The organism is Halorubrum gandharaense, from assembly GCF_054654575.1.
Window position 1 is genome coordinate 790,636 of record NZ_BAAIET010000001.1, and the last position, 53,413, is coordinate 844,048.

The following is a 53,413-nucleotide window of genomic DNA, read 5'->3' on the forward strand; positions in this document are numbered from 1 at the left end:
CAGCAGCATTTTCAGGCCATATTCTCGCGACCGAGACAGGAGAACAGCGGATCGACGTACTCCCAGATCTCACGGAGGTTCTCGGCCTGTTGACTGTTTCCATCCCTGATCTCCTTTGCGTGGTCGTACATCCGTTCGAGCGACGGCATCCGAGGATTCCACAACGTACCCCAGAGGTACACGTCGTCAAGCTCCGGCGTTACCAGCTGTTCAACGTGGATATCGATCGATTCCGTTCCGGGGCTGTACTCCGCATTGAGGAAGTCCTCACTGGCAAGCAGTTCGCGGAACGATCCGTCCGACACGTGCTGGGATACGCGTTCCATCTTTCGTTCCGGCCCGTAGATGAGGAACGTCCCGCCCCACGCGGTTTCGGGATCGAACTTCGCCAATCGGTTCTGGTACAGCGCGTTCGAGACCAGTGTCTCTAGCTGCGACATCGAGAGCTCCTCGCCGCGTGCGCGTCCGAGGACTGGTGCGAGGATCACCGCCGGTTGGTGGTCGCCTTCGAGGTCGATCGGATACTTGTCCTCAACAGGGCGGAAGCTGTCCGCAACGTCGAACACATCGCCGTGAATGGACATCGAGGCGTCGCTCTTGACGAACTGCGGGGTCGAAGACATAGTGAACGCCTCGAGGAACGCCACGAGCGGCCGGTTCAGGTCAGCGTAGTGAGGTGGGTTGTACTCTTCGATACCCTCGATGCGTGGTTTGATGTCGGTGCCGACGGCGCTGAGACGCTCGTTGTCAAACGGAATGATCGCGTCGACTGCCTCCGACATCCGTGCGAGCCCGACGACGCCGTTGACACGAGATTTTCCCCCAGCGTTCGACCCAGCCCCACCCTCCGAAGGAATGACCACCGATGACAGAAGCGCCTTGGAAATGACGAACTCGTTGTTGAGAACTTCCTCGCGGATCTTCCGCGCCAGCACAGGAGTCGACCCACAGCCCGTTCCCTTCGTCACACTGTGGACGAACATCAGAGCCTGTGCGTCACGAAGTTGCTGAGGATCCATGTCCCAGCGCTCCTGAAACGGGTTTCCGCCATCGGCGAAGTCATGTTCGACGACCCTCTTCCCGTGGTCCCAACGCCGACCCATTCCCTGATAACCGTGTGCTCCCTGGCCGATGATGGAGTTCATCATCAGCTCCTCTCGAGAATACTCGCGTTCCTCCTGTGCGTAGTAGGTCTGTTCCAATTCGGCGATGTTCGTGTTCAGGATGCCGTACCCAGCGAGTCCACCCTCCCAGATGAGCGCCCTATTCTCATTGTTCCGACGGAGTGTATCCCGTCGCATCAACACCGCATCAAGGATGTTGTTTCCCGCTCCGCCGACTCCGATCATGAACCACTTCTTGCCGTAACTCCCGTCGGATTCGAAATCCGAAAATCCGTCGCTGTCTTGGGTATTTACCTCGGGCTCGGAAACCTCGTCAGGTTCGTCCGGCTCGGCCTCCTCGTGAGAGATGGGCTCCCCGTTCTCGAACAGGCGCTCGTACCGGTCCCCGTACACCGCCCTGATAGCCGCCTGCTCGTCGCGGTGGGCCGTCGATAGGTGATCGTCGAGCGAAGATACCTCCCACTGGTCCGCGGAGAGCGAGCATATTTTACATCGCATGACACTTGATCCCGGTTCACTGTGTGTGAGCACTCGGGTTAAGTCTGTCTCCACCGACGTGAATTGAACGGATGATGACCGTGAGACGGTGGTCAGTCGTAGCGCTCAACGAACCGGTCACGGGCGGTCCGTACCGCCGCAGTCGACGTCACGCCGTCGACCACGACGAGTTCAATGAATGCGGGCGGATCCGTCGACTGAAGCGTCACTTCGTCGAACAGATCAGACTGGTTTTCGAGGAATCGTTCGACGACGTCAAGCGTCGCCTCCGTCCCGACGCCCGGTGGCAGTTGCTCGGTTTGATACTGAACTCTCCCGTCTTCAGATTCCCGCGCAAATTCCTCCAACTCACGGAGGAAGTACAGCGCCGAATCCAGCACCTCTTCCGGCCGTTTTTCCGGGGAATCCGAGGCAGTCCCCGTGTTCGAGACTCTCTCCCCAGCCGTGGACTCAGCTTGTGGATCGTCCGTGTAATCGTCATCGTCGTCCAGTTCCGGCCGCGGATCCTCGCCAAACTCGACCCGCCCGTCAACGACGGAAACATCAACCCCGTGTCGGTCGCTTAATGCCGGAGCTATCGATTCGACCACGTCATTCGGAATTCCCTCCGGCACGTCGACATTGGATCCCCCGTGGCCTATCCGACCGTCCAACGATCGAAGGAACTCCACCGTGGAGACAAGCGTCTCGGCATTGTGTTCTGCCTCATCGAGAATTCGATCAACCTCGTCGAAGCGGCAGTCGTGAAGCGCACCCTTCGCATTTCTGATCGCCTGCTCGATCGCGTGGACACCGTCGAACTCCGGTGAACGGTTCTCGACTACCGTTTCTTCGATACGCCCGGCTATCTCCTCCGGCAACTGGCCGATCTGCTCTTTGACGATGGTCAACTGACCGTCGACAACGTCGATCCGATCGGCCGTCTCCTCTTCCTGCTCGTCCAGCATCGACCTGAGTCGGTTCCGTTGGTCGACCGCGGCGTCGAGCGCCGTCGCCACCTCGGCCAAGGAGTCTCCAGCGGCCAGTCGCTGCTCAAGCACGTTGCGAAGATCCTGTACGTGAACGGCGCTCCCTGATGGTGGGAGACCAACCTCCCGGTACTCCGCAGAGAGGTTCGTGATTACGTAGTTCCCTCCGTATCTGGAAGCGAACTCGGTGCCACCGAACTCGGTTCGGATCCCCGAGCGTACTTTTCGACGGAGCTCCGAGCCCATCTGTTCGACGACGTCTTCCGGGCCTAGTCCCTCGACCCGAGACTCCAAACGGCTCACTTCTGACTGGACGGCCGTCGGATCATCGGTGTCCCGAAGCTCGTCGAGCTCCGCCTCGATGGCATCACACTGGTCGTAAAAGGCGTCATGCTTCGACCGAACCTTGGCGACTCCGCTCGGTGCAACCGGCTCGAACGGTTCCACCGACCCGATCCGCGTGTCGAACTCGGTCTCGAAGGTCTCCTTCGCCGCCGCTAGTTCGACCTCCAACTCTCCGATCCGCTCCGACGACCGTTCGAGCACGTCTTCCGACCAGTCATGAGACAACGCAGCGCCGGCGACGAGCCCTGCGGCGACGACCGGTACCGAAAAGAAGCCGGCAAGCTGGATGGCCGAGATCCCACGCCCGAACAGCGCGGAATACACCCCGAAGAACAGTCCGAAGTAGAGGATCGCAGCGAACCCCGCCGCAGCGAACGTCACGTCCCGGTTAGCGAGTTTGATCATGGCGAGCCCCTGTACGACCCACGCCGCCGTGATCAGAACGAACAGGAATGTCACAAGCGCAGGCTGCTCTTTGAACACGACGGCAGCCTCAAACAGCACGTCGACGGCGAACATCGGACTCAACAACCCTTCGATCCCAAGCGTCTCTGACGTCCAGTCCAGAAGAGAGAGAACAGTCTGTACGAACGTTACCAGAAGGGGGGCACCGGCGATCCCCCACGCGAGCATCGACGGATCGCGGTCGAAAACATCCATTGTTCCGACAACCTGGATGTATCTTATTCAACGTTTCCCTAAAGACGGCACCTGATATAGTTCGGAGCATCCGGACCCCGTCACTGATAGGAGTCGGGGGGTTGTTGGAATCCACTTCTTCAGAGGGATTCTCGTCGGCGCAGAGTGGACGCTCCGCGAAGCGCCGGGTCGAGAGGCACCAACAGATCCCGGCCGACTCGTGTTGTTCAAGGAGATTGACGTTCCTGCGACTGAGAAGAAGCTTCAGGAAGCGGGATACGAAGTGGTGTATGGTCGGCGCCTCTTCATGGGCGATGGCGAGCCGATCGTGACCAGCGACGCCGACAAGCTGGCGGCTCGCAACTACTACACCGTCGTATACGCCGAAAAGCCCGTCGCGATCGAGGGGAAAACTCCCTTTTGAGTAGAACGGTCCTCGGTCGCGTTAAGTTTGGCGTGAATTGTGGTAGACGGCGAAGGATTCGAGCCAATTTTGAGCTGTCTCTAACGCGACATTGCTGAAACTGTTTGCAAATGAAGATGTTCGTCGTTCTATTTCCCAAAAGACACGTTCAATAGCGTTCCGATTTCCATGGCGTATCACCCGAAATCGATAGCCGTCCTCAGCAAGAACTGGGCCGAGATAATCGGCGTCATCGACGAGAAATTCGACATCATCGAGCTGATAGCGTCGGTGAAGCTCGGTGAGAAACCATCGTGTCGTCTGTTTCGTTGCTGTCGGGTAGAGGCTTAAATGGAGGATTTCGTTGGTATACGGATCAACCGCCCCGTACAGCCAGAACTTCTGACCGTGGAGGCGGATCATCTTTTCGTCAACCGCAAGCTGATCCGCAGAGACTGTCGAGATCGGCTGTAGATTAGCTTTGTGAACCCAGTTATGAATGGCGACATGACTTCGATTGATCCCAAATCTTTCGAGATGGTTACTTACCTCGCGGAGCGACATACTGGCTAAGTGACAGCGGATCCCTACTTCAATCCCCCATCGTGGAGTTCGATCTCGCTCCACAAACGACAAGTCAATCCACGCGATACGTTCGCTGAGGCGGTCGATTTCTGCCATAGACACTCAGACATCGTCCGCCTCATTCTCTAACTTAACGCGACCGTGACGCGGGGGCAAACCTTCTTATGGGCCGTTCGCCAATCCTTCTCCAACGAGGAACGATGGTTAGCGAGGATGCCGACGGCGATTCCGGTGAAGAACCCGCCGACCTGAAGTGGGTCGGGCCAGCCACGGCGGCGGTGTTCGAGACGGGTGACCTCTCGGCGGCCGACGTGCGCGATAAGCGTGTCTCCTTCCGGATGCTCGTCGACGCCGGCGTCAATCCCGGCGTGGCCGCGAAGATCCGCCGGGAGCACTCGCTGTCGTGGTCGTTCGAGGCCGGCGACGGGCTCGACCGTCGCTCGACGCAGGTTCGCGGACTCGGCAGCGAGGAGGCCGCGTGGGTGGCCGCCTCCGCCGGCGACTGGGAGTCGTCGGACGATGTGGATGCGGACGCCGGCGCCGAGACCGACACCACGGCCAGCGGGGACTGGACGCCGACCGGTACCCGCTCGGCAGCGGGAGACGATGCCGGCGCCGGCGACACGCCGGCGACGGACGCGGAGAGCGCGTGGGTGTCGGCGTCGAAAGCCGACGACCCCGATTCCACCGTCGCGGACGGGAGCGGTGACCCCGTGGCAGCGGAGGCGGCGTGGCGCACGCGCTCGAAGCCGACGCCGCTGTCGACGCTGGACGTGGTCGCGAACGATCCCGACGCTGCGGGACTACTCGCGGAGGCGGGGATCACCTCCGTCCGGAGTCTCGCGACCGCCGACCCCGAACACGTCGCCGACGTACTCGACATCGCCGACGAGCGTGTCGCCGGGTGGCACGCCGCGGCGCTCGACGCGCAGGAGTGAGGCGGAGTCGGCGGTGCCCGAGTCGCTTATAAGTGGGATGTGAACCGTGTTGCTTGCCATTTATAAGCAGAGGTTGTCCGGTGAGTTGCTGGTGCGACACTGGAGAGGACCGCCGGCAAAGCCCCAGCCGGCTCCGGTCGAGGGTTCCGGAAGACGTTCCGGCTCGCTGCTCACGGCTTCGCCGTTCGCTATCGAGAGCTCCCTCCGGTCGCTCTCGCATTGCTCGCGGGCTGCGACTTCCGTCGTCCCGCTCGCAAGCTCGCGGGACGCTCGCTGCGCGCTTTTCAGGGCGTCTCTCCGCACCGCCCGACGCCCTGAAAAGTGCTTGCGTCGCCCGTCTTCCCGGAGCCGGCTGCCCCTTTGAGTCCCACCCCGCACAGCACCGCACAGCAGCCTCAGCCCTCCCCAGCCTCGGTCGACGGCGGCCGCGGGACCGCTCCGCGGCCGCCGTCGACCTCCCTCGCGCGCGTTTCTCGCGCGCGCCGACCGCGACCTGGGTTTATAAGATAGCAGCGAAACCGTTCACGACCATTTATAAGCGATTACCGATGCCGTCAGTTGCAACACTCACTCCCGGAACCGGTCAGCCAGCAAGTCTGATCAACAGGGTATCTCAGTTGAGAAATTGGCTGAAGAAGAGGATTTCAACAGCGCGTCGCAATCCGAATTTACTATCTGAGTAGTAATATCTTTCCCACGCTGATCCGGTGTACATTTCTTTACGAACGCTTCTCGCGGCGATATTCGCGGGACAGTGGTGACGAAGGCACCGCAGTCCTTTTGATGGATGTGACCGACGTACGAACTGATGATTCCTAACGCCACCGACGCGATCTCCCGGGACGGAAAGTTCCTCATTCTCGCGTACGACCACGGGTTGGAACACGGGCCGGTCGACTTCGAGCCGAACCCCGAGACGGCCGACCCCGCGACGGTGTTCGAGCTGGGCCGACATGACGCCGTCACCGCGGTCGCCGTCCAGAAGGGGATCGCGGAGGCGTACTACCCGGAGTACGCCGACGACGTGAACCTCCTGCTCAAGATGAACGGCACGTCGAACCTCTGGATGGGCGAGCCGGACTCGCCGGTGAACTGCACGCCGGAGTACGCCAAGGAGCTCGGCGCCGACGCCGTCGGCTTCACGCTGTACGGCGGCTCCAACCACGAGGTGGAGATGGCCGAGGAGTTCCGCGACGTTCAGGAGGGCGCCCGCGAGCGCGACATGGGCGTCGTCATGTGGTCGTACCCTCGCGGACAGGGCGTCAAAAACGACACCAGCGCCGACACCATCGCCTACGCGACGCGGCTCGGACTGGAGCTCGGCGCCGACGTGGCGAAAGTGAAGTACCCCGGCTCGATGGACGCGATGGCGGAGGCCGTCGAGATGGCCGGCCGCACGCAGGTCGTGATGTCCGGCGGCTCGAAGACGGACGACGAGGCGTTCCTCTCGACGGTCGAGGCCGCGATGGACGCCGGCGCCGACGGACTCGCCGTCGGTCGCAACGTCTTCCAGCGTGATAACCCCGAGGAGATCCTCGACGCGCTTGAGGCGGTCGTCTTCGGCGGCACCACCGCGAAGGAGGCGCTTCGGGAGGCGACCGGCGAGAATCGCGACGACCGCCTCTGATGGTCCGCGATGCCAGCGCCAACCCCGTCGTCGACGCCGTCTTCGACGCGGTCGCGAACACGGCGCCGGCCGTCCGCGAGGCGCTCCCAGGCCGACGAGTGGAGAGCGGAACGGAGAACCCCTCCGGCGAGACGGTGATGGCGGCCGACGTGTACGCCGACGAGCTGCTCGCGGAGGCGGTCTCGGCGGTCGACGGCGTCGGCAGCTACGCCAGCGAGGAGCGCCGGGAGACGGTCGACGCCGGCGAGGGATACGCCGTCGCCGTCGATCCTCTCGACGGCTCCTCGAACCTCCGGTCGAACAACGCGATGGGGACGGTCGTTGGGGTGTACGACTCCCCCCTCCCCGCCTCCGGGCGCGACCTCGTTGCCGCCGGCTACGTGCTGTACGGCCCCATCACGACGATGGTGGTTGCAGATGCGACCGGCGTCCGAGAGGAGGTGGTGGAGGGTGACAGCGACGGCGACGGTGGCGCTTCCCGGACCGTAGTCGATGACGACCTCTCCGTCCCTGACGAGCCGACCGTCTACGGCTTTGGGGGACGCGTCCCGGACTGGACGGACGACTTCCTGGCGTACGCCCGGGAGGTGGAGTCCGAGCTAAAGCTCCGCTACGGCGGGGCGATGGTCGGCGACGTGAACCAGGTGCTCACCTACGGCGGCGTGTTCGCCTACCCGGCGCTCGTCGACGCGCCAGCCGGCAAGCTTCGGCACCAGTTCGAGGCGAACCCCATCGCGTTTATCGTCGAGCGCGCCGGTGGCGCCTCCTCGACGGGCGACGGATCCGTGCTCGACGCCGAGGCGTCGACGCTCCACCAGCGCGCGCCGCTGTACGTCGGCAACGAGTCGCTGATCGACCGGCTGGAGGACGCGCTCGACGAGTGAGCTAGAAGAAGCTCCGCTCCGTCTCCCGTTTCTCCTCGGCGTTCTCGTACGGGTCGCTCTCGCGCATCCCCGCAACGAGCGCCACCCCCATCGCGAGCACCCAGCCGCCGAGCGAGCCGGTGACGAGGTAGTTGCCCGCGGGCTGGACGCCCATCCCGACGGCCGCCAAGCCGATGGGGACCGCCAGCGTGGAGACGAGCGCGACGTACACGCCGAGCGTCGCGAGCGTCTCCGCGACACGGTCGAGCGTGCTCGCCGGCTCCGACCGGTCGCCGCGGGCGGAGACAACGGGGTCCGCCGTACCGGCATCGGTGGGGTCTACACCGTCGGCGTCGTCGGCACCGACAGCAGCGGCAGTAACCGCCGCCGCCTCCTCGACACTCTCCTCCGTACCCTCCGTGTCCTCCGTACCCTCCGTGCCGAGGTCACCGTACGCGGAGTCGTAGTAGGCCCGACGAGCGCCCTCGTTGTCATCGCTCATGTCCGAACGGTCGGGGTGAACCCTGAAGAATCACCGGGCCGGCCAGTACGGGTTGACGCCGGGAGGACGAGTGCCACCTACTCTTCGACGACGACGGCGCCGAGCATCCCGCCCTCCTCGTGGGGGACACAGACGTAGTCGTAGCGGCCGGGCTCCGCGAAGGTGACCTCGTAGCGGTCGCCGTTCTCCAGCGACCCGCCGAACTCGTCCCAGAACGCCTCGCGAGCGGTTCGCTCGTCGTCGAACCCGCCCGAGGCGAAGTAGTCGGCCGCCTCCGGAATCGCGTTCTCGTAGGCGGTGACGGTGTGGGCACGCGAGCTGGTGTTCTCCCAGACGACCGTGTCGCCGACGGAGATCGTGAGCACTTCCGGAACGAACTCGTCGGCGGTCATCGCCACGTCGAACGACTCCTCGGGCCAGCGGTCCGTCTGCTCGTCGCCGTCGACGACATCGGGATCCTCGACGGGATCGGTGTCCGGATGCCCGTCGCCGTCGTGATCGCCATGCGCGTCGTCGGGGGCGCCCTGTTCGGCCTCCAGACAGCCGGCGAGCGCGAGCGAGCCGACGGCGACGCCCGCGGTAGATGCGGCGCCGAGGAGCCCGAGGAACCGTCTCCGGTGCATACTCGCCCTTGGCGGGTCAGGCGTTTTAAGCACGCGATTTGCCTCACGTCGTGGGAACGCCGGCGCAGATGCTCGGGCTCGCTGCCGGCTGCGCTCGGTCGATTCCCGATAACAAACCCTAAAAGCGCCGTGGGCGTCCCCTGGTGTATGCACCTGCGGTTCGCCCGCCGTCTCGGGCTCGCCGACGCGGTGACGGTGACGAACGCGGCGGTGGGCTTTCTCGCCGCCGTCGTCGCCACCGTCGACGTGGAGACGGCGGCCCGACTCGTCCTGTTCGGCGCCATCGCCGACGGGCTCGACGGGGTCGTCGCCCGCCACCGTGGCTCGACGCCCGCCGGCGAGTACCTCGACTCGCTGGCGGACGTGGCTTCCTTCTGTGTCGCGCCCGCGATGATCGTCGCCGTGCTTGCGCTGGAGGCGTGGCCCGTCGCCGAGAGCCCCGTTATCGGGACGCTCGTGCTGGCAGTGCCCGCGCTGTTCGTCGCCACGGGCGTCGCCCGGCTCGGGCTCTACACCGCATACGACAGCAAGGTTCGCGAGACGACGGGCGTGCCGACGACCCTCGCCGCGACTCTCCTCGCGGCCGCCGTCCTCACCGGCTACACCTCACCAGTGCTCCTGCTCGTGGCGACGGGCGCGTTCGCCTGCCTGATGCTGTCGTCGATCACCTACCCGGACCTCCACGCGCAGGACGCGCTCGTGATGGGAGTCGTGCAGGCGGCCGCCGTGCTCGCGCCCGTCATCCACGCGTTAGTGCCGATGACGCCGGCGTGGATCGGCGAGGGGTTCGCGTGGGCGCTGCTGTTCCTCGCGACGGCCTACCTCCTCTTCGGACCGAAGTTCTACTGGGAGAACACGCACGGACGGACGGACGCGGAGGAACCGGCGTAGCCCACTCGTCGGCGCCCGCGACGTTTACTCGATGAACGACTCCGGGTCGTTCTCGTACAGTTCCCACATCGAAACGTCGAGGTTCCGAACCGCCTCGGCGCGTTCGTAGTCGTCGCTCGTGAGGGCGCTCCAGTCCATGAGCCCGGGGAATATCAGCGGGATCGTGTACGTCCGAACTTCGGACCAGTCCGGCGCGGAACCGTCGAACCGCTCGGCGACGAGTTCGGTCGTTCCGTCGGTGTGCTGTTGTCCCCAATATTCGGGTTCGACGCCGAGACCGAGTTTGTACGGGTAGGCGACCCAGTGCCACCGCTTGCCCGCTCCGTGGTGGACCGCCGGCGTCCACGTGTACACCCCTCCGGGTTCGAGCTGTGTCGTGTCCAATGGATGGTCCGTCCGCAGGTCCCGCCACATCTCGACGATCCACTCGCCGTCCTCCCAGACGCCGTTCGCGCGCCAGTCCGCGGCACTTCCGTGCGGCTCCTGAAGCGGTCGACGCGGGATCATCGCCCCCTCCCACTCTGCGACCTCGGGGTCGAACTCGACGGCGTCCGCCATCTCCAACGCGTACGTGCCCTCCTGCTGATCCGGGAACTCGCCCTCGCGGATCTCGTGGTAGTCGAGCGCACCGCCCTCGACGACGTCGGGGTCCCACATGAGCTCCGGCCCGGTTTCGGGATCCCACTCCTGTGACGTGTACGTGTTCCGACCTTGGTCGCCGTGGCGGTAGTCGAGCACGTGGTGGTCCGTGCCGTACCCCATCGGATTGCTGCGGTGGGCCCGCCACATCGGCAGGTCCAGAAAGACGCCGTCGCGTTTGAGCCGGTCGAGCTCGTGTTGTGGCCGCATCTCGCGCCAGTCGTTCTCCCACCACTCGCCCGCACAGGCGTGGGGGATGTACTTGCGAATGTCCGTCTTGTCGAGCCCCTCAGGACCGAAGTGGTCGTCAGCTTGCACCTCGGACGCCGGCGCCTCGCTCGGCAGCGACCGCATCCCCGTGTGGGCGGTCAGCCACCCGCCGAACTCCTCGAACCCTCTGACGGATCCGTCGTCGAAAAGAAAGCTCACCCGGTCCTCGTAGAAGCCAGTGTGTTCCGGAGCGTCCTTCCCTGTGACCCAGGGTGAGGGGTTTGCGAATTGCGTCCACTCGCCATCGCGGTACACGAGCATATCGTGGATCCAGCCACCCGGATTCGGCTGGTCCCAGCGAAACTGGAAGTGGATCCGCTCCGAGTTGAAGGCGATCTTCGTCCGCAGTCGCTTGAGGGGTGCGTCCGGCCTCCAGTGGTCGGTCATGCTCGGGTGTGTGACCGGTCGGTCCATAACTCGTTCGACGCCCGGCAGTCACTCGAACTCGCCGAGCGACTGCTGTCCCGCGGTCCGGCGCTTCGCGGGCGGGACGCTCGTCGCGATCACCTCGTCAACCTCGCCGCGCGCGTCGGCGTCGCTGTTGATCGCCCGCGTCGCGCCCTCGTGGTCGACGTACAGCCCGGCGTCCGCGTAGGTATCGTACATCACGCCGGAGTTCGAGAGCACGACGTGAACGCCGCGGTCCGCGAGGTCGGTCGCCAGGTCCAGGAGGTCGAGCTGGTCCTCGCGGTCGAAGCCGCCGGCGCTGTACTCGGCGAAATCCGCCGTCGGGCTCATCGGCTCGTACGGCGGGTCGAAGTAGACGAGGTCGCCGGGCGCGGCGGCGTCCGCGACGTAGCCGTAGTCACCCTGCCGGAGATCTTCGCGGTCGAGCTGGTTCAGCACGCGACTCGCCTCGCGGACCTCCGTCGCCCGAACCCAGTCGGGGTTGGCGTAGCGCCCGATCGGGACGTTGAACTCGCCGTCGCTGTTCTCGCGATAGAGCCCGTTGAACCCCGTGCGATTGAGGTACAGCAAGCGTGCGGCCTCGTCGAGGGCGTCGAACGGCTCGTCGTTCGGCCGGCGGTTGAACAGCGCGCGCTGCTGGTAGTAGTAGGCGTCCACGTCGCGGTCCTTGCGGTCGGCGTCCGCGAACTCCAGGTCGGGATCCGGGTCGGACTCCGGGTCGTCGAACGCCCGGCAGCGCTCGATCAGCGCCTCCGGACGCTCGCGTACCTGCACATAGAAGTTGTGCAGTCGGGCGTTCCGATCGTTGACGGTCCCCATCCGGGGTTCGTGGTCGAAAAAGAGCGCGCCGCTCCCGAGAAACGGCTCGTGATAGGCGTTCTCGGCGGGGTCGTACGACGCCGGAAAGCGGGCGTACAGCTCGTCGAGCAGCTGGCGTTTCCCACCCGCCCACTTGAGGATCGGCGTCGCCATCGGTCGTTCGACACCAGTCGCCGGCGTGGTAAAAAGCGGTCGTTCGTGGAGCCGTTGGGAGGGCAGATGGTTGCGGTCGGTGTGTCGTTGGGCGCCTTATCAGCGCACTTTGCGCCTGAAAAAGGCGGACGGTGTGGGTGGTCGGTGAGTGACAGCGGGAGCGAGTATTGCAATTCGTTACCGAAGGTAGAGTATATAAACGGTCGAGAGTGGGGTGACGTACGACTTATAAACAAGATGCGGTGCGGTGGCGCGCCCGGCGAGCGCCCCGTGGGCGCTCGTCGGCGCGCGAGGGACGCCGCGAGCGAAGCGAGCGGCGAGGCTGGGGAGGTGTGAGGTGCTGTGCGGAGCGGTGCGGGGTGGGACTCAAAGGGGCAGCCGGCTCCGGGAAGACGGGCGACGTAAGCACCGCAGCGGGCGGTGTTGAGAGCGAGGAGCGCAGCGAGCCCCTCGACCGGAGCCGGCTGGGGCTTTGCCGGCGGTCCTCATCAGCGCAGCACCAGTGACTCACCGAACAAACACGCCTTATAAAGAGAGACCAACCTCACCAACGCCCCGCTTATAAACGCCAACACCAACCACGTACAACACTCACTCCCGATACCACTCAGCGAAGAACTGGTAGAGTCGCTGTGACGGTCGTGGGCTTGTCGTGCTGGGCAGTCGCTATATCGGTCTCTCACGTACCGCGAGCGCCGGCGCTCGCGGCTTTTTGGTGGAGATCCTTGGCCGGCGATTCGGCGAACCCTCGGCGAAAATGGTCCGCAGGTATGAGTGGTGGACGGACCGGGTTGGCCCGGCGTTCCGGCACGGGGTATCCCGATTGCCTCCTCCACCCCGCGACCCAACGAGCGACTGGCGTCCAGCGGTGGGCTGCTCGCTTCCGCGCCTGACCCGTTGTCGCCGGCGAACCGCGACGGACCGCTCCTGCGAGCGGGCGCCGCGGACCGCTGTCCCCGTCGGACGAGGCTTCCACGTTGGCTCTCGGGGCCCGTACCGGTCGGTCCGGACGCGCCCGGCGTTCGGTCCCCGCTAAAGACTGCCTCACGGGTTGCGAGCGGGGCCTAACCGCCCGACCTAGTCCACTCTATCGTACACGGGTGCCCCTTATGGGCCTTTCGTCTCCGACCCCGATGTGTGATGCGACCCCGTCCGGCGGTTTCAAGGTGGCGTGCGCCGGCGCGCTCGGCGGGTCACGCCGGTGCGGGACTGGGCTACGCCAGAATCTCGCGGGCGTACACTCCGGCACACACCGGCAGCGGAAGCGAGAGCCCCACGACCGCGATCGGGTGCCACTCCAGCCAGCGGTACTCCGGCGGGAAGCTGAACAGCACGGTGTCGTCGATGGAGAGCCACCAGAGCACGGCGAGTGCGACGGTGCCGACGCCGAGGACGACGACGACGCCCGCCAGCGTGCCGGGGTCGACGTTCCCCTGCTCGATCGAGGCGAACACCACGGCAAAGAGGAGGGCGAACAGGCCGATCCCGCCGGCGCCCACCACGCCGGCGGAGTAGTAGCTCACGAGCAGGTTCTCGTGACCCGAAACGACGGCGTACGGCGCCGCGAGCACGACGACCACCAGCAGGCTGGCGACGATCCCCACCGTCCGTGAGAGGTCGCGGAGGTTCATGGCCGATGCTCCGGGCGCCGGGCGATAAAAGGGTGCGATCGAGGATGCGGCGCGCGCCGCCGGCTCGCGGGCTCAGCTCGTCTTGTCGTCCGCGTCGCCTCCGCTCCCGTCGTCGCTGCCCTCGCCGTCCGCGTCGTCTTGCTCCCGTTCGCGGCCGGTCCCTCCGATCCGACCGCTTTTGTGGTCGCCGGCGAACGGTCGAGCGTGATGACGGACCTCGACGCCTCGCCGGCAGTCGTCGACCTCGCGGACGTCGCCGCCGAGGCCGCCCTCGCCGCCGGCGACCGCCTCGCATCGGCGTTCCGAACCGGCCACGTCGTCGGCGAGTACGGGACGGACGACGTAAAAACCGAGATCGACGAGCGGGCAGAACGGGCGGTGCTTGACGTGCTCGACGAGCGCGTCCCACCCCACGCGACACACGGCGAGGAGACCGGCCGGCGCGGCGAGCACGACCACGTCTGGGTGATCGACCCGCTCGACGGCACCAACAACTTCGCCGCTGGGTTGCCGTCGTTCGCGACCGCCGTCTGCTGCGTGCGTAACGACGAGCCGGTGGCGGCCGCGGTGTACGAGCCCCTGCCCGAGTCGCTGTATCTCGCGGTCGCCGGCGGATCGGAGGGCACTGGTGATCCCGGAGCCAGCGCCGACGCCCGACTCCTGGAGGGGGACGCGCTGTCGGCGGTTCGGGACGACGGAGTTGTCGCGGTGAACCGGGCGAGACCCGGCGACGCCAGTGGCGGTGTCGAGCTCGCCCTCGGGACGCCGCTCCGCGCCGACAGCGAAACGCCGCTCGAACACGCGACCGTCTCCTCCGTCGTCGGGCTCCCGGCAGTGCGCGATCCGCAGTTGCGCGCGGAGTCGGCCGCGGTGCGTGACGCGCTGGCGCCGCTGCCGAAGCGAGTGCTCGAAACGTGGTCGCCCTGCGTCGACTGGGGGCTGCTCGCCCGCGGCGGGACGGAGGCCGTCGTGGCCTTCCACCCGGACCCGTACGAGCAGTACCCGGGGTCGCTGCTGGCGGAGACCGCGGGCGCCGCCGTCCGGTCCCGTGAGGGGCTGTACGTCGCCGCTGCCGACGAGCGCGTCGCCGACCGGCTGTTCGACGCCGCGACCGGTGCCGTCGAGACGGCGGACGATAGCGGCGATGCTTGATCCGGGAACGCCGACGGTGCCTGACCCGGTTACTCCACGCCCGCCTCGCTCACGCGGTCGAGTGCGGCTCGGAGCCGCCGAACGTCCGACGGCGAGAGCGTCACGTCGGCGTGGCCCGTCCCGTGGTCGCCGGCGACCACGTCGACGCTGAGGACGACGCCGTCGTCGGCGCCGTCGTCGCCACCCGCGCCGTCCCCCGCGTCCGGCTCCCGCACGGTGAGCTCCGCGTGGTTCGGCCGGTCGTCCGGCGGTCCCACCTCGACGGAGATCTCGCCGCGGGTCGCGCCGACGCCGGCGTCGGCGGGTCGGTCGAGGTCTATCGTCTCGCCCTCGAAATCCTGTGTCATGTGCGCACGTGTGTCCGGGGGGCCTTAGCTCACACGGCGGATGGAGCGTCCCCTGTAGGGCGCCGAACGCCGGGCGGTCCCCGCCGGCTCCGAAGTCCCTAAGAGCGGCGCGCCCCGACTACTTGGCATGCAGTCGCTCGTCATCGTCGCGCACGGCTCACACCTCAATCCGGATTCGAGCACGCCGACGTACGACCACGCCGACACGATTCGCGCGTCGGGCGCCTTCGACGAGGTTCGCACGGGGTTCTGGAAGGAGGAGCCCCACGTCCGGGAGGTGCTCCGGACGGTCGAGGGCGACGAGGTCTACGTCGTCCCCCTGTTCATCTCGGAGGGGTACTTCACCGAGCAGGTGATCCCCCGCGAGCTCCGGCTCGCGGGCTGGGACGTCGCCGAGTGGGAGTCCGACGGCCTCTCGGCCGATCAGGCAACGCTCGTCGCCGAGGACGTGGGCCGGGAGGTCCACTACTGCGGTCCAGTCGGGACCCACGAGGCGATGACCGACGTGATCGTCCGGCGCGCGGAGTCAGTCACCGGCGACCCGGACGTGGGCGAGGGGTTCGGCCTCGCCGTCGTCGGTCACGGCACCGAGCGCAACGAGAACTCCGCGAAGGCGATCGAGTACCACGCCGACCGGATCCGCGAGTCCGGCCGGTTCGACGAGGTGAAGCCCCTCTACATGGACGAGGAGCCGGAGGTCGACGACCTCGCCGACCACTTCGAGAGCAACGACGTGGTGCTCGTCCCGCTGTTCATCGCGGACGGCTACCACACCCAGGAGGATATCCCCGAGGACGTTGGCCTCTGTGAGGACCACGCCGACGGGTACGATGTGCCCGCGGACGTGAACGGGACGAACGTCTGGTACGCCGGCGCCGTCGGCACGGAGCCGCTGCTCGCCGACGTGGTGTTGGAGCGCGCCGCGGACGCCGGCGCCGACGTGGGGTCGGCACTGGAGACCGTCCGTGAAACCACCCGCGTCGCGACGGGGGACTGACCGTGGGGGACACCGACGGACTCCCGGCTGAAGTCGCCACCGACGCGACACCCACGGTGTCGCTCGACGACGCGGCACTCGACGCGCTCGTGCGCGCCGTCGACGCGCTCGACGAGGGGGAGGATCTGGTCCACGAGGAGCTTCGGGTGGCGGCCGCGGAGGACGGCTCCGGGGACTACGCCTTCGAGTCGGGCGGCGACCGCTACACCGGGCTGGATGAGGAGGGCCTGCGGGAGGTCGCCCGCGAGCACGCGACCCCCGTCTCGAACTGGCACTTCTTCGAGCGGGTCGTCGACGACCACCCGCCCCGACGGGCGTTCCTCCACTGGATCGAGAGCGCCGAGTCGCTGACGCTCCGGGAGCGCTACGCCGCGCTCGCCGACGGGCTCGCTCACGAGTGGGGAGAGGTGGCGGTCACCGTCACGCTGACGGACGGCGGCGAGCGCGTCTACGAGGCGCGACACGTCGACGACGCCGAGGCGTCGGTCAACGACCTCGACTCCTACGACGACCCGCTGGACGCCCGCCGGCTCGTCAAGTTCGACGACGACGGGCGCTATCGGCCCCTCAAGGCCGCGCCCACGCTCCCGACCGGGTGGGTGTTCGCGGACCTGGGGCCGCGCGACCTGTACGAGACAATCGAGACGGTGTACCCGGCGACGGTCGTCAACTGGCACCGCGAGCGCGAGGGCGAACTCGACGTGACCCACTGGACCGAGACGATGGACCGGCAGACGGGCATCTACGGCGTCATCAAAACGTGGGACCGCGGTGAGGGGTACGAGCACGTCAACTGGGTGGCGGAAGCGACCTGTGACGACTCGGAGTGCCTGAAGCGCCGCGAGTGGGAGTACGACGACGAGACCGACCTCGATGTCGACGGCGGCGACGGCGTGTTCCCCTGCCGGGAGCCCTGTTCGGTCGTCGTCACCGCCGCGCGCAAGTGGACCCAGCTGGAGGGAGAGACGGAGAACACCTACGAGTTCGAGCTCACGCCGAGCGAGAAAGAGCAGGTCGAGACGATCATCGACGCGGTCGCTGACGGGCGGGTCGACGACATTCGCGAGGCCGACATCTACGACGGCGCCAACCGCTTCCGCACCCGCTTCCTCCGCGCGAAACGCTTCGACGAAGCGGGGAACCTCTGTGGCGTGCCGACGGAACCGGACGCGGAGTAGTACCTCCGGGAAAGCTGGCGCTCCGATCTGCTAGCGCAACACCCACATCGCGGCCGCGAGCGCGGCGACCACCACGAGTCCGACGCCGGCGAGCACGACGACGCTGTCGACCAGCGTGGCGACGACGACGGCGACGACGACCGCCACCAGCGCGAACACGAGAGCCGGGGCGACCCCGTCCGCGAACGCCGTCTCGGTCGCGCTGGCGACCCGCTCGCGGAGAGACGGATCCGGGTCTGGTTCTGGCGGCTTCGCCAGCGACTCGTCGACGACGACGGTGTCGGGCGCCTCCTCGGGCCGCGGCTCGATCCGAACGTCGACGTACTCGACGCCGGAGCCGTAGCCGGTGACCACCTTCAGCTTCCCCACGACCGGCTCCGAGACGGCGTCGGTCGAGACGTGCACGCGACGGATCGACTCGTCCTCGACGTAGTGGTTCGTCGCCGCAAGCGACGCGACCGCGTCGAGTTGATCGTCGAGATGGAGGTGAACGTGGGTGGAGCGTCCCAGGTTCGTCAGGACGATGGAGAAGGGCCGGTCCGTGGAGAACCGGTCGGGCGCGCTGATGGAGTGGACGCCATCGCCGTTCAGTTCGACGTCGAGGGACGACACAGGCGTCCGCTCGTCCCGGCGGGTGAAAAAGGTTCAGTTCGCGTGAATGCTCGGCTGGCTCGGCAACTCGTCGCGCTCGGCGGGGGGCGGCGTCGCCGGCGTTACGCCGCCGCCTCCTCGCGCATGTCCGGCGGGAGGAGGTTCGGGATGCCGTCCTCGATGGGGTACGTCTCGCCGCATTCGGTGCACGTGAGCGTTCCCTCGAGGATCTCCTCGTCGTCGCGCTCCTCGACGTCGAGGTCGAGGTCGTGTTTGTCGAGCGGACAGCAGATGATGTCCATCAGCGACTCCTTCATAAAGCCGGATTGGCAGGGGGCCGCAAAAAGTGTGCGGGTTGGGCGTCGACCTGTTCAGAACGACGGCGCGCACGCGGAGAACCGAGGCCGTGAGGATGCTCACCCCCGTCACTTTGTGTCCCCGCATCGAGACACGCCTATGCGCGTGCTCTCGGACGACGACATCGCGGCACTGCTCGACCTCGATGACCTGCTCGACGTGACCGCCGACGCGCTCCGCGCACAGGGGCGCGGGGACGTCGAGCGCCCGCCGAGACCTCACTTCCCGGTGGGACGGGGACTGGTCGACGCACCGGGCGACTCCGCCGACGGAGGAGCCGCCACCGACCCCTGCGGCACCGGACTCGTCATGCCGGCGTACATCCACGGCGCGGACCACTACGCGACGAAAGTCGCCGGCATCCACGACGGGAACGTCGAACGCGGCCTCCCGACGGTCAACGCGAGCATCACCTTGACGGCCGCCGACACCGGCCTCCCGGCGGCAGTGCTGGCCGGAAACCGGATCACCAACGCGCGAACCGGCTGTATCGGCGGGCTGGCGGCGCGCGAACTGGCCGTTCGCTCGGGGGGCGGCAACGGGATCGAGACCGGCGTCGTCCTCGGCGTGCTCGGCGCCGGCGAGCAGGCGCGCTGGCAGACCCACGCGATCCGCGCCGCGGTCGGCGTCAAGGAGGTCCGGGTTCACTCGCCGAGCGACTCGCGGGAGGCGTGTGCGTCGGACCTCAGGGAAGCGGGTATTGACGCTCGCGCCGTCGACACCCCGCAAGCGGCCGTCACCGGCGCGGACGTGGTGGTGACGGCGACGACGGCTACCGAACCGACGTTCGACGGCGACGACCTCCAGCCGGGTGCACTCGTCGTCGCCGTCGGCGCGTACACCGCCGAAATGCGCGAACTCGACGACCGGACCATCGAGCGTGCGGCGGCGTGCTACGCAGACGTTCCCGCCGAGGCGGCCGAGACAGGTGACTTCCCAGGTCACACGGCCGACGGTCTGGTCCCGTTTTCCGCCGTGCTGTCGGGCGACCACGGCCGAGCCTCGCCGACGGACGTGGTCGTGGTGGCGTCGGTCGGGACGGCGGTGCTCGACGCCGCGGCTGGCGAGTACCTCCTGAACCGGGCGAAAAGCGCGGGTTTGGGGCGGGAACTGCCGCTGTAGCGGCCCGTGGACGGATCAGTCGTCCGTATCGAACGACTGGAACATCCGCTCGAAGTCGTCGTGGTCGGAGATCTCACTGATCGACTGGTCGAGCTCCGCACGGAGCTGTTCGATACGGTCGGTCAGCTCCTGATACTCCTCGTTGTCCGCCAGCTCACTCGGTGATTTCTCGGCCTCGAGGATCGCCTTCTTCGAGGTCAACGAGAACAGTTCCTGGACGCCGGCGTCGTACTGCCCGCGTCGGAGCAGCCCCTCGACGGTGTCCCGGAGCGCCTCCTTGGTGACGGGTTTGACGAGGTAGTCGTCGAACCCCATCTCGAGAATGTCGTAGTCGGGCTCGACGGCGGTGACCATCGCCACCCGGCAGTCGATGCCGCGGTCGCGCACGGCGACGAGCACCTCGTCGCCCGAGAGGCCCGGCATCCGCCGGTCGAGCAGGATCGCGTCCACGTCCTCGTCGAGCTGTTCGAGCGCCTCGTGTCCCCCGTACGCCGTCCGGACGCGGTACTCGTCGCCGAGCCACGCGGCGTAGAGGTCTGCTAGGTCGGGCTCGTCCTCGACCACGAGGACCAGCGGCGGTTGCTCACTCATGGGTCGTCGGTGCAGCGACGGGATCGCTCACACGCTTTGTCTTTCCCCACGCTATATCAAAATATCCCTTGGGACACACGGCTGTCGGGTGGCCGGCGTCGGCGGCCTCACTCCGCATCATTCACCTCCATCCCCGCATCGGGCCACTCCACGTCGGTGACGACCAGCTCCATCGCCTCGAGATCCTCGATGACTGCCCCCCCACCCACCGACGGTGTGGCGCTCGTCGCCGTCGGCAACGACGACGGTCACCTGGCCGGCGAGCTGGCCGATCGGCACGTTGCCGTCGTCGGCCGGCTCGCCGGCGTACACCACCTCATCGACTTTGCCGGAGACGGTGACCGGATCGCCCGTCCCCGTCGCGGCGCCGGTCACCTTGACGTGGACGGTCGCGCCGTCGCGCACGAGCGGGTCGACCTCGCGCACGAACCGGCGGATGTTGGCGTACGGCTGTGGGGGATTCTCCGGCCGGCCGTCGAACACCACGTCCCACACCTCCCAGAGGCTCGTGTCGAAGTACCACCGGAACACGTAGGTGAGCGTCGGATCCTCGACGAGGACGCCGTACTCGTTGATCGAGCGGTGGTGGGGCGCGAAACAGGTCGTCGTTCGGTCGACGATGGCGACGAACGGCGCGGGGAGATCGCGCAGGCGAACCTCCGTGACGACCCCGTCGAGGTCGGTTGGAAGCTCCTCGTCGTCGTCGAGCGAGTGGAGCGAGACCTTCACCGCCGCGCCGGCGTCGTGTGCACACGCGAGCGCGTCACGGAGCGACTCGAACCCGTCGAGGGTGGTCGACACCTGCACCTCCGTCTCCGCGCCGGCGACCGCGTCGCGGGCGCGGTCGAACACCGTGTCGTAGCGCTTGACGATCTCGACGCGATGCTGGTCGAGCTCGGGCGCCTCCCAGCGCTCCTCGATCTCGGCGGCCGCCTCCGTGAGCCGCTCGGAGCGGTTCCGGAGGTCCGAAAGCACGCCATCGGGGTCGGCCGCCCGGGCGCGAAGCGTATCGCCCTCGTACGTTTCGACGTAGCCCCGGTCCTCGAGATCGCGGAGCACGTCGTAGATGCGGGCGGCGGGGACGCCGCTCGCGTCCGCGAGTTCGGTCGCGCTCGCGGTGCCGTGTTGCAACAGCACCGTGTACGCCTGGGACTGGTACTTCGAGAGCCCGGCGTTCCTGAGCACTCGACGCAACTCGGCGGAGTCCATATGGAATGGAGAAGAACGCCCCCCTTAACGGCTCTGTTCGGGGATGACCGCGACTCGGGATGGCGGTCCGGGGTTCGGAAGGCAAAAACGGCGAGACGCGGATCCTGGTGGGCGAGGCGACGCTACTCGTCGGGGCTGTAGTTCGGCGCCTCGTCGGTGATCATCACGTCGTGCGGGTGCCCCTCGGTCTGGCCCGCCGAGGAGACGCGGACGAACTCGGCGCGCTCGTGCACCTCGGGGATCGTCCCGGCGCCGACGTACCCCATCCCGGAGCGCATCCCGCCGGTGAGCTGGTGGAGCTCGGAGGCGAGGCTTCCCTTATATGGCGTGGCGGCCTCGACGCCCTCGGGGACGAACTCCTCGTCCTCCTTCTCCTCTTTGAGGTAGCGGTCGCCGCCGCCGGACTTCATCGCGCCGACGGAGCCCATCCCACGGTACTGCTTGTACTTCTTGCCTTTCATCGTGATGACGCGGCCGGGCGCCTCGTCGGTGCCGGCGAAGTAGGAGCCGAGCATGACCGCGTCGGCGCCGGCGGCGATCGCCTTGATCGCGTCGCCGGAGTAGCGGATGCCGCCGTCGGCGATGACGGGCACGTCGTGCTCCTTCGCCACGTCGGCGACCTCCGAGACGGCGGTCATCTGGGGCATGCCCGCGCCGGAGACGATACGCGTGGTGCAGATCGAGCCGGGGCCGATGCCGACCTTGAGCCCGTCCGCGAAGTGGACGGCGGCCTCGGCGGCTTCTCTGGTTCCGACGTTGCCGACGACCACGTCGGCGTCGACGGTCTCCTTGATCGCCTCCGCGGAGTCGAGCACGTTGAGGTTGTGCGCGTGTGCACAGTCGATGAACAGCACGTCGGCGCCTGCCTCGTCGGCGGCGACGGCACGTTCGTCGTCGAAGGGGCCGACGGCGACGCCGGCGAGCAGGCGACCGTCCTCGTCGCGCGCGGCGTTCTCGTGCTCGCGGCGCTGGAGGACGCCCTGCATCGTGACGAGCCCGACGAGCCGGTCGTCGGCGTCGACGACGGGAACGCGCTCGATCTTGTGGTCGTACATCAGCTCCAGCGCCTCGCGGGCATCGACGTCCTCGGGTGCGGTGATCACCTCGTCGGTCATCGCCTCACGGACGGCGTCCTCCTCGCCGACCTCCAGATACGGGCGGATGTCCGTCCCGGAGATGATGCCGAGCACGGTGTCATCGTCATCGACGACGGGGGCGCCGGAGACGCCCTCGTGTTCCATCTTTGCGTCCGCCTCGCGGACGGTGTCGTCCGGCGCAACGGTGACGACGTCCTCGCGGCGGATGACGAGCTCGTGGGCGCGCTTGACGCGTTCGACCGCCGCGGCCGTCTCCTCGACGGTCATGTTGCGGTGGAGCACGCCGAGGCCGCCCTCGCGAGCCATCGCGATCGCGAGGTCGCTTTCGGTGACCGTGTCCATCGCCGCCGAGAGAACGGGGAGGTTGATCGAGACGTTTCGCGACACCCGACTCGCCAGGTCCGCGTCGTCGGGCTCCACGCGACTCTCCTTGGGTCGGAGCAGCACGTCGTCAAAGGTCAGCGCCTCGGGAACGTCAAGCTTCGCCGAAAATCGGCCGGAATCCTTCGCCATGTAAATCGTCGTGACGGGCGAGGCAAAAACGTTGCGAGTCACCACGCACGTGTAACGGAGTCCCATCCCGATCCCTTATATATGCACGTTCGTGACCACTATCGTCGCCGATGCCACTCCATCCGACGTCATCGCAACGGTCGCCGCCGTGCCCGCGTACACCAACGTTCGTGAGAGACCCCGTTCACTCGCCACGCAGCGATGAATAGTCGGCTAGTGTGGACGATCGTCACGATATCCACGGGACCCCTTATAAGTGGGCCAACGATCGTCCTGCGTTATGCGGGCATGTCTCACACAACGTTTAACCCAAACCGCCGTGGATATACGTGTATGGACGCCGACAGTCCCGCCGCCGCGCGCATCGCCGGAGAGCCGACCCCCGCAGTCGGGGCGCTCTTTACAGCCGGCACAACGCGCAAACGCTTCATGTGGACCTGTCGGAACCGGTTCGGATCCGGCTCCGTACGCCGCCGCGCTCGCGGCTATCGTGGGTCGCCCGCTTCCCGCCGTTTGCCCGTCGGTGAGGGCCATCGTCGCTGAATGAGCGTCTCACGCCACCCCGTCGCGCTCCGCTTGGAGCAGCAGGTCGGCGGCGCCACGAAGCTGCTGGCGACCGTCATGGCCCTCCCGCTCGTCGACGGCATCTTCCCCGCGCTCGTCATCGCCGGCGTGCTCGCCTCGCCGGCGGGCATCATCGAAACGGGGATCCTCATCTTCGGCGGCTCCGCGACCGTCGCCGTGATCCTCGCGGAGATGGACGGCACCCGCCGCGAGATGGCGACTTCGATCCTGCTGATCGGCGCCGTCATCATCCCCGTCGCCGCGGTGCAGGCCGCGCTCGCGCCGACGCTCGAAGGCCTGCTCGATCTCGAAGTGTTCGAGCGGTTCGCCGGCCTCGTCATCCTCGCGATCGCCGCGAAGACGGCCAGTTCCGAGTTCGGCGAGTATCTCCCGAGTCCGGGCGTTATCATCGCGTTCGGCCTGATCGCGAGCTTCTCGCCGTCGGGCGCGGCGCTGGAGGTCTCCACGGACTACGTCGTCGCGGGCGCCACGGCGGCCGGCATCGGCACCGGATTCGCGCTCTCGATCGCTCTACTGTCGCCGCAGCTCAAGGGTCGAGTGCACATCGACCGCTTCAGGTTCGGCTCGGCGGTCGCGCTCGGCGTGCTCGCGCTCCCCATCCTGCTCGGCCCGCTGATGGAGACGGAAGCGCCCATCGCGCTGGCCGTGCTCGCAGTCACCGCGCTGTTCGCGTACGACCCGGACGCGGACCCCGAGGATGCCGTCGCCGGCGTCCACGGCTCGGATCCGGACGACCCCGATGGCGGTGACGACGACACTCCCGTGGACGTGGACGATGCCCCCGCGCCCAGCGAGCCGCCGGCGCCGTCCGAGCACGACACCCCGAGTGACGCCCCGACCCCGGCGCCGCGTATGGGGAACGGGGCGACTGCCGCGGCCGGCGGCGCGGACGCTGACGCCGATCCGGCCGCGAACGGCGGCCCGACGACGGCCGCGGACGACGACCACGAGGAGGAGCCGTTCTCGGACTCCGACTCCCGGGCGCCCTGGTTGTAGCGAACCCCCTCCTCTTCCTGCGCTCCCACCCGCACCCGCTTCGCCGGGCTTTAGGTCGCTGCTCCACCAGGTCATACCATGTCAAATCGAGTCGTGCAGGGGCGCATGGTGACGCCCAAAAAGCTGGCAGAGATCGTTGAAGGGGAGTCGATCCTCGAAGCCGAGGACATCACGGACGCCGACCGCGACTGCCCGGAGTGCGGCGGCGACGTGATCGCCGTCGGCTACATGCCCAGCGTCACCGAGTTCGTGACGGGCTACAAATGCCAGGACTGCGACTGGAGCGACGACGACCGCGACGAGTAACGCACCGGCGGTCGATGACGAGCGCCACGCGCCCCGTTCCGCCCCGCACGTTCACGCCGGCGTCGACCCGCGCTCGGCGGGCGCGTGCGGCGGCCGACCCGGGCGCACGCAGGCGACGGAAACCACCTTCCTGCGCGCCGACGGGCGATCCGGATCGAAACCCCTTTAGTCGTCATCACGCAACGAACGAGTGCAGGATCACGCGGGGCTGTGGCCAAGCCAGGGATGGCGACTGACTCCAGAGGCCGCGCCCGGGACGACACTCCAGACTGATATACCGAGCGGGCGACTGATCATCGCGCGTGTTGACGACCCTCTGGAGTTCCGAGGCGCACCGGAGATATCAGTCGATCGGGGGTTCAAATCCCTCCGGCCCCATTCGCTTCGCGCATGAACAATAACCCATAGACTGGAGTACGTTCAGCCGCTTTCTTTATATCCTAAAACCGGGTCAAGATTTAGAATCCAGTCGATCGTGGAATGGCAGTCGTCGCCGGCGAGCGCCCGCCCGGTGGCGAACGGCAGGCGGACGACGGCGAATCCGGAGGCGTGATGGAGCACGAGCCGGTCGGGTGACCGGAGGTAGTGGAGAAACCCGACGAGCAGCCGGACCACCACGCAGCTGAACGCCGGCGGGATGACCACAGTGGCACAAACGAACCGAAGGCCTATACGGACGAGCGACGAGTTCGGGACAATGACCGACGAGGATCCCACCGTTCCGATCGTCTGCACGGAGTGTGAGACGGAGACGCGCGTGCCGCTCGACGAGCTCGCCGACGCGCTCGACCGCCACAACGAGGGGAAACACGACGGGGAGCCCCTCGCGGAGGTCGACCCCGCGCTCAAAGACCAGCTCGCTGACCTGGTCGCCGAGGATCTCGGGATCTTCGAGACGGAGTAGATCAACGGCGCTAGGGGCTCTCGCGAGTATTCCGAGGTGTCAGGATCGCCCACCACGCGCTCGCCGAGCGCCATGTTGATCGCTGGTCACTGCTGTAAGCCGGTGTGAACGGCGGCTCGCGTGACGGCTCAGCCGTTGTCCGCGCGCGCACCCTTCGGGTCGCCCTTGTGGTGGAGATTGCGGTTATCCTGTGCCTCCACGTTCGTGGCAGGGATCACGTCGCTCACCTCCGACCGCGGTCGTCCAGTGTAGGCGTGGCCCGGCTTCTCCGCACAGTGAGCCATCGCGTCGTGGGCACCCTCCCAGGGCCCTTCATCACACGCATCGGCGGTACAGACGAACACGATATCGCCCGGCATTCCATCCGGATCATCACTACTCACATACAAAAAGCTGTAGGCCTTTTGTCACAGTTGGTGGCGTGCGGAAGCAGATGATGGTCCGGAATACGACGGGGTAAGGCCACAGTGCGGCCAGATTGGGTTCTTTACGAACGGTTGGATGCAGGGGTGCTGAGAGGGGCATCGACCGCCGCCCGATCCGGCGGAGTCGTCCGATACTCCCGCTCCGCGTCGCGCATCAGCATGGACGACGGCGTGCCGAAAGGCGTCAGCCGCGAGACGCTACTCGGACTCGTGTGGGGCTGGGACGACGAGGGGACACAGCGGTCGGAGCCGAGGTCGGTGACGAACTCGACGGACGCGGGGCAGAAAGGAGCACGCGGGGCGGGACGGAGCACGCGGGGCAGGAGAGAGCACGCGGGGGCCAGGTCGCGGCGCCCGACGCGGGTTCCGGTGCGAACGACGGCTGATTCGCTGGAAAAACGGGAGGGTTCCGAACCCGGTCAGTAGGACGGGGTCGGGGCACCGTGGAACTCCACGGTCGTCCCGTCATCGCGGCAATCCTCCAGCGCGTGCTTGGCGGCAAAGCCGGCGTCATGTGGCGTTTCACCGCCGCCGACGCCGACCTGCAGCTGCACGTCCACGTCGTCGACGACGTGCGCGACGGCGTCGGCGTACTCCGCCTCGGTCAGGTCCGGGCAGACCGCGATCACGTTGTCGCCGCCGACGAAGAACGAGAGCGCGCCGTGCGCCTCGCGCATGTAGCGCATCAGGGAGGCGTACGCCTGTTCAATCTGGATGAACGTGTCGAACTCGTTGAGTCGGTCGGTGTACTTCCCGGTGGCGTTGACCACGTCGAAGTGTGCGATGCGGAGGTCGTCGGGCGCCGTCTCGGTGAGGTAGTCGCCGGCGAGCACCTCCGTGCGGGCCTCGTCTTGCGCGCTCCCGGCGGACTGGAGCCGCTCGTTCGCGGTTTCCAGCGCGTCGATCGGGCGCTCGGCGACCGCGGTGCCGAGACTCACGCTGACCGGGTAGCGGTTGCCGATCGACTCCTGGAGCGCGGCGTGTGCCGCCCCGTCGACCCCGTTCGTCACCGCGACCATGTTGTCGAACCGGGTGAAGAACACGTAGCCGTCGCGGTGGCCGAGAAACTGCGCGAGGTCGGCAAACAGCCGCGACTGGAGCGTCTGGAGGTCCATCTCCCGACGCGGCTCGGGAGTGACCGTCCAGGGCCCGTAGTTGTCGATCTGCACGAGGGTCAACTGGGTGGTCGTCACAGTGAGTCCCGGTTGGTGGTGGCCGCGCTTTACGCTTCTGTTATCCCGAAGTCGTGACGGGTATCGCTCCTGCAACGCTTGCCGGGAGCGACGACATCGTTCTCGCGCGTCCCGCCGGCGGTCGCAACGGCTACGTCGGTCGCGTCCCACGGTCGACCATGGAGATGGAGTTCCGAGGCGCCGTCCTCGACGTGGACGGCACGGTGGTGCGTGGCGACGAGGCGATCCCGGGCGCGCCGGCGGGCTACCGCCGCCTCCGCGAGGCGGGCATCGACACCCTGTTCGTCTCGAACAACCCGACGAAGGCACCGCCGGCGTACGTCGACCGCCTGGGGGCAGCCGGATTCGACGTGACGGAGTCGCAGGTGTTCACCGCCGGGACGGTCACCGTGGAGTACCTGCGTGACCGCCACGCCGACGACGTGCTGTTCGCGATCGCCGCACCCGGGCTGCTCGACCAGTTCGACGAGGCCGGCCTGACGACCACAGAGGACGTGGACGCCGCCGACGCGCTCGTCGCCTCGATGGACCGCGAATTCGGCTACGACGACCTCCGAGATGCACTGTGGACGCTGGAGCGCGACGTTCCCTTCATCGGCACGGATCCGGACGTGGTGATCCCCGCGCCACAGCGGGACGTGCCCGGCTCCGGCGCCGTGATCGGCGCGGTGGCGACGGTCGCCGAGCGCGACCCCGACATCGTCCTCGGAAAGCCCTCACAGCCCGCCGTCGGCCTCGTTCGCGAGCGCCTCCCGCACCCGCCGGAGCAGTGTCTGGTCGTCGGCGACCGGCTCAACACGGACATCGAGCTCGGCGAGCGCGCCGGGATGACGACGGTGCTCGTCCGCACGGGCGTCACCGACGACGCGACCCTCGTCGAGAGCGACGTGGAACCGGACTACGTGCTTGACGACCTCGGGGAGATAGACCGTGTGCTGGAAGACGGGGCGTCGAGATAGCCACGCGCCGGAATCCTCGCGGATAGGGGTATTAGCGGCCGCCATGTGGTATCTCGACCCAAAGGTTCATATGGGTAGATTGCTTTGCTTCGAGCATGGGAGTGCGTGACTCACACGGTGGATCCCGTGGTGACGATGAGGAGGACCCCGAGGAGACGGTGCAGATCATCGAAGGGCACGCGGTACAGTTCAACGAGTACCGCTATTGAGGGCCTTCCCGTCGCCGTCTCTGGCGTCGTGAGCCGCAGGTGTCGAAATCGCGTTGTATGATTCGCCGAGTACGGCTTTGTGTCTGCGTTGACGTTTCTGTAGATTGACGATGCTGACCTGTTGTGACCAATACCGCCCCCGATAAGCGACCTCGGGAGTACGTGTATCACGTGGGCGGGTGCGGTGTTTATAAGTGGAGCGTGGGTGGTGTTGTTCGCCTTTTATAAGCAGAGGTTGGTCGGTGAGTTGCTGGTGCGACGCTGGTGAGGACCGCCGGCAAAGCCCCAGCCAGCTCCGGTCGAGGGCCTCGCTGCGCGCTCAGAAGGGCTCGCGCTGCTCGCCCTTTTGAGTGCTTACGTCGGCCGTCTTCCCGGAGCTGGCTGCCCCTTTGAGTCCCACCCCGCACGTCACCGCAACCGCACCTCACGCCTCCCCAGCCTCGTCGTCGCCTGCGGCGACGACTCCCTCGCGCGCCGGCGAGCACCCGCTGGGCGCTCGCCGGGCGCGCCACCGCACCGCATCTCGTTTATAAGAGAAGCGTCGCCACCTCTCTCGAGCGTTTATATATCATGTCGCCGGCGACGAATTGCAACACTCACTCCCGACATCGAGCAACAAGTCCCACACTCACCGGGCATTTCGGGCTGTGCTCTGTCCGAAGAAGCGGCTTGCAATAGAGCAGTTCGTGTCAGTCTGCCTCTCGACACGGTCTGCGTCCGTCGACCGCTGCTACTCACCAGTCGATCGCAAAAAAGCGTGAGTCAGTGGTGGGTTCGTGCTCAGAACGCGCCGCCGTGAACGGTCACGTCAGCGTGGAGCTCAGTTTTCAGCGCGTCGTGCACGTGGCAGATGCCCTCGGCGCGCTCGACGATCTCGTCGAACGTTTCGTCGTCGAGGTCGGCCTCGACGTGGAGGTCGAAGGCGATCGCCGCGAGGTCGTCGTCCTCGTCGAGCGCGGCGCTCGCGTCGATCTGGAGCTTGCCGAGCTCCTCCTCGCCGCGCTGGCTCCCGCCGACGCGGAACGCCGGGAGGAAACAGGAGGCGTACGTCGCGACGAGCGCGGCGTTCGGGTTCGGACCGGTCTCGTCGGTCGCGTCGATCTGCAGGTCGAAGTCGCCGACCTCGCTCGTACAGGCGTAGCCCTCCTCACAAACGGTGGTGGTCTCGATGTCCGTCATGACGTTCGATACGTCCACCGCCGCGGGCCTAAAGGTTGCTATAGAGCGTGTTGACGAGGCACGTCCGTGGCGCAAAAAACGGAGCGAACTGGGCGCGTGTGGGGCTCAGTAGCCCTCGGTGAGCGAGTACGTCTCGTCGCCGTCGAGCGCGACGACCTCACCCTTGGCGCCGGCAGCCTTCACCTCACGCTCGAACTCCTCGATGTCGACCTCGATCGGCGGGAACGTGTCGTAGTGCATCGGGAAGACCACGTCCGCGCCCACCCAGTCGGCGGCGATCGCGGCGCCCGCGGGCCCCATCGTGAAGTGGTCACCCACCGGAAGCGCGGCGGCGTCCGGCTCGAAGAACGGCGCGACCACGTCGACCATCTCCGACATGAGGCTCGTGTCGCCGGCGTGGTAGAACGTCGTGCAGTCGGGGTCGGCCTCCTGCGTCGGCTTCTTGTCGCCGATCACGAAGCCGGCGGGCATCCCCGCGGAGGTACCGTACCCGGTGTCGATGCCGTTGGAGTGGTCGGCTCTCACCATCGTCACCCAGGCGTCACCACACTCGACGGTGCCGCCGAGGTTCATCCCCATGCCGCCGACGGCGTCCTCGTGGCCGAAGGTGTCCTGCACGTAGCTCGTCAGCTCCGGCGTGGCGACGACGGTCGCGTCCTCGTACCGGTCGACGTCCGCGATGTGGTCGGCGTGCCCGTGCGTGAGAAGCAGGTAGTCGGGGTCGAGCTCCTCCGGGTCGACGTCCGTCTTCGGATTGTCGAAGAACGGGTCGATCAGCAGCTCGGTGCCGTCGACGTCAACGTGCCACGTGGAGTGGCCGTGCCAGGTGAGTTCCATGGTACGGTCGACATGTCTCGGCGAGAGCTAATAAAAGTCGACGCCGACAAGGCGGCATCCCCGCGCGTACTGTTGCCTCGCCCGGTTCTTCCCGGCCGTTCCGCAATACCTTCCCGCGAGTACACGCTTATCTCCCGGGAACGCATATGAATTTCGTGGCGATACTCTCCCGATATGACGTGTGAGGACGACCCGAGGTCGAATGACGGTTCGGGGTCGGATGCCGATGCAGGATCGAACGACGGGCGGGAGTCGGACGGTACTGCGGCCGAAGCCGAACGGTATCGTCATCTCATCGAACACGTCCAGGACGCGGTCGTGGAGTTCGATTTGGTCGACGGGACCCCGATCGTTCGGGACACGAATCAGGCGTTTGCCGACGTGTTCGGCTACTCGGCCGACGAAATACACGGCGAGTCACTCAACGAGTGGGTCGTTCCTGAGTGGAAGCGCACGGAAGCGGCGGAGCTCGACGAGAACACCGCGTCGGGCGAGATCAATCATCAGAACGTTACGCGAAAGACCAAGCACGGCCTTCGCGAGTTTCTCTATCGCGGGATTCCCTATGAGACACACGATGGATCTGACGCCGGCGACGCGAACGCTGCCGGCGGACGGGACGGCGGTTTCGCCGTGTACACCGACCTCACGGAGATCTCCCGCAACGAGCGCCGATTGCAGGTCCTCAACCGGATACTCCGACACAACCTCCGAAACAACGCGAACATTGTCGCGGGTCACACGACGCAATTGCTGTCGGCGCTTCCGGAACAGGACGCGGAGACGACCGAGGCTGCAGCGACCGTCGAGCGCGCGGCACACGAGCTCGAACGGCTGGCCGATGAGGCGGGGCACATTCGAACGGTGCTCCAACAGCGGACCGACGAGGACGCGGACATCGATCCGGCATCGCTCGTTCGGTCGGTCGTCGACGAGCGTCGCCAGCGCTCGCCGAGCGCGAGGATCGAGGTCGATCTCGTCGAGTCAGCGAGGGTTCTGGCCGACAGCCGCCTCCGCTACGCGATCGAGAGCCTCGTCGACAACGCGATCGAACACAACCCGAGCACCACGCCGCAGGTGCGCGTCCGGATCGAACGATCGACCAACGCCGACGCCGCCGACGCCCACGACGCTCACGACGACTGGGTGATCATCCACGTCGAGGACGACGGGCCGCTGATCCCCGCACACGAACGGGACGTCATCAGCGACGGGGCCGAGATAACACAGACACACCACGGGAGCGGTCTCGGGCTCTGGTTAACCGAACTAACCGTGGAGACGTTCGGCGGAGAGGTCGCGTTCGACAGAAGCGACCTCGGCGGGAACGACGTCTCGATCCGGCTCCGGCGCCGGAGGCGTGAGTAGCGCTGCCGACCGTCCTGCCGGGAACACACCGGCAACCCTTTTGAAGACCCGACCGATGACCACGCCATGCATCACGCACGCTTCCGTGACCCCGCCGGCACCGTCCGGGAGGGGACGTATGACCCCGACGCCGAGACCGTCGCGTTCGCCGGCGAGGAGTACGCCGTCGACGACGACGCGATCGACCTGCTTCCGCCGACCGAGCCCTCGAAGATCGTCTGTGTCGGCCGCAACTACGCCAAACACGCCGAGGAGCTGGGCAACGACGTGCCGGACCGTCCGCTGCTGTTCCTGAAGCCGCCGAACGCCGTCGCGAATCCCGGCTCGACGGTGACCGTCCCCAGCGGGAAAGACCGGATCGACTGGGAGGCGGAGATCGCCGTCGTGATCGGCGAGCAGTGCAAGGACGTGAGCGCCGACGACGCGATGGATGTCGTCGCGGGGTTCACCTGCATGAACGACATCTCCAACCGCGACGACCAGAACCGCGAGCAGAACTGGGTGCGCGGCAAGGCGTTCGACAACGCCGCGCCGCTCGGCCCCGCCCTCGCAACGCCCGACGAGGTCCCCGCGGACGCGAGCGTCGAGCTCCGGATCAACGGCGAAACGAGGCAGTCCTCGGACCGGTCGTTCTTCATCTTCGACGTGCCGACGCTCATCGAGGAGATCACGACGTACATGACCCTCGAGGCGGGCGACGTGATCGCCACCGGGACGCCGGAGGGCGTCGGCGCGCTCTCGGACGGCGACACCGTGGAAGTCGAGGTCGAGGGCGTCGGCATCCTCGAACACGACGTGCGGATCCCCTGAGCGGGCCCACATATCCCACCCGTCCGCCGTCTCGTGTCGCAGTATAGCACACCACGTTTCCGGTGAACGAGCGTCGCCGTCGCCGCGTTCGGCCACTCTTAAGGCCGCCGCCGGCCACGGTTCGGGCATGCAACCCCGGGACCTGTCCACTCACTCGCCGTACGTGCCCGGTCGCGGCGTCGAGGAGGTCGCCCGTGACCTCGGACTCGACCCCGACGACCTGATAAAGCTCTCGTCGAACGAGAACCCGCACGGTGCCAGCCCGGACGCCGTCACGGCGATCCGCGAACACGCTGACGGGATCAGCGTCTACCCGAAAGCCTCCCACACCGACGTGACCGCTCGCCTCGCCGAGAAGTGGGGCGTCGACGACGAGCAGGTGTGGCTCTCGCCCGGCGCCGACGGCTCCATCGACTACCTCTCGCGCGCGATGTTGGAGCCCGACGACCGGATCCTCGTGCCCGAACCCGGCTTCGCCTACTACGGCATGTCAGCACAGTACCACCACGGCGAGGTGAACGAGTACGCGCTCACCCCCGACGACGACTTCGCGCAGACGGCGGAGGCCGTTCTTTCGGAGTACGCCGGCGAGCGCATCGTCTACGTCACCTCCCCGCACAACCCGTCGGGCTCCGAGATGCCGCTTTCGGAGGTGCGCAAGCTGGCCGACGCCACCGCCGCGGAGACGCTCGTCGTCGTCGACGAGGCGTACGGCGAGTTCGCCGAGACCGACTCCGCCGTGAGCCTGCTCGACGACCGCGACGACGTGGCCGTGCTCCGCACCTTCTCGAAGGCGTACGGGCTGGCCGGACTCCGCGTCGGCTACGCCGTCGTCCCCGACGACTGGGCGGACGCGTACGCCCGCGTCAACACCCCCTTTGCGGCCAGCGAACTCGCCTGCCGGGCCGCGCTCGCCGCGCTCGACGACGACGACCACGTCGAGAAGTCGGTGGAGACGGCCCGTTGGGCTCGCGAGTACATCGCAGAACACCTCGACGCGCCCACCTACGACTCCGCCGCCAACTTCGTGCTCGCGGAGGTCGGTGACGCCAGCGCGGTCGATGAGGCCGCTCAGCAGGAGGGGGTCATCATTCGTGACTGCTCCTCCTTCGGACTCCCGTCCTGTGTCCGGATCTCGACGGGCACCCGCGAGGGCACCAAAGAGGCTGTCGACCGCCTCAACGACGTGTTAGCGGACCTCGAACTCGGGGTGCACGCGTGAGCAATCGTGCCACACGCGTCGCCGTCACCGGCACACCCGGAACGGGGAAGTCCTCCGCGACGGAGCTGCTCGCGGACGAGCACGGCTACGACGTGATCCACCTCAACGACCACATCAAGGAGGACGACGACCTCTGGACCGAGCGCGACGAGGACCGCGACACGCTGGAGGTCGACCTCGACGCGGTCGCCGAGCATCTTGGCGACTGGTCGGGAATCCTCGACTCGCATCTGGCCCACCACTTCGACGCCGACCGCGTCGTCGTGTTGCGGTGTGCGCCCGCCGAGCTGGAACACCGACTCAGCGAGCGGGGCGAGTCGGCGGCGAAAGCGGAGGAGAACGCCGAATCGGAAGCGCTCGACGTGATCCTCTCCGAAGCAGTGTCAACACACGGGATGGAGTCGGTGTACGAGATCGACACGACCGACCGCGACCCCGAAGCGGTCGCCGACGAGATTCGTGCGGTCGTCGAGGGAGAACGCGAGCCGAGCGCCGGCACCGTCGACTTCACGGGGTACTTATGAACGACCCGTTCGTCGAGGTGGACGAATGACGCTCGACCAGTTCCGCCCGCTTGCCGACCGACTGCTCGGGCCGTGGGTGTCGGCGGCTGACCGCCTCGGGCTTTCGCCCGACCAGATCAGCGTGATCGCGTTTCTGGTCGCCGTCGGGGCGGCCGGCGCGTTCTACGCCGCCGAGCCCGTCTTCTACGCGCTCGGCGCCGTGCTCGTGCTCGGGAACGGCTGGCTCGACCTGGTCGACGGCGCGCTCGCCCGCGAACAGGGCGTCTCCTCGGAGGGCGGCGACCTGCTCGACCACGTGCTGGACCGGTACGCCGACATCGTCATCATCGCCGGCTTTGCGGCCGGCGTCGACGCCTACGCGCTCGGCTTCCTCGCCGTCACGGGCGTGTTGATGACATCGTACCTCGGCACGCAGATCCAGGCTGTGGGTCTCGGCCGGGAGTACGGCGGCCTGCTCGGCCGCGCTGACCGACTCGCGCTGATGGGGATCGTCGGCCTCGTCGCGGCCCTGTACGCGGATCCCCTCGTCGTCGGCCTCGGCGTCGTCGAGCTCCTGCTCGTCCTCCTGGCGGTCGTCGGTCACCTCACGGCAGTCCAGCGGTTTTTGGGTGCGTGGGGCGACCTCTAACGCTCATCCAAGCGGTGGACTGCGCGCGCGACGCACCCCTCCACGAAGTTTAAAAGCGTCCGGCGGAAAGTGGAGCGTATGCCCACGTTCGAGCTGAACCTGTCCGACGACGTCTACGCGGAGTTCCAGCAGCTGGCCGACCAGGAGTTCGTCACCGAAGAGCAGGCCGCCGAGGAGCTGATCTCCTCGGGCATCGAGGCGTACAACGTCAGCTTCACCGACGAGGAGCCGCGCGACGAGATGCTGGAGGGCGCCGAGAACAACATGTTCGATACGGCAGAGGACCCCGGGAGCATCGAGGACGACCGACTGTAGGCGTTCGGCACGGCCCCCTTTTGAAGTGGTGCGCGCGCTCCGTTGAGTTGCCTCCGTCCCTTTTAACTCGGAGGTCGGCCTCACTCCCACCGGTCCGCCGTCACGAGCGCGCCGAGCGCGGCGGCCAGTCCGACGAGATACCCCACGAGGTGGGCGTACGCGTTGCTCCCGAACGGAACGACCACCAGCGAGCCGACCACGCCGGCGACGACGACGCTGGCGCCGGTCACGTACAACAGCTCGCGTTCCGGCGAGAGGTCGAGTCCGACGATCCGGGGATGACCGCGAGTCCGAATGAGGTGCAGGGCGACGCCTCCCGCTCCGGCCGCGAGCGGGACCGCAACCCCGGGACGCGGCGGGAAGTAGGTCACCCCGCTCGGCACCGCGAACACCACCGCGAGGGAGGCGAGCGCGGCGACGAACGCCCACCGCGGGTCGACTGCAGGTGCGGCCCCCTGGTGGTGGGTGCCCTCCGCAGCCGCGCTGCCCGGCTGCTCCGTCGCCAGCGCCGCGAACCAGACGACGAGGAGGTAGCCGAGCAGCGCGTTGTTGAGGTCCGAAAAGCCCGCGGCGGACGCGTTCGTGAGGTCGCCGAGCGTCACGAGGGTGGCCCACGCGGAGACGACCGGGACGACGACCAGCGAGCCGACGGCGACGACCGCCAGCCGCCGGCGCCACCCGGCGATCACGGAGAGCGGGTACGCCACGCCCATCACCAGCCAGTAGTTGACGACGTTGTCGACGAGGTGCCCCGTCGACGTGTGGACGAAACTCGACGCGAACGCCGTCCAGAGCGTCCACCGTCCCGTGAGGACCCCCTCCGCGGCGAGCGAGAAGCGCCAGTTCTCGGTCCCGGGGGCCGCGGCGACGGCGACAAGCATCGTGGGCACGGCGAGAAAGACGACCGCGAGCTCCGCGGGTGGGCGTGAGCGAACCGCCGTGACCACGCTCCTGGCCAGCCGGCGAACCGTCGGGCGCTCGCCGTCGCTCATGGGGGACGGTTGGCGTGCGGCAACAAAGGCGTTGTCCGGGGTCGCGTTCGGACCGGAATCGGGGCTACTGGAGCCGCTTCGTCGTCTCGACCAGGGGGTGTCGGGCGTAGTCGACGATCTCGATGTCGGTGATGTCGGTGAGCCCCTCCTTCTCGGCGGTTTTCGCCATGCCGAGCTCGACCGGCTCGTCAGTGATGATGACGTACGCGTCCATCTCGGCTTTCCCCATCTCGTGGGCGGCCATCACGCGGTGGTGGCCGTCCGCGAGATAGAGCTGTCCGCCGTTGTCGATGACGACGAGCGGCTCCGCGAGGCCGCGCTCCAGCTCGTACTGGCGTCCCTCCAGCTCGTCGGCGTACACCCGCGACTGGGTGGGCGTGAGGTTTTCGAGCCGGACGGTGCGGCGCTCCTCGGAGAGGCCGACGCCGTGGATCTGCTCTAAGGTTCGCATCAGCTTGCCGACCTTCCCGGGAGTCGCCCGCTCGATCTGCGAGCGCACCACGTCGGTGTTCGAGATGATCCCGACGAGGTTGCCGGCGTCGTCGACGACCGGGAGCTTCTGGATCCCGGATCGGAGGATCACCCGCGCCGCGTCGGTGACGTTCATCTCCGGGTGTGCCACCACGAGGTCCGTCGACATGACGGTGAAGATCGCGGCGTCCTCGTCGACCAACAGGAGGTCGCGCGCGGAGACGAACCCCTCCACTTTCCGCCCGTCCGTGACGGGGAAGCCGTTGTGGCCGGCGCTCTCGACGATCCGTTCCGCCACGTCCGCGACCGTGTCGTCCGGCGAAACGGTCTGGACGTCCCGGGTCATGTACTCGCTGACACTCGGCTTCCCGCTCATCGGCGACGATTGGAGGCCGGCGGGTAAAAAGGCGGGTGGCTCACAGGTAGATCGCGACGTTGTACGCCGCCGCCCCGAGCGAGAGCAGGCCGACGCCCGCGAGCATCGCGGCGGCGACCAGCCGGCGGTTTCCCCCGGCGAGCGCGACGGGAACGCCGACGAGGACCATGCCGACGAGCTTCGTCAGGATCATCCCCGGGACGACGCCGTATCGGGCGATGAGCACGCCGCCGACCGGTGACCCCTCCACGAACCGTCCGGAGGAGAGCGCGACGCACGTGGACGCCATGTCGGCGGCGATGCCGACCAGACACAGCGCGACCGCATACGGGAGCAGTCGAGTCACTGCCCTCGCGTTACCGGCGATGCGACATTAATGGAGGGGTCCGCGGGCGCGCTCCCCGGCTGCGCGGAGCGGCAGCCAACCCCTCCCTCGGCGGGGACGTGCTGTACGTCGCCGACTGTGGAAGTCGAAGAATGCGCGAGCCGGGACCCCCGTGAGCGAAGCGAGCGGGGGTACGGCTCGCAAACGAGCGAAGCGTATGCGCGAGCCGGGATTTGAACCCGGGCCATGAGCTTGGAAGGCTCAGGTCCTACCACTAGACCACTCGCGCGCAATTCGAGTGAAACGCCGGTGGGATAAGGACCTTACTCTTCGTCGTCGCCGGCAACCGGTCCGTCCACCACTCCCGCAGGCGCTTGTTGCCGGGGTGTTCGGCGCCGAAGCCGTCGGTTGCTGCCGGTGTGTTGTCGTCTGCGTCGGCCATTGCACTTCCGCGCGCCCGGAGTCGCTCGGGGATCGCCTCGCTCTCCGCTTGCGCCGGCTCCGCACGCTCCCGCTGCGTCGCGGCAGCGTCGATCCGGTCGCGCAGGGAGCCGCGGTCGGGCCGGGCTGGTCGCAGTCGAGAAAGCCTCTCGCACATCGGGTCGAGGCGAACGACCACGGGACTGTAACTCTCGGGCCAAAATCCCGGAGGGGACACGCTACGCCGACGGCGCCCGCACCACCGCGTAGCAGTTGCCGCTCGACACGCCGACATCGACGGGGTCGAGGTCGCTCTCACGGAGGTCGTCGGCGAACTCGTCGGGCGCGTAAATGTGGTAGTAGCGCGGCACCGTCTCGCCGCCGGGCAGCGTCCAGTCCACCGTCGTGTCGAACCCCTCTTCGCGGTCGAACGTGTCGTGGGCCGTGCTCCACGCGCTGACGAGCGCGACGGCGCCCGGCCGGAGCACCCGCGCCAGCTCCGAGAGACTCGCCACCCGTTGTGCCCGCGGGCGGAGATGGTGCAGCGCGGCGACGTACACCGCGAGGTCGACGGCGTCGTCAGCCACCGGCAGCGCGGCCGCGTCGCCGTGGACGAACTCCGTCGTGTCGGCAAACCCTCGGTCTGCCGCGCGCTGGCGGGCCTCCCTGAGCAGTCCACGACTCACATCGATCCCCACCGTGCGGTCGGCGACGCCGGACAGCAGCTCCGTGTGGCGTCCGTTGCCGCAGCCCACGTCGAGCGCGACGCTCGCTTCGCCACCCTCCCCGACATCGCGGTCCTCCAGGAACGACGCGACCTCCGGCCACGCGTACTCGCGGGTCTTCGAGAAGTGGCTCGCGATCCGGTCGTACGTCGCCTGCGGGTCCATACGCCCGCTTCGAACGTGACTGATAAAGGCGTCGTGGAAGCCGGCGGCCGTGTCACGGCAGTTTCGACGGGTTACTTGCGACGGGTCAGCCGAACGTCCAGACAGACGTTGTGCTCGTGGGGGGCATACGACCGGACGACGTGTTCCGTCTCGACGGTCACGTCGTAGTCGTCGCCGGCGGCCTCCCGGAGCGCGCGGGTGCCGGGGCCGAACGGGTCGTCCTCGTGTTGGATGTCGTAGTAGTGGACGACACAATCGTCGCCGGCGAGGCGAACCGCGGTATCCACGAACTCGTTGGCGGAGTGTGGGAGGTTCATCACGATGCGGTCGGCGGTGTCGTCGTACTCGTTCCCAAGCTCGCGCACGTCGCCGGCAACGGCGGTGATTCGGTCGGCCACCCCGTTGCGCTCGGCGTTCTCACGGAGGTACTCGACCGCGCGCTCGTTGAGGTCACAGGCGAGCACGTCGGCGCCGTGGGCCGCCATCGGCACCGCGTAGGGGCCGACGCCCGCGAACATGTCGACGACGTACTCGCCGTCGGTCACCTGCTCGGCGACGCGGTGGCGCTCCGTGGCGAGCCGCGGTGAGAAGTACACCTCGGCCACGTCGAGCAGGAACTCGTGGCCGTACTCGCGGTGGACGGTTTCGGTGCCGTTGCCGGCGAGCACGTCCCACTGACGAACCCGGAGCTCGCCCTCGATGGGCGACGCCCGGTTGAGAACGGTCTCACAGGGGATGTCGGACGCCATCACCGCGTCGGCGATCTCGCGGGCGCGCTCGTCGTCGTCCTCGTCGACGATCACGATGTCGCCGAGGCGTTCGAGGGAGGGCTCGAACCCGAGAATCTCGGCGGGTGTTCGGGGCCGATCGCGCTCGGCGGCGTCGCGCTCGACCACGGACGCGCGGAGGTCGGCGGGCACCGCCGCGGGATCCGTGACGGGAATGTAGATCGTCCCGTCCTCAACGCTGATCTGGTGGTCGCCGTCGAGCACGTCGGCCTCGGCGAGGCGGCTCCGAACCGACTCGCCGCGCTCACGGTCGACGGCGACGCAGGGAACGCTCATCGGCGGAACGAGGTGGGCCGACGGATAAAGGGTGACGCTTCGACAGCTATCCGTCGGCGGTCAGGCGCTGACGAGGAGGGCGCGTGCCTCGGCACCTATACGATTGGTCGAGGAACGTTACCTACTAAAAGCGCTTACGCCGGTGCCCCCATCGCGTCGCTGATGGCGTCCAGCACCGACGCTGCATCTGCGTCCGCGGAAACGTCGACGACACACTGGGCGTGGTCGACGACGACCTCGTTACCTGTGGCCGGAGTGCCGACGACGACGGTTACGTCGGCGGTCGCCGAGAGTTCGGCTGCTTGCGTGGACGCCTCCTCGCCGATCGCCGAAAACGGAGCCACGGTGACGACGGGAGCCCCCGCATCGACGGCGGCTCGCTCGGCCACGTCGCCCTCGGGAGCGACTCCGACAGAGAGGTCGTGGCCGGCGGCCGCGAGCCGGCCGATCACGCGTGCAGCGTCGGGACCGGTTCCGACGACGTGGACTCGATGCGGGTCGTAGTCCGTTGTTGGCAGCGTCGTCACGCTCGGCGCGCCCGTCACGGGGTCGTCGCCGACGAACGTCTCCGCGTCGAAGGCGTTCCGGAGCGCGCCCGCGGTCAGCACGTTCCGGGGTGGTCCCGCGGCCTGCACCGCGCCGTCCGCCACGAGCACGAGTTTGTCACAATACCGGGCGGCCATGTCGAGGTCGTGGATGGCGGCGACCGCCGTCTTTCCGTCGTCGACGAGCCGGCGGACGAGTTCGAGGGTGCGGACGGCGTGGTTCACGTCGAGGCTCGCGGTGGGCTCGTCGAGCAGGAGCGCAGGCGTCTCCTGGGCGAGCGCCCGCGCGAGAAGCACGCGCTGACGCTCCCCGCCGGAGACCGTCCGAATGGAGCGGTCGGCAAACTTCGCGACGTCCGCGCGCTCCATCGCCCGCCGAACCGCCTCGGCGTCGTCGGCGTCGTGCCCGCCGAACCGGGAGAGGTGCGGGGTCCGCCCCATCTCGACGACCGTCCGCACCGGGAAGTCGAACGAGAGGCTGGTATCCTGGGGAACGCTCGCCACTCTGCGTCCTCGCTCGCGCGCCGTGAGGTCGGCGACGGCGTCGCCGGCGAGACGAACCTCGCCGGAATCAGGCTCCAGCGTCCCCTTCACCGTCCGGAGCAGCGTGGTCTTGCCGGCACCGTTCGGCCCCACGAGGCCGACGAACGTGCCCCGGTCGACCGTGACGTCCACGTCCGCCAGCACGTCGAGGTCGCCGAAGGAGACGGCGAGGTTCCTGACGGCGATCATTGGGTCCCCCTCGGCGTCGGAGGGGGTGTCGGCAACGCCATCCGACGCCGGCGTCTCCTCCGAAGTAACGCCCGGAGTTTCGTCCACGCTCACAGCTCGTGCACCTCCCGTTTCGTGAGCAGGTAGATGAAGAAGGGCGCGCCGACGGCGGCGGTGACGACGCCGACGGGGAGCTCGGCGCCCGTGACGCCGGATCGGGCAAGAGTGTCGGCGGCGACGAGGAACGATGCGCCGCCGAGCGCGGCCGTCGGGAGGAGGATCCGGTGGTCCGGTCCCACGACCAGCCGGAGCATGTGCGGGATGATGAGGCCGACGAAGCCGATGACGCCGGCGAACGCGACGCCCGCCGCCGTGATCAGCGCGGAGGCCGCAAGCAGGATCCGCTTGGTGCGCTCGACCTCGATGCCGAGCCCCTGCGCCTCCTCCTCGCCCAACAGGAGCACGTTCAGGTCACGCGTGTACATCAACAGCAGGAGGAACAGCGGCGGAACCACGACGAGCGTAACCGTCACGTCGCTCCACGACGCGCCCGCGAGGTGGCCCATCAGCCAAGCGACGATCCGGCGGAGCGACTCGCCGGCCTGCAACTGCAGGTAGGAGATAACCGCGCCGAGGAACGTCTGGACGGCGACGCCGGCCAGCAACAGGGTCGCGACCGGCGTCCGCCCGTGTCGGGTCGCGATGGCGTAGACGAGGAACGCGGCAGCGAGGGCGCCGACGAACGCGAACAGGCTGACGCCGGCGCCGTACGAGAGGCCGACCTCGGTCGGCCCCAGCAGGGGGAGCGCGAGCGTCGCCGACAGCGAGACGGGGAAGACGATGAACCCGACCGCGCCGACGGCGGCCCCGGAGGAGACGCCGATGATCGACGGGTCGGCCATCGGGTTTCGGAAGAACCCCTGCATCACGGTGCCGGCGGCGGCGAGCGCAAAGCCGACGAGGGCGGCAAGCAGGATCCGCGGCAGTCTGACTCGCATGACGATCTGCTCGTGGGTGGACTGAACCGGGAAGGCGAAGGGTGACCGGTAGACGAGGTGGGCGTTCACGACGGAGAGCAGCCCGGAGCCGCGCCCGCCGAACTCGACGCCGGCGGGCACCGCGAGGGCGTTCAACACGACTTTCGCGACCTCCGCGGGCGGGATTCGAACGGGGCCGATTCCGGCGCTTATCACCACGACGACGGCGAGCAGCGCGGCTAACCCGATCGACCACGCCGTGGTCCGCGCCGCGGTTTGCATCGGTTAGCAACGCAACTTGCAGTAGGTAAGTACTTATTGGACTGCGGCCGTCGATCGAACGATGCGTTCAACTCTCGCAGTGACAGTTGCCCTGCTCGTGACGACCGCCCTCGTGGGCGGCGTCGCGGGCGCGGCGGGCGCACAGCCAACGATGACCACGACCACTGCGGACCACTGCGAATTCCCGGTCGAGATAACCGACGCGACGGGCGAGACGATCACGCTGGAGGAGCCGCCCGAGCGGATCACGACGACGAACCCCTCCGCCGCGCAGGTGCTCTGGGAGATCGGCGCGCGGGAGCGCGTGGTCGGCGTGACACAGTTCGCGATGTACCTCGACGGCGCCGAGGAGAGGACGGACGTGTCCGCCGAGTTCGGCGTCGACGTCGAGACGGTCGTCGACACGGAGCCGGACCTCGTGCTCGCGCCGAACGCCTCGGCGGAGGCCGTGGAGCCACTCCGCGAGGCCGGGCTGACCGTCTACCACTACCATGCCGCCACCTCCATTGACGATGTGGCGGAGAAAACCGAAATTACCGGTGAGCTCGTCGGCAACTGTGAGGGGGCTGCCGAGACGAACGAGTGGATGCACGATGAGGTCGCCGACGTCGAAGAACGCGTCGACGGGCTCGAAACACCGAGCGCTCTGCGTCCGCTCGACGCCGGCGAGTTTAACGGGTTCGTCGCGGCCGAGGGGACGTTCATCCACGACATGATGACCGTCGCCGGCACGCGGAACGTCGCCACCGGCTACGACCAGCCGTATCCGCAAGTCTCCGCCGAGGACATCATCGCGGCGGACCCCGAAGTGCTGGTCGTCGAGGACCCTGACGACCCGCTGTTCGACGAGGAGCCGTACGTGGGGCTCACCGCAGTGCAGCAGGAGAGCTACGTCGTCATCGAACCGCACTGGGTGAACCAGCCGGCGCCTCGCAGCGTCGTCGAAACGACGGGCTCGATCGCTGACGGCGTCGTCGAGTACAACGAGCGGCTGGAGACGGAGACGCCGACCGCCGAGGACGACACACCGACCCCGACCGAGGAACCCGCCGAGCCTGACGAGTCGACCGACGACGCCGCACCCGGATTCGGCGTCGTGGCGGCGCTCGTCGCTGCGCTCGGTGCCGCGCTGCTGGCACGTCGGGACTGAACGGTCCGCTCGTTCTCCCCGTTTTTGCCGTCGTCCGACCGCGGCCAAGCACCCTCGCCGACAGTCGAAACGACCTTACGCCGGGCGCCCGCCCCTCCGATATGGTCGAGAACGTCATCTACCCCGCCTACCTCGACGCGGACGTGAGCCGCAACGAGGGCCGACGGGTCCCCCTCGACATGGCCGTCGAGGAGCCCACGGTCGACGAGATCGCGAAGGCCGTCCAGCAGGTCGGCTACGACGCAGTGATCGAACGCGACATGACGTACTCGCGGGAGTTCGAGCCCCGCGGTGCGGTCGTCGTGAAGGGCACCGACGACACCACGAAAAACGACCTCGTGCAGGCGGTCGCCGCCTACGTCGGCATCCTCCGCGAGTGACGATGCAGCGCGTCGGCACCGTCGTTCGCACGGCACAGGGGCTTGCGATCGCCCGCATCGACGCGGGCGCCGAGCCGCCGGACATCGGCGCGACGGTCGTCGACGAGTCGCTGTCGTCCGTCGGGCGCGTCGTGGACGTGTTCGGCCCCGTCGACCAGCCCTACGTTGCCGTCACCCCAAACAGCGGCGTCTCGCTTGCGACCCTTCTCGGCGAGAAGTTGTACGCCCGATAAGGAGCGTGCCCACGGGGAGTGTGGAACACCGGCCGCGCGGTTTTTTGAGGACGCACGCCGTCGCCCCCGTATGGAGTACACCACGCTCGGCAACACCGGTATGGAGGTCTCGCGGATCTGCCTCGGCTGCATGAGCTTCGGCGACCCCGACTGGCGTGACTGGGTGCTCGGCGAGGAGGAGGGGAAGGAGCTCGTCGAGCGCGCCCTCGACCTCGGCATCAACTTCTTCGATACCGCCAACATGTACTCGGACGGCGAGTCCGAGCGCATCCTCGGAGAAGCGCTGGAGGGACACCGCGATGAGGCGGTCGTCGCCACGAAGGGCTACTTTCAGATGGACGACGACAACCCGAACTCCGGCGGCCTCTCCCGGAAGGCGATCGAACAGGAGCTCGACAACTCCCTCGACCGACTCGGCATGGACACGGTCGACCTCTACCAGATCCACCGGTGGGACGACGACACGCCGATCGACGAGACGCTCGCGGCGCTCGACGACGCCGTGCGCCGCGGGAAGACCCGCTACGTCGGGGCGTCCTCGATGTGGGCCCACCAGTTCGCGGAGGCACGCCGGACGAGCGAGCGCGAGGGGTACGACCAGTTCGTCACGATGCAGAACCACTACAACCTCGTCTACCGCGAGGAGGAGCGCGAGATGCTCCCCTACTGTGACAAGGAGGGCGTCGGCGTGATGCCGTGGAGCCCGCTGGCGCGCGGGTACCTCGCCCGACCTGACGACGACATCGACGCCACGCTCCGCGGTGAGACGGAGGAGCACATGTACCGGCACCCGTATCGCGAGGGCGGCGGCCGGGCGATCAACGCTCGCGTCGAGGAGCTCGCCGCCGAGCGCGGCGTGAAGATGGCGCAGATCGCGCTGGCGTGGCTGTTCCACAAGGACTGGGTGGACGCACCCATCGTCGGGACGACGAGCGTCGAGCATCTGGAGGACGCCGTCGAGGCGCTCGACATCGACCTCTCCGATTCGGACATCGAGTGGTTGGAGGAGCCGTACGAGCCGGTGCGGGTTTCAGGGCACGAGTAGCGAGGGCGACCGGAGGGAACCCTCGAAAGCGAACGGCGAAGCCGTGAGCAGCGTGGTCGAACGAAGTGAGACCACGGAACCGAGTGGGCCGAAAGCCCACGAGCCACGGGGGCGTCTACACCATCCTGGCTCCGTTGAAATCCAATCCTTCAGACTCATTCCCACCTGAAACGCCCGGTCTGTGGGAATTGCTCGGTGATCGATATCGGAAACGGGTATTACAATCGGTGTCATCGGTGTTCACCTATAAACGGCCAAGAGCAGTTCCGCTACTCCCTTTTAAATCTCGGCGGGCTGTCGGCGCGCGCGAGAAACGCGCGCGAGGGAGGTCGACGGTGGCCGCGGAGCGGTCCCGCGGCCACCGTCGACCGAGGCTGGGGAGGGCTGAGGCTGCGGTGCTGTCCGGGGCGGGACTCAAAGGGGCAGCCGGCGAGGGCGACCGGAGGGAGCCCTCGGAAAGCGAGCGGCGAAGCCGCGAGCTGGCTCCGGGACGACGGGCGACGCAAGCACTTTTCAGGGCGTCGGGCTGTGCGGAGAGACGCCCTGAAAAGCGCGCAGCGAGGGTCCCGCGAGCCTGCGAGCGGGACGACGGAAGTCGCAGCCCGCGAGCGCAGCGAGGTGCGACCGACGGGAGCACCTCGAAACGCGAGCGGCGAAGCCGCGAGCAGCGAGCCGGACCGTCTTCCGGAACCCTCGACCGGAGCCGGCTGGGGCTTTGCCGGCGGTCCTCACGTATGCAGCGCCAGCGACTCACCTATCAAACACACTTTATAAAGAGAAACCACCTCCACCAACGCTCCACTGATAAACCCCGCACTCACTCACGTACAACACCTACTCCCGAGGTCGATCAACAAGCAGTCGCTATCGACTGGCTGTTTCAGTTGGAAATACATCTGAAAAATGGGATTTCAACAGAGCCGCCGAGTTTTAATTCAGAAAGAAACATGCCCACGCTGCTGTTTGGCGTGGAGATGATCGGCGACAACTACGTCTCGCCCGGCGAGAACAGTTAGCCGATGTTTCTCGGATCGAGACTCTCCACTTCGGAGATCTGTGGGTAGAGCGTGTCTGTAGAGACAATAGGGTCTCCGAGTGTCTGAGCGGTTCCAAGGTGGACGCCGTCAAAGACGTTCAGCGAATCGTACTGTGACCGCAGTTCGGCGGCAGCGTCTAACGCGTCTATCCCAAGCGGGACCATCTCAATTCCCAAGTCAGCGATCTCGTGGTGAGAGTTCACCACTCGGTCACGTGGCCATGCACCTTCCATCACGTACTGTAGTTCAATGCCGGTAGCGACGGACGTCTTCGGCGCATCCATCGCCTCCAAATCGACCTCGCTGGCGAGCCAGTCGTCTGCCTTCAATTCGGCCAAGATGACGTCCAAATCAAGATACACGTTTGCGCTCCAACCGCTCCTTGACGTCTTCCTGAGCACGCTCTGCAGTCTCTTCGTGGACGCGCTCGAAGCGTTCCTCTCGAACAACCAACCGAGCGCCGTAACGTAGCGCCTCGGACCGGGAGCCGAACACACCGTCCTCGACGAGAGCGTCCAAGCGTTCTACCAGCTCCGACGGCAGCGAAACCGGGACCGATTTTCTCTCGGTGCTCATACCTATACGTACTCTATACGATTGTATAAATGTTATTGTGCATCTCTATCTCCCACCGTTCCACAAACCGGGGTTTCTCGGACAAGACAATCAGCGCTACGTGTAGGGCTACATAACTACTGTACGCTCTTGTGTAGCACATTGTTGATGGAGAGCCGTCTTGCGATTCCGTGGTAGGTCGATCGGATCGAGAACGTACGACTCAGCGGTTCTGACGGCCGGCTACTGAATGAGATCTGTAACGGGTGACTGTATCAACAATCTCCTACGGAAGAGCGTAACTACTTTGACATCCTCCCCGCCCTGAACAGTAGTTGCCGAACCTAGCTGAGACTCTTCACGCTGGGCGACGTTGGTTGAAAGATGGTCCAGACAGCTGAAGCGAAACAAGCGTGTCGTGCCGCTTCGACGCTGCTGTATCCGCAATTAGAGTTCGGTGTCAAACCGTGCGGGAAGTACACGAGAGAGGATTTCCACGAAATCCTCTCTCGTATCGCCTTCGATCACGAGTTTGCAAATACGGGTGGGAAGACGCTTCAACTTGAGCGTGGCGAGCAAGTGAACGTCACGTCCGCTGCTCGGAACCCGCTCGCTAAATCGCTACTGTACCACTTGCGAAACCTCTCGACGGACGCCATCGACAACCAGTTCGATGGCGTCCGAGATCGGTTGTTCGAAGTCCTTCGATCTCAGCGGCGACTTCCCGCGTTCGTCGATGTTGCCATCGATCTCCACGAGTGGCGGTACTACGGCTCTGCCGAGACTGATCACGTGATAACGACGTATCCAGACCTTGGTACGAACAAAGCGTTCTGTTTCGCAACGCTGTGTATCGTTGCGCCACACACGCGGTTTACGCTTGAGGTAGTGCCGATGGACGCGAACGGCTTTCGCGCCAAGCGCGACGCCGTTCGTTCCTTGCTCGAAACGGCCCAGCAGTACGTTTCAATTCGGCACGTGTACCTCGACCGTGGGTTCTACCAAGTCCACGTCGTCGAAGAGTTAGAACAGCTGGGTGTCGATTATATCGTGCGAGCACGTCCGAGTAGTGGAATGAAAGACCGTCTCAGCGCCGGCGCTGAGACGGTCGCCGATGAGTACACAATGCAACGCAAGCGCAAGCCAACGGCGGCAGTGGATGTTACAGTCTTCGCGGTTCCGCACCGTACAACCGACGATGAGCACGTATGGTTTGTGACGAATTTGGACGTCGATGCTTCGACAGCGAAAGCGTACGCGGCGGCGTTCCGCCGCCGCTGGGGGATCGAAACGTCATATCGGCAGATCGGTGATTTCCTCCCGAGAACGTCGTCGCCGACGTTCTCGGTTCGGTTGTTCTACTTTCTGTTCGCGGTGTCGCTGTACAATCTCTGGGTGTTAGCCAACGTGTTAGCTTCAGATGACAAAATTCCACAGACACCGCCGATCTCTACACGAATCTTCCGTAGATTCGTTCTCTCGACAGAGTACGGCTGAATACCCATTCGATTCCGACCGGGATGACCGGTGAGTGCGCCCCGTTATCCAGAGGCATCGCTCGGGAGCGCCGCTGGCGCGTCGCTCCCTCAGTGAATTTGTCACAGCGCAATTCGACACGACGGCGAGATCTCCAATCACAGCAGCTTGCTCAGTGCGGAGCAGAATCCGATTCGGCAACTACTGTTCAGGGCGGGGAAGATGTCAAGTATATACCAGCGCATAGCAAACGTATATGTCCAATACCGATAGCTCAACCACCGGCGATGGCCCGGAGATGGTCCAGATCAATCTTCGGCTGAGTCGGGCGTTTCTCGAGGACATCGACACGACGTGGAAAGAGGAAGGATTCAATTCCAGAAGTGAGTTCCTTCGATATGCCGCCCGCGACGCGGTGAAACACCCCGCGTTCTCTCGCGAGGGATGGAAACAGATCGCGGCGAGCGAACACGATCTACGGTCAGGTAGTTCCGAACTCGTCTCCCGAGAAGAGGTTGTCGAGCTGATGGACCGGGACGCGGATGGCGTGTGAGGAGGACTGGACCTGGTCGTTTTCACCTCGAGCGGCCGACCAGTTCGGGACGCCTCGATTCAGCTAGTGCTAAGTTCCCACCGGCCGGCAACTCGGCTATGACGACGGACGCGCAACTCGACACGTACGAGACGCTCGTGGTCGGCGGCGGGGTCGCCGGCCTCACCGCTAGCGTCTACACCGCACGCGCCAGTCTCGACACCCTCGTGGTCAACGCGGGCGAGCCGATCGTCGCCCGCAACGCCCACCTGGAGAACGTCCCCGGCTTTCCGGCGGGCGTCAACCCGCGACGCTTCCTGGACCTGCTCCGCTCGCAGGCGACCCGCAACGGCGCGGACCTGCGGCGCGGGCGCGTCACCGCACTCGACCGCGCGGGCGACGTACTTGCGGACGCCGCGGACCGCGACGCCCGGTTCGTCGCGACCGTCGAGCGCGAGGATCCGGATGCCGCCGGCACGTGGCGGGCGTCGGGTGGGGACGCCACGGCGGCGACCGGGGGGAGCGACGACGCCCCCGACACCTACCGGGTCGCCGCCGAGCGCGTGATCGGGGCCTCGTGGGCCGACGCCGACTACCTCGACGCGCTCGGCGTCGAGGTCCGCGACGCGGGCTCGAAACGCTACGTCGACGACGAGGGGCTCGGCCGGACGAACGTGGAGGGAATCTACGCCGCAGGCCGCATCGCCGAGCGCTACCACCAGACGGCGATCGCCGCGGGCCACGGTGCCGAGGTGGCGGTCACCCTGATCCACGACGCGGAGGTCCCCTTTTACCACGACTGGGTCGCGCCGGAGGGCTACTTCACCGACCGCGGCCGGGACGTGCCGCCGGGGTGTGAGGAGATCAGCGAGACGGAGCGACGCGCCCGCGAGCGCGAGTCGATGGCCGCCATGCGGGAGTACTTCGCCGAGCCTCACGAGGCGCGCCAGCGCACCCATCCGAGCCTCGTCGACGACCCGCTCGGCCGGCTCCCCGAGCGCGACGACGGCTGATTCACGCGCTATTCGGAGGCACACTCAACGCCCGTGATCTCAAACCGTGCGCCGCCTTCGGCCCCGTCGGTGACGCGGACCTTCCAGTCGTGGGCTTCCGCCACCTGCTTGACGATGTTCAGCCCGAATCCGGTTCCGCCCTCTGCGGTCGAGTATCCGGCCTCGAACACGTCGTCATGATCCCCTTCGGGGATGCCGGGGCCGTCGTCCTCGACGTAGAAGCCGTTCTCCAACCTGCCGACGGTAACCGTCACATCCGCACCACCATGTTCAACCGCGTTGCGCAGAAGATTCTCGAGGAGCTGTTGAAGCCGACTTCGGTCCGCTCGAACCTCACAGTCCAGATCGGCCGTGAGCACCGCCTCCGCCGTCATTACGTTCTCCCAGGACTTTTCGATGATCTCTCTCAACTCGACCGATTCCGTCTCATCAACCGTGTCGCCGTCACGTGTCAGTGTGAGGAGATTCTCGATCAGACTGGCCATCCGATCATGCGCCTTCTCGACGCGATCGAGGGAGTCACTCTTACAGTCTTCCTGTGCAAGTTCGAGGTATCCACTCGCCACAGTAAGGGGATTCCGCAGATCGTGGCTCACGATAGCGGCAAACCGCTCCAGCCGTTCCTCGCGTCGTTTGCGCTCGGTGATGTCGCGGTGGAGGCCGACCATCCAATCAGGCTCATCATCCTGATCGACGATGACTCCCGGGCATTCCGCCCAGACTGTGTGACCATCTTCGTGGATCATTCTGAACTCCAAGTGATACAGATCATCCGTTTCGATTGCTTGGGTGAGTTCCTCCTCGACCTCGGGCAGATCATCCGGGTGGACACGCTTGGTGAAGGCTTCGTACGTCCCTTCAAACGAGCCCGGTTCAAGTCCGAGTGCCCGTTCCAACGTCTCGTTCCACTCGATTTCGCCCGTCCCTATCTTCCACTCCCAAATACCCGTGTTCGTCCCTTCAAGCACGAGATCGAGTCGCCGTTTCGTCTCGCGTAACTCCCGTTCACGTTCTTTTTGCTCGGTGATGTCCGAGGTAATGCCGACGACTCGGTAGACCTCGCCAGCGTCGTTTTCGATCGGGACTGCGCGGTCGTGGACCCACCGTAGTTCGCCATCTGGCCGAATGATGCGGTACGTTTCGTCGTACTCGCCGTTCGCGTGCGCAGCAAGCGCCTCCTCGACACGGGGACGGTCCTCGTGGTGAATGCCATCCACAAATGATGTGGGATCCTCGTAGAGACTCTCAGCCGAGCGACCCCAGATCGCTTCGTAGGCGGGATTGACGTAGATCAGCTCTTCGCTTTCCGGATCGCTCATCCAGACGATCTCCTGGATATGTTCGGCCAGCTGTCGAAACCGCTCTTCACGCTCGCGTAGCGCGTCCTCCATACGAACCCGCTCCGAAACGTCACGGAGAACGCCGACGAACCGTTGTTCACCGTTCTCCTCGAACTCACCGAACGAGATCGAGACCTGGATCTCGTGACCGTCCCGGTGTTGGGCGGGAAACTCGACCGCTCTCCAGTCGACCGTTCGTTCGCCGGTTTCGATGTACCGGTCGATCGCCTCACGATGGCTCTCGCGATACCGGGGCGGCATCAGGGTGGTCAGTGGTTCACCAACGAGACTGTCGGGCTCATAGCCGAAGAGGTTCTTGACGGCTTGGTTCACGAACCGGATGGTGTTCTCGGAATCGACGGTGAGGATGGCGTCGTTCGAGTTCGCGGTGATCGCTTCTGCTGTGTTGAATAGCGATCTTATCTACCGATATCACCAGTTTAGAAGGGTGAAGCCAAGGAAATCGAACCTGGCATGGAGATCGATATCCTCGACTTCATTGAGCAGTGTCGTGACCTAGCTAAACAAGCGTTAGGGAAGCACGCGGGCGAGCCCGCCAGCGGCGGGTTCGCCCGCTGGATCCACGTTGTTCTTCACTGTTTTCGGGTCGAAGAGGCCCACAGCTACCGTGAAACGCCGAATCGGCTGAAGTACATGGACGAAGTCCGTGACGCTCTCGGCTTAGATCGGGACGATCTCCCCGATCACACAACGATCTACAAGTCGTTTGATCGGCTGAAAATGTGGGTGTGGCGGGCGCTGCTGCGCGTTTCCGCGCAGCAGCACCCGCAGTCTGGACACGCCGCTCTCGACAGCACGTTCTTCGACCGCCGCCGTGCGTCCTCGTACTTCCGCCAGCGGGCAGGACGAACGATACAGACGCTGAAAGTGACGACATTGACTGATGTGGAATCGCTTGCGGTTCTTGACGTTCACATCACAGCGCGGTGGAAGCACGATACGAAGACTGGACCGCAGGTCGTCCGCCGAAACGCGGACGACCTGCAGTCCGTCGCCGCCGACAACGGCTTCCAAGACTGGCATACCGAGTACGAAATCGCCGCACATGACGTTGAGTACCTTGTTCACTATCGCGGCTCATCAGCGAAAGCAGCCGCGAACAACGCGCTCAACCGAGCAAACGGCTACTCTCAGCGATGGATGGCCGAAACGTCCTACTCGACAACGAAGCGCTCGCTCGGCGATGCCGTGCGAGCGCTTGGCTGGTATCGGCAGTTCCGTGAGATCGTCCTGATGTTCGCCATCATTAACATAGAACCGCTGTGTGAACCGCTGTAACAATGAATCAGCATCTATTCAACACAGCAATCGCTTCCAGACGAGTACGGGTTCGTTCGGCTTCCCGCTCCGCTCGCCATTTTTCGACCGCGTTCGTAACGCGGTTTGCCAGTACGGTGTACTGGTCAGTTCCGGTTCCCTTCTGGAGATAGTCCGTCACGCCGGCGGAAATCGCCTCGCTTGCGACCTCCTCGCTGCCTTTCCCCGTGAACAGAATGAAGGGGAGATCCGGAACGTTGTCTCGGACGGCTTTCAGAAATTCGATCCCGTTCTCACCCGGCATATCATAGTCAGAGACGACACAGTCGAAGTCGGTCTCGTTGAGGCGGTCGAGACCGCTGCCGGCACTCGTGGCGGTGTCAACCACGAACCGCTCATCCTCCCTTTCAAGCGACGCCGCGGCCATCTCGGCAAAGTCCGGCTCGTCATCCACGTGAAGAACGCGAATCGTGCCGGCGCCCTCACCCACCCGTTCGGTCATAACTGAACCGTAACGCCGTCGGCAGGTAAGTCTGTTTGGTGGTTCCACACGCCTCGTCTTCGATGAGGAGAGCCTACCCGGTGCCTACAAGAACGTCGCGAGGCCGAGCGCCTCCAGCAGGGGGACGCCGGCGACCACGGACCCGATCAGGTACCCCCCGATCGCCCCGCCGTTGAGGAGGGGGAGCCCGGCGTGTGCCCGCCCCTTCATCACCCAGCTCATCAACACGAGGAGCCCGGCGACGGTGCCGACCATCGCGAGGAGCGCGGGGAGGTTGAG

60 protein-coding genes, 2 tRNA genes, 1 other RNA gene and 3 pseudogenes (2 of these 66 running past the window's edge) are annotated in these 53,413 nt (G+C 66.4%); 30 read left to right on the forward strand and 36 right to left on the reverse strand.

Annotation, left to right across the window (positions count from 1 at the left end; all coding sequences use genetic code 11):
* The 3 genes in view from ACYQ07_RS03675 to ACYQ07_RS03685 are tightly spaced (at most 38 nt apart) and all read right to left on the reverse strand, a layout consistent with a single transcriptional unit that may run on beyond the window.
* Positions 1–9 carry the start of a hypothetical protein gene (locus tag ACYQ07_RS03675; protein ID WP_459877519.1) on the reverse strand. Its footprint begins 1,359 nt before the window's first position, so 9 of the gene's 1,368 nt are visible here — the first part of the coding sequence; its start codon is at positions 7–9; its stop codon lies beyond the left edge, outside the window.
* A 2-nt stretch (positions 10–11) separates the two neighbouring features.
* Positions 12–1,676 (reverse strand): cell division protein FtsZ, encoded by a 1,665-nt coding sequence (locus tag ACYQ07_RS03680; RefSeq protein ID WP_459877522.1) that lies wholly within the window; start codon positions 1,674–1,676, stop codon positions 12–14.
* Positions 1,677–1,714: 38 nt separating this feature from the next.
* The gene (locus ACYQ07_RS03685) at positions 1,715–3,595 is read right to left on the reverse strand and encodes a hypothetical protein (RefSeq protein WP_459877525.1); all 1,881 of its coding nucleotides are present in this window, start codon (positions 3,593–3,595) and stop codon (positions 1,715–1,717) included.
* Between the two features lie 202 nt (positions 3,596–3,797).
* Between ACYQ07_RS03685 and ACYQ07_RS03690 the strand changes: the two genes are divergently transcribed.
* Entirely contained in the window at positions 3,798–3,998 is a 201-nt protein-coding gene (locus ACYQ07_RS03690) for an SAM-dependent methyltransferase (RefSeq protein WP_459877528.1), read from the forward strand.
* A gap of 21 nt (positions 3,999–4,019) precedes the next feature.
* Here the strand turns inward: ACYQ07_RS03690 and ACYQ07_RS03695 are convergent, their stop codons facing one another.
* The gene (locus ACYQ07_RS03695; RefSeq protein WP_459877531.1) at positions 4,020–4,658 is read right to left on the reverse strand and encodes an IS6 family transposase; all 639 of its coding nucleotides are present in this window, start codon (positions 4,656–4,658) and stop codon (positions 4,020–4,022) included.
* 104 nt (positions 4,659–4,762) lie between these two features.
* Here ACYQ07_RS03695 and ACYQ07_RS03700 point away from each other — a divergent pair, with 104 nt between their 5' ends.
* From ACYQ07_RS03700 to ACYQ07_RS03710, 3 genes are all read left to right on the forward strand, one after another.
* Entirely contained in the window at positions 4,763–5,500 is a 738-nt protein-coding gene (locus tag ACYQ07_RS03700) for a DUF7409 domain-containing protein (protein ID WP_459877534.1), read from the forward strand.
* An 808-nt stretch (positions 5,501–6,308) separates the two neighbouring features.
* Positions 6,309–7,127, forward strand: coding sequence for a class I fructose-bisphosphate aldolase (locus ACYQ07_RS03705; protein WP_459877537.1), 819 nt, complete (start codon positions 6,309–6,311; stop codon positions 7,125–7,127).
* The gene (locus tag ACYQ07_RS03710) at positions 7,127–8,011 is read left to right on the forward strand and encodes a class 1 fructose-bisphosphatase (protein ID WP_459877540.1); all 885 of its coding nucleotides are present in this window, start codon (positions 7,127–7,129) and stop codon (positions 8,009–8,011) included. Before ACYQ07_RS03705 ends, ACYQ07_RS03710 begins: the two co-directional genes overlap by 1 nt.
* 1 nt (position 8,012) lies before the next feature.
* Here the strand turns inward: ACYQ07_RS03710 and ACYQ07_RS03715 are convergent, their stop codons facing one another.
* Positions 8,013–8,492, reverse strand: coding sequence for a hypothetical protein (locus ACYQ07_RS03715; RefSeq protein ID WP_459877543.1), 480 nt, complete (start codon positions 8,490–8,492; stop codon positions 8,013–8,015).
* A gap of 77 nt (positions 8,493–8,569) precedes the next feature.
* The gene (locus ACYQ07_RS03720; protein WP_459877546.1) at positions 8,570–9,115 is read right to left on the reverse strand and encodes a cupredoxin domain-containing protein; all 546 of its coding nucleotides are present in this window, start codon (positions 9,113–9,115) and stop codon (positions 8,570–8,572) included.
* Between the two features lie 147 nt (positions 9,116–9,262).
* Here ACYQ07_RS03720 and ACYQ07_RS03725 point away from each other — a divergent pair, with 147 nt between their 5' ends.
* On the forward strand, positions 9,263–10,006 hold the full coding sequence (locus ACYQ07_RS03725; protein ID WP_459877549.1) for a protein sorting system archaetidylserine synthase: 744 nt from the start codon (positions 9,263–9,265) through the stop codon (positions 10,004–10,006).
* 24 nt (positions 10,007–10,030) lie between these two features.
* Here ACYQ07_RS03725 and ACYQ07_RS03730 read toward each other — a convergent pair whose 3' ends face one another.
* From ACYQ07_RS03730 to ACYQ07_RS03745, 4 genes are all read right to left on the reverse strand, one after another.
* The gene (locus ACYQ07_RS03730) at positions 10,031–11,302 is read right to left on the reverse strand and encodes an ethylbenzene dehydrogenase-related protein (protein ID WP_459877552.1); all 1,272 of its coding nucleotides are present in this window, start codon (positions 11,300–11,302) and stop codon (positions 10,031–10,033) included.
* A gap of 48 nt (positions 11,303–11,350) precedes the next feature.
* Entirely contained in the window at positions 11,351–12,295 is a 945-nt protein-coding gene (locus tag ACYQ07_RS03735) for a DNA adenine methylase (RefSeq protein WP_459877555.1), read from the reverse strand.
* A gap of 775 nt (positions 12,296–13,070) precedes the next feature.
* An RNA gene (ffs, locus tag ACYQ07_RS03740) (signal recognition particle sRNA) lies at positions 13,071–13,383 on the reverse strand.
* 126 nt (positions 13,384–13,509) lie between these two features.
* The gene (locus ACYQ07_RS03745; RefSeq protein WP_459877558.1) at positions 13,510–13,926 is read right to left on the reverse strand and encodes a DUF7548 family protein; all 417 of its coding nucleotides are present in this window, start codon (positions 13,924–13,926) and stop codon (positions 13,510–13,512) included.
* Between the two features lie 207 nt (positions 13,927–14,133).
* On the opposite strand from ACYQ07_RS03745, the gene ACYQ07_RS03750 reads away from it, so the two are divergent.
* Positions 14,134–15,078, forward strand: coding sequence for an inositol monophosphatase family protein (locus ACYQ07_RS03750; protein WP_459877560.1), 945 nt, complete (start codon positions 14,134–14,136; stop codon positions 15,076–15,078).
* Positions 15,079–15,107: 29 nt separating this feature from the next.
* On the opposite strand, the gene ACYQ07_RS03755 is transcribed toward ACYQ07_RS03750, so the two are convergent.
* On the reverse strand, positions 15,108–15,425 hold the full coding sequence (locus tag ACYQ07_RS03755) for a hypothetical protein (RefSeq protein WP_459877562.1): 318 nt from the start codon (positions 15,423–15,425) through the stop codon (positions 15,108–15,110).
* A gap of 127 nt (positions 15,426–15,552) precedes the next feature.
* Here ACYQ07_RS03755 and ACYQ07_RS03760 point away from each other — a divergent pair, with 127 nt between their 5' ends.
* Positions 15,553–16,422, forward strand: coding sequence for a CbiX/SirB N-terminal domain-containing protein (locus ACYQ07_RS03760; protein WP_459877565.1), 870 nt, complete (start codon positions 15,553–15,555; stop codon positions 16,420–16,422).
* A 2-nt stretch (positions 16,423–16,424) separates the two neighbouring features.
* Positions 16,425–17,600 carry a DR2241 family protein gene (locus ACYQ07_RS03765; protein WP_459877568.1) on the forward strand — a complete coding sequence of 392 codons (1,176 nt, stop codon included), beginning with the start codon at positions 16,425–16,427 and terminating at the stop codon, positions 17,598–17,600.
* A 30-nt stretch (positions 17,601–17,630) separates the two neighbouring features.
* Here the strand turns inward: ACYQ07_RS03765 and ACYQ07_RS03770 are convergent, their stop codons facing one another.
* Together ACYQ07_RS03770 and ACYQ07_RS03775 are read right to left on the reverse strand one after the other, a co-directional pair.
* The gene (locus ACYQ07_RS03770; protein ID WP_459877571.1) at positions 17,631–18,212 is read right to left on the reverse strand and encodes a DUF7524 family protein; all 582 of its coding nucleotides are present in this window, start codon (positions 18,210–18,212) and stop codon (positions 17,631–17,633) included.
* Between the two features lie 101 nt (positions 18,213–18,313).
* Entirely contained in the window at positions 18,314–18,508 is a 195-nt protein-coding gene (locus tag ACYQ07_RS03775; RefSeq protein WP_459877574.1) for a methytransferase partner Trm112, read from the reverse strand.
* Positions 18,509–18,647: 139 nt separating this feature from the next.
* Here ACYQ07_RS03775 and ACYQ07_RS03780 point away from each other — a divergent pair, with 139 nt between their 5' ends.
* The gene (locus tag ACYQ07_RS03780; protein ID WP_459877577.1) at positions 18,648–19,670 is read left to right on the forward strand and encodes an ornithine cyclodeaminase family protein; all 1,023 of its coding nucleotides are present in this window, start codon (positions 18,648–18,650) and stop codon (positions 19,668–19,670) included.
* Positions 19,671–19,685: 15 nt separating this feature from the next.
* On the opposite strand, the gene ACYQ07_RS03785 is transcribed toward ACYQ07_RS03780, so the two are convergent.
* The 3 genes and pseudogenes from ACYQ07_RS03785 to guaB all read right to left on the reverse strand — a co-directional run bounded on the left by ACYQ07_RS03785 (position 19,686) and on the right by guaB (position 23,080).
* The gene (locus ACYQ07_RS03785) at positions 19,686–20,261 is read right to left on the reverse strand and encodes a HalX domain-containing protein (RefSeq protein WP_459877580.1); all 576 of its coding nucleotides are present in this window, start codon (positions 20,259–20,261) and stop codon (positions 19,686–19,688) included.
* Between the two features lie 107 nt (positions 20,262–20,368).
* Positions 20,369–21,470 (reverse strand): annotated as a pseudogene (locus ACYQ07_RS03790) (TrmB family transcriptional regulator).
* 122 nt (positions 21,471–21,592) lie between these two features.
* Positions 21,593–23,080, reverse strand: a complete 1,488-nt coding sequence (gene guaB / locus ACYQ07_RS03795) for an IMP dehydrogenase (protein ID WP_459877583.1) — start codon at positions 23,078–23,080, stop codon at positions 21,593–21,595.
* A 333-nt stretch (positions 23,081–23,413) separates the two neighbouring features.
* Here guaB and ACYQ07_RS15485 point away from each other — a divergent pair, with 333 nt between their 5' ends.
* The 4 genes from ACYQ07_RS15485 to ACYQ07_RS03810 all read left to right on the forward strand — a co-directional run bounded on the left by ACYQ07_RS15485 (position 23,414) and on the right by ACYQ07_RS03810 (position 25,345).
* Positions 23,414–23,623, forward strand: a complete 210-nt coding sequence (locus ACYQ07_RS15485; protein WP_487247236.1) for a DUF8099 family protein — start codon at positions 23,414–23,416, stop codon at positions 23,621–23,623.
* A complete protein-coding gene (locus tag ACYQ07_RS03800) occupies positions 23,624–24,661 on the forward strand; it encodes a DUF5794 domain-containing protein (protein ID WP_459877586.1) in 1,038 nt (345 codons plus the stop codon).
* A 78-nt stretch (positions 24,662–24,739) separates the two neighbouring features.
* On the forward strand, positions 24,740–24,967 hold the full coding sequence (locus ACYQ07_RS03805) for a DUF5795 family protein (RefSeq protein WP_459877589.1): 228 nt from the start codon (positions 24,740–24,742) through the stop codon (positions 24,965–24,967).
* 204 nt (positions 24,968–25,171) lie between these two features.
* A tRNA-Trp gene (locus ACYQ07_RS03810) sits at positions 25,172–25,345 on the forward strand.
* 42 nt (positions 25,346–25,387) lie between these two features.
* Here the strand turns inward: ACYQ07_RS03810 and ACYQ07_RS03815 are convergent.
* Entirely contained in the window at positions 25,388–25,612 is a 225-nt protein-coding gene (locus ACYQ07_RS03815; protein WP_459877591.1) for a hypothetical protein, read from the reverse strand.
* Positions 25,613–25,664: 52 nt separating this feature from the next.
* Between ACYQ07_RS03815 and ACYQ07_RS03820 the strand changes: the two genes are divergently transcribed.
* Complete coding sequence (locus ACYQ07_RS03820) at positions 25,665–25,871, forward strand: DUF8149 family protein (RefSeq protein ID WP_459877594.1); 207 nt, start codon at positions 25,665–25,667, stop codon at positions 25,869–25,871.
* 128 nt (positions 25,872–25,999) lie between these two features.
* On the opposite strand, the gene ACYQ07_RS03825 is transcribed toward ACYQ07_RS03820, so the two are convergent.
* Positions 26,000–26,230 (reverse strand): hypothetical protein, encoded by a 231-nt coding sequence (locus tag ACYQ07_RS03825; protein ID WP_459877597.1) that lies wholly within the window; start codon positions 26,228–26,230, stop codon positions 26,000–26,002.
* Between the two features lie 485 nt (positions 26,231–26,715).
* On the reverse strand, positions 26,716–27,489 hold the full coding sequence (locus tag ACYQ07_RS03830; protein WP_459877600.1) for a GTP cyclohydrolase III: 774 nt from the start codon (positions 27,487–27,489) through the stop codon (positions 26,716–26,718).
* A gap of 164 nt (positions 27,490–27,653) precedes the next feature.
* Between ACYQ07_RS03830 and ACYQ07_RS03835 the strand changes: the two genes are divergently transcribed.
* Entirely contained in the window at positions 27,654–28,448 is a 795-nt protein-coding gene (locus tag ACYQ07_RS03835; protein WP_459880226.1) for an HAD-IIA family hydrolase, read from the forward strand.
* Between the two features lie 989 nt (positions 28,449–29,437).
* On the opposite strand, the gene ACYQ07_RS03840 is transcribed toward ACYQ07_RS03835, so the two are convergent.
* Positions 29,438–29,836: an OsmC family protein gene (locus ACYQ07_RS03840; protein ID WP_459877603.1), complete on the reverse strand. Its 399-nt coding sequence runs from the start codon at positions 29,834–29,836 to the stop codon at positions 29,438–29,440.
* Positions 29,837–29,941: 105 nt separating this feature from the next.
* Positions 29,942–30,673: a metal-dependent hydrolase gene (locus ACYQ07_RS03845; protein ID WP_459877606.1), complete on the reverse strand. Its 732-nt coding sequence runs from the start codon at positions 30,671–30,673 to the stop codon at positions 29,942–29,944.
* A 174-nt stretch (positions 30,674–30,847) separates the two neighbouring features.
* Here ACYQ07_RS03845 and ACYQ07_RS03850 point away from each other — a divergent pair, with 174 nt between their 5' ends.
* The 6 genes from ACYQ07_RS03850 (at position 30,848) to ACYQ07_RS03875 (ending at position 35,540) form a co-directional block, all read left to right on the forward strand.
* Positions 30,848–32,041 carry a PAS domain-containing sensor histidine kinase gene (locus ACYQ07_RS03850; RefSeq protein ID WP_459877609.1) on the forward strand — a complete coding sequence of 398 codons (1,194 nt, stop codon included), beginning with the start codon at positions 30,848–30,850 and terminating at the stop codon, positions 32,039–32,041.
* A 66-nt stretch (positions 32,042–32,107) separates the two neighbouring features.
* Positions 32,108–32,851: a fumarylacetoacetate hydrolase family protein gene (locus ACYQ07_RS03855; protein WP_459877612.1), complete on the forward strand. Its 744-nt coding sequence runs from the start codon at positions 32,108–32,110 to the stop codon at positions 32,849–32,851.
* Between the two features lie 127 nt (positions 32,852–32,978).
* The gene (gene hisC / locus ACYQ07_RS03860; RefSeq protein WP_459877615.1) at positions 32,979–34,073 is read left to right on the forward strand and encodes a histidinol-phosphate transaminase; all 1,095 of its coding nucleotides are present in this window, start codon (positions 32,979–32,981) and stop codon (positions 34,071–34,073) included.
* On the forward strand, positions 34,070–34,597 hold the full coding sequence (locus tag ACYQ07_RS03865; protein ID WP_459877618.1) for an adenylate kinase family protein: 528 nt from the start codon (positions 34,070–34,072) through the stop codon (positions 34,595–34,597). The genes hisC and ACYQ07_RS03865 overlap by 4 nt, the downstream gene beginning before the upstream one ends.
* A 25-nt stretch (positions 34,598–34,622) precedes the next feature.
* Positions 34,623–35,225: a CDP-alcohol phosphatidyltransferase family protein gene (locus ACYQ07_RS03870; protein WP_459877621.1), complete on the forward strand. Its 603-nt coding sequence runs from the start codon at positions 34,623–34,625 to the stop codon at positions 35,223–35,225.
* 78 nt (positions 35,226–35,303) lie between these two features.
* Entirely contained in the window at positions 35,304–35,540 is a 237-nt protein-coding gene (locus ACYQ07_RS03875) for a DUF7120 family protein (RefSeq protein ID WP_459877623.1), read from the forward strand.
* Between the two features lie 80 nt (positions 35,541–35,620).
* Here ACYQ07_RS03875 and ACYQ07_RS03880 read toward each other — a convergent pair whose 3' ends face one another.
* The 9 genes from ACYQ07_RS03880 to btuC all read right to left on the reverse strand — a co-directional run bounded on the left by ACYQ07_RS03880 (position 35,621) and on the right by btuC (position 42,593).
* Positions 35,621–36,532, reverse strand: coding sequence for a hypothetical protein (locus tag ACYQ07_RS03880; RefSeq protein ID WP_459877626.1), 912 nt, complete (start codon positions 36,530–36,532; stop codon positions 35,621–35,623).
* A gap of 64 nt (positions 36,533–36,596) precedes the next feature.
* Positions 36,597–37,379 carry a CBS domain-containing protein gene (locus ACYQ07_RS03885; protein WP_459877629.1) on the reverse strand — a complete coding sequence of 261 codons (783 nt, stop codon included), beginning with the start codon at positions 37,377–37,379 and terminating at the stop codon, positions 36,597–36,599.
* Between the two features lie 40 nt (positions 37,380–37,419).
* Entirely contained in the window at positions 37,420–37,725 is a 306-nt protein-coding gene (locus ACYQ07_RS03890) for a hypothetical protein (protein ID WP_459877632.1), read from the reverse strand.
* Between the two features lie 197 nt (positions 37,726–37,922).
* A tRNA-Gly gene (locus ACYQ07_RS03895) sits at positions 37,923–37,993 on the reverse strand.
* On the reverse strand, positions 37,979–38,146 hold the full coding sequence (locus tag ACYQ07_RS03900) for a hypothetical protein (protein WP_459877635.1): 168 nt from the start codon (positions 38,144–38,146) through the stop codon (positions 37,979–37,981). Before ACYQ07_RS03900 ends, ACYQ07_RS03895 begins: the two co-directional genes overlap by 15 nt.
* A gap of 217 nt (positions 38,147–38,363) precedes the next feature.
* Entirely contained in the window at positions 38,364–39,014 is a 651-nt protein-coding gene (locus ACYQ07_RS03905; protein WP_459877638.1) for a class I SAM-dependent methyltransferase, read from the reverse strand.
* A gap of 71 nt (positions 39,015–39,085) precedes the next feature.
* A complete protein-coding gene (locus tag ACYQ07_RS03910; RefSeq protein ID WP_459877641.1) occupies positions 39,086–40,078 on the reverse strand; it encodes a class I SAM-dependent methyltransferase in 993 nt (330 codons plus the stop codon).
* 134 nt (positions 40,079–40,212) lie between these two features.
* Entirely contained in the window at positions 40,213–41,448 is a 1,236-nt protein-coding gene (locus tag ACYQ07_RS03915; protein WP_459877644.1) for an ATP-binding cassette domain-containing protein, read from the reverse strand.
* Positions 41,445–42,593: a vitamin B12 ABC transporter permease BtuC gene (gene btuC / locus ACYQ07_RS03920; RefSeq protein WP_459877647.1), complete on the reverse strand. Its 1,149-nt coding sequence runs from the start codon at positions 42,591–42,593 to the stop codon at positions 41,445–41,447. Before btuC ends, ACYQ07_RS03915 begins: the two co-directional genes overlap by 4 nt.
* A 61-nt stretch (positions 42,594–42,654) precedes the next feature.
* On the opposite strand from btuC, the gene ACYQ07_RS03925 reads away from it, so the two are divergent.
* From ACYQ07_RS03925 to ACYQ07_RS03945, 5 genes are all read left to right on the forward strand, one after another.
* Positions 42,655–43,743, forward strand: coding sequence for a PGF-CTERM-anchored ABC transporter substrate-binding protein (locus tag ACYQ07_RS03925; RefSeq protein WP_459877650.1), 1,089 nt, complete (start codon positions 42,655–42,657; stop codon positions 43,741–43,743).
* A gap of 101 nt (positions 43,744–43,844) precedes the next feature.
* Positions 43,845–44,123 (forward strand): signal recognition particle subunit SRP19, encoded by a 279-nt coding sequence (gene srp19 / locus ACYQ07_RS03930; RefSeq protein WP_459877653.1) that lies wholly within the window; start codon positions 43,845–43,847, stop codon positions 44,121–44,123.
* 2 nt (positions 44,124–44,125) lie between these two features.
* Positions 44,126–44,356 (forward strand): H/ACA ribonucleoprotein complex subunit GAR1, encoded by a 231-nt coding sequence (locus ACYQ07_RS03935; RefSeq protein WP_459877656.1) that lies wholly within the window; start codon positions 44,126–44,128, stop codon positions 44,354–44,356.
* A gap of 70 nt (positions 44,357–44,426) precedes the next feature.
* On the forward strand, positions 44,427–45,401 hold the full coding sequence (locus tag ACYQ07_RS03940) for an aldo/keto reductase (protein ID WP_459877659.1): 975 nt from the start codon (positions 44,427–44,429) through the stop codon (positions 45,399–45,401).
* 734 nt (positions 45,402–46,135) lie between these two features.
* The gene (locus ACYQ07_RS03945; protein ID WP_459877662.1) at positions 46,136–46,417 is read left to right on the forward strand and encodes a hypothetical protein; all 282 of its coding nucleotides are present in this window, start codon (positions 46,136–46,138) and stop codon (positions 46,415–46,417) included.
* Here ACYQ07_RS03945 and ACYQ07_RS03950 read toward each other — a convergent pair.
* Both ACYQ07_RS03950 and ACYQ07_RS03955 read right to left on the reverse strand, forming a co-directional pair.
* Positions 46,414–46,767, reverse strand: a complete 354-nt coding sequence (locus ACYQ07_RS03950; RefSeq protein WP_459877664.1) for a PIN domain-containing protein — start codon at positions 46,765–46,767, stop codon at positions 46,414–46,416. The two genes, ACYQ07_RS03945 and ACYQ07_RS03950, sit on opposite strands and share 4 nt — an antisense overlap.
* Positions 46,768–46,789: 22 nt before the next feature.
* The gene (locus ACYQ07_RS03955; protein WP_459877667.1) at positions 46,790–47,014 is read right to left on the reverse strand and encodes a ribbon-helix-helix domain-containing protein; all 225 of its coding nucleotides are present in this window, start codon (positions 47,012–47,014) and stop codon (positions 46,790–46,792) included.
* A 363-nt stretch (positions 47,015–47,377) separates the two neighbouring features.
* Between ACYQ07_RS03955 and ACYQ07_RS03960 the strand changes: the two genes are divergently transcribed.
* The 3 genes from ACYQ07_RS03960 to ACYQ07_RS03970 all read left to right on the forward strand — a co-directional run bounded on the left by ACYQ07_RS03960 (position 47,378) and on the right by ACYQ07_RS03970 (position 50,014).
* Entirely contained in the window at positions 47,378–48,490 is a 1,113-nt protein-coding gene (locus tag ACYQ07_RS03960) for a transposase (protein ID WP_459877670.1), read from the forward strand.
* Between the two features lie 235 nt (positions 48,491–48,725).
* Positions 48,726–49,022, forward strand: coding sequence for a ribbon-helix-helix domain-containing protein (locus ACYQ07_RS03965; protein ID WP_459877673.1), 297 nt, complete (start codon positions 48,726–48,728; stop codon positions 49,020–49,022).
* Positions 49,023–49,120: 98 nt separating this feature from the next.
* The gene (locus tag ACYQ07_RS03970) at positions 49,121–50,014 is read left to right on the forward strand and encodes an NAD(P)/FAD-dependent oxidoreductase (RefSeq protein ID WP_459877676.1); all 894 of its coding nucleotides are present in this window, start codon (positions 49,121–49,123) and stop codon (positions 50,012–50,014) included.
* Between the two features lie 8 nt (positions 50,015–50,022).
* Here the strand turns inward: ACYQ07_RS03970 and ACYQ07_RS03975 are convergent, their stop codons facing one another.
* Positions 50,023–51,405 carry a PAS domain-containing protein gene (locus ACYQ07_RS03975; RefSeq protein ID WP_459877679.1) on the reverse strand — a complete coding sequence of 461 codons (1,383 nt, stop codon included), beginning with the start codon at positions 51,403–51,405 and terminating at the stop codon, positions 50,023–50,025.
* A 45-nt stretch (positions 51,406–51,450) separates the two neighbouring features.
* A pseudogene (locus ACYQ07_RS03980) lies at positions 51,451–51,777 on the reverse strand (PAS domain S-box protein); the annotation flags it as partial.
* A gap of 51 nt (positions 51,778–51,828) precedes the next feature.
* Between ACYQ07_RS03980 and ACYQ07_RS03985 the strand changes: the two are divergent.
* Positions 51,829–52,653, forward strand: coding sequence for an IS5 family transposase (locus ACYQ07_RS03985; RefSeq protein WP_459877682.1), 825 nt, complete (start codon positions 51,829–51,831; stop codon positions 52,651–52,653).
* Positions 52,654–52,681: 28 nt separating this feature from the next.
* On the opposite strand, the pseudogene ACYQ07_RS03990 reads toward ACYQ07_RS03985, so the two are convergent.
* Together ACYQ07_RS03990 and ACYQ07_RS03995 are read right to left on the reverse strand one after the other, a co-directional pair.
* Positions 52,682–53,134 (reverse strand): annotated as a pseudogene (locus ACYQ07_RS03990) (response regulator); the annotation flags it as partial.
* Positions 53,135–53,218: 84 nt separating this feature from the next.
* Positions 53,219–53,413 carry the 3' portion of a presenilin family intramembrane aspartyl protease PSH gene (locus ACYQ07_RS03995; RefSeq protein WP_459877685.1) on the reverse strand. It continues 825 nt past the right edge of the window, so 195 of the gene's 1,020 nt are visible here — the last part of the coding sequence; its start codon lies off the right edge, out of view; it ends in the stop codon at positions 53,219–53,221.

Bases quoted from the DNA above. Each gene is read 5' to 3' on its own strand.
- ACYQ07_RS03970 (WP_459877676.1), top strand. From the start codon at position 49,121: ATGACGACGGACGCGCAACTCGACACGTACGAGACGCTCGTGGTCGGC.
- ACYQ07_RS03965 (WP_459877673.1), top strand. From the start codon at position 48,726: ATGTCCAATACCGATAGCTCAACCACCGGCGATGGCCCGGAGATGGTC.
- ACYQ07_RS03715 (WP_459877543.1), bottom strand. From the start codon at position 8,492: ATGAGCGATGACAACGAGGGCGCTCGTCGGGCCTACTACGACTCCGCG.
- ACYQ07_RS03785 (WP_459877580.1), bottom strand. From the start codon at position 20,261: ATGAGTGAGCAACCGCCGCTGGTCCTCGTGGTCGAGGACGAGCCCGAC.
- ACYQ07_RS03960 (WP_459877670.1), top strand. From the start codon at position 47,378: ATGGTCCAGACAGCTGAAGCGAAACAAGCGTGTCGTGCCGCTTCGACG.
- btuC (WP_459877647.1), bottom strand. From the start codon at position 42,593: ATGCAAACCGCGGCGCGGACCACGGCGTGGTCGATCGGGTTAGCCGCG.
- ACYQ07_RS03805 (WP_459877589.1), top strand. From the start codon at position 24,740: ATGTCAAATCGAGTCGTGCAGGGGCGCATGGTGACGCCCAAAAAGCTG.
- srp19 (WP_459877653.1), top strand. From the start codon at position 43,845: ATGGTCGAGAACGTCATCTACCCCGCCTACCTCGACGCGGACGTGAGC.
- ACYQ07_RS03955 (WP_459877667.1), bottom strand. From the start codon at position 47,014: ATGAGCACCGAGAGAAAATCGGTCCCGGTTTCGCTGCCGTCGGAGCTG.
- ACYQ07_RS03925 (WP_459877650.1), top strand. From the start codon at position 42,655: ATGCGTTCAACTCTCGCAGTGACAGTTGCCCTGCTCGTGACGACCGCC.
- ACYQ07_RS03735 (WP_459877555.1), bottom strand. From the start codon at position 12,295: ATGGCGACGCCGATCCTCAAGTGGGCGGGTGGGAAACGCCAGCTGCTC.
- ACYQ07_RS03705 (WP_459877537.1), top strand. From the start codon at position 6,309: ATGATTCCTAACGCCACCGACGCGATCTCCCGGGACGGAAAGTTCCTC.
- ACYQ07_RS03880 (WP_459877626.1), bottom strand. From the start codon at position 36,532: ATGAGCGACGGCGAGCGCCCGACGGTTCGCCGGCTGGCCAGGAGCGTG.
- ACYQ07_RS03775 (WP_459877574.1), bottom strand. From the start codon at position 18,508: ATGAAGGAGTCGCTGATGGACATCATCTGCTGTCCGCTCGACAAACAC.
- ACYQ07_RS03700 (WP_459877534.1), top strand. From the start codon at position 4,763: ATGGTTAGCGAGGATGCCGACGGCGATTCCGGTGAAGAACCCGCCGAC.
- ACYQ07_RS03845 (WP_459877606.1), bottom strand. From the start codon at position 30,673: ATGGAACTCACCTGGCACGGCCACTCCACGTGGCACGTTGACGTCGAC.
- ACYQ07_RS03910 (WP_459877641.1), bottom strand. From the start codon at position 40,078: ATGAGCGTTCCCTGCGTCGCCGTCGACCGTGAGCGCGGCGAGTCGGTT.
- ACYQ07_RS03885 (WP_459877629.1), bottom strand. From the start codon at position 37,379: ATGAGCGGGAAGCCGAGTGTCAGCGAGTACATGACCCGGGACGTCCAG.
- ACYQ07_RS03730 (WP_459877552.1), bottom strand. From the start codon at position 11,302: ATGACCGACCACTGGAGGCCGGACGCACCCCTCAAGCGACTGCGGACG.
- ACYQ07_RS03905 (WP_459877638.1), bottom strand. From the start codon at position 39,014: ATGGACCCGCAGGCGACGTACGACCGGATCGCGAGCCACTTCTCGAAG.
- ACYQ07_RS03800 (WP_459877586.1), top strand. From the start codon at position 23,624: ATGAGCGTCTCACGCCACCCCGTCGCGCTCCGCTTGGAGCAGCAGGTC.
- ACYQ07_RS03685 (WP_459877525.1), bottom strand. From the start codon at position 3,595: ATGGATGTTTTCGACCGCGATCCGTCGATGCTCGCGTGGGGGATCGCC.
- ACYQ07_RS03825 (WP_459877597.1), bottom strand. From the start codon at position 26,230: ATGCCGGGCGATATCGTGTTCGTCTGTACCGCCGATGCGTGTGATGAA.
- guaB (WP_459877583.1), bottom strand. From the start codon at position 23,080: ATGGCGAAGGATTCCGGCCGATTTTCGGCGAAGCTTGACGTTCCCGAG.
- ACYQ07_RS03840 (WP_459877603.1), bottom strand. From the start codon at position 29,836: ATGACGGACATCGAGACCACCACCGTTTGTGAGGAGGGCTACGCCTGT.
- ACYQ07_RS03870 (WP_459877621.1), top strand. From the start codon at position 34,623: ATGACGCTCGACCAGTTCCGCCCGCTTGCCGACCGACTGCTCGGGCCG.
- ACYQ07_RS03935 (WP_459877656.1), top strand. From the start codon at position 44,126: ATGCAGCGCGTCGGCACCGTCGTTCGCACGGCACAGGGGCTTGCGATC.
- ACYQ07_RS03850 (WP_459877609.1), top strand. From the start codon at position 30,848: ATGACGTGTGAGGACGACCCGAGGTCGAATGACGGTTCGGGGTCGGAT.
- ACYQ07_RS03745 (WP_459877558.1), bottom strand. From the start codon at position 13,926: ATGAACCTCCGCGACCTCTCACGGACGGTGGGGATCGTCGCCAGCCTG.
- ACYQ07_RS03975 (WP_459877679.1), bottom strand. From the start codon at position 51,405: ATGGAGGACGCGCTACGCGAGCGTGAAGAGCGGTTTCGACAGCTGGCC.
- ACYQ07_RS03720 (WP_459877546.1), bottom strand. From the start codon at position 9,115: ATGCACCGGAGACGGTTCCTCGGGCTCCTCGGCGCCGCATCTACCGCG.
- ACYQ07_RS03855 (WP_459877612.1), top strand. From the start codon at position 32,108: ATGCATCACGCACGCTTCCGTGACCCCGCCGGCACCGTCCGGGAGGGG.
- ACYQ07_RS15485 (WP_487247236.1), top strand. From the start codon at position 23,414: ATGGACGCCGACAGTCCCGCCGCCGCGCGCATCGCCGGAGAGCCGACC.
- hisC (WP_459877615.1), top strand. From the start codon at position 32,979: ATGCAACCCCGGGACCTGTCCACTCACTCGCCGTACGTGCCCGGTCGC.
- ACYQ07_RS03725 (WP_459877549.1), top strand. From the start codon at position 9,263: ATGCACCTGCGGTTCGCCCGCCGTCTCGGGCTCGCCGACGCGGTGACG.
- ACYQ07_RS03755 (WP_459877562.1), bottom strand. From the start codon at position 15,425: ATGACACAGGATTTCGAGGGCGAGACGATAGACCTCGACCGACCCGCC.
- ACYQ07_RS03695 (WP_459877531.1), bottom strand. From the start codon at position 4,658: ATGGCAGAAATCGACCGCCTCAGCGAACGTATCGCGTGGATTGACTTG.
- ACYQ07_RS03760 (WP_459877565.1), top strand. From the start codon at position 15,553: ATGCAGTCGCTCGTCATCGTCGCGCACGGCTCACACCTCAATCCGGAT.
- ACYQ07_RS03945 (WP_459877662.1), top strand. From the start codon at position 46,136: ATGCAGCGCCAGCGACTCACCTATCAAACACACTTTATAAAGAGAAAC.
- ACYQ07_RS03900 (WP_459877635.1), bottom strand. From the start codon at position 38,146: ATGGCCGACGCAGACGACAACACACCGGCAGCAACCGACGGCTTCGGC.
- ACYQ07_RS03710 (WP_459877540.1), top strand. From the start codon at position 7,127: ATGGTCCGCGATGCCAGCGCCAACCCCGTCGTCGACGCCGTCTTCGAC.
- ACYQ07_RS03940 (WP_459877659.1), top strand. From the start codon at position 44,427: ATGGAGTACACCACGCTCGGCAACACCGGTATGGAGGTCTCGCGGATC.
- ACYQ07_RS03835 (WP_459880226.1), top strand. From the start codon at position 27,654: ATGGAGTTCCGAGGCGCCGTCCTCGACGTGGACGGCACGGTGGTGCGT.
- ACYQ07_RS03985 (WP_459877682.1), top strand. From the start codon at position 51,829: ATGGAGATCGATATCCTCGACTTCATTGAGCAGTGTCGTGACCTAGCT.
- ACYQ07_RS03780 (WP_459877577.1), top strand. From the start codon at position 18,648: ATGCGCGTGCTCTCGGACGACGACATCGCGGCACTGCTCGACCTCGAT.
- ACYQ07_RS03750 (WP_459877560.1), top strand. From the start codon at position 14,134: ATGACGGACCTCGACGCCTCGCCGGCAGTCGTCGACCTCGCGGACGTC.
- ACYQ07_RS03820 (WP_459877594.1), top strand. From the start codon at position 25,665: ATGACCGACGAGGATCCCACCGTTCCGATCGTCTGCACGGAGTGTGAG.
- ACYQ07_RS03875 (WP_459877623.1), top strand. From the start codon at position 35,304: ATGCCCACGTTCGAGCTGAACCTGTCCGACGACGTCTACGCGGAGTTC.